Here is a 52,524-nt window from a genome sequence, read left to right on the forward strand (position 1 = left end):
GTTCGCCGGTCAGCGCGTCGTCATCGTCGGCGGCGGCAACTCCGCGGTCCAAATCGCCGTCGAACTCGCCGGCCACGCCCGCACCACCATCGCCAGTCGCGCGCCCCTGCGCTTCGCCAACCCCACCCTGCTCGGCAAAGACCTGCACTGGTGGACCGCCACCACCCGACTTGACATCCTCCCGATCGGCCCCTGGCTGCGCACCCCGCCCACCACGCCGATCTCCGACAAAGGGGCCTACAAAGCCTCCATCCAAGCCGGGCGCCCCGACCGGCGCGACATGTTCACCGACCTCGACGGCACCACGATCACCTGGTCCGATGGGACCCGCGAAACCATCGACACCCTCATCCTCGCCACCGGCTACCGCCCCGACGTCACCTACCTGCAGGACCTCGGCTCCCTCGACGCCACCGGCACACCGCGCCAACGCCGCGGCATTTCCCGGACCTGCCTAGGACTCGGCTACGTCGGCCTGGAATGGCAGACCAGCTTTTCATCCGCCACCTTGCGCGGCGTCGCCCGCGACGCCCGCTACGTCGCCGACAACCTGATCAAACAAGCCCAGGGCGCGAGAACCCCGGCGTCGTGCTGCTCAGCGCGCGCGGGCGTAGCGCGACAGACCCGCTAGAGGATCGTCCGCCCGTGTCGATCCGCCCTGGGCCGCTAGGGTGTTGCGACTTGTCAACGTTGCGGGTCAACGCCGGGGGGGCAGTTGTGGGCGAGAAAGAAAGTGCCGACTCCGGTTGGCTCCTGCGATTGTGGGCGGCCGCCGACGCCTCTGACCCAACTGGTGTCACGCGTTTCCATCAGCACTTCACAGGCCAGTACGGGTTGGTCGATGGACGGCTGCTGTTGGCCATCGTGGCCGCCCCTGACAGAGGGTCTGACAGCGCTGTGCCTGTAGCCCAGCGGGTGATCAACCACCTCGAGCAGCATCTTCGTGTCCATGTCGACGAGCTGGCATTGGACTTGGTCACCATGCCGGAGATCGCTGAACGTGCGGGCCTGACTCGTCAGGCGGTGAGTCAGTACGTCAACGGCCGACGCGGCCCTGGATCCTTCCCTGCCTGCCTTAATCCGTGGAGTCAAATTCGGCTCTGGGACTGGAACGCGGTGAACAGGTGGCTGCATCGCGTTGGACGTGGTCACCCGGTCACCTCTCTCGGACGCTCCGACGTGGCGATCGTGAACGGATGGCTCACGGCGGGATACAGCCTGGGGCAACGGGCTTCTGCTCTAGTTGCGCCGCCACCAGAAGAGATCCGTCCACCCGATCTGGAGGCCGAGCAGCTCGCGGCAGCCTTCCTGGGAGCGGCGACCGATGACCAGCTTGAGCGGGTGGTGAACCTCTTGAACACCGTCGACGACACCAGTGCCTTCGTAGAGGTTCTCGATGCCATCGGGCCCATCCCGATCGCCAAACAGCAGAGCTGGGCTCACATGAAGGCACTCGACAGAGTTGTGGCCTTGCTCCCAGAACTGCGGCGCGAACTGGACGGGTCTGCTGCCCGTCAGCGTCGACGCGCGGCCCTATCCCGGGAAATAGCCGATGAACGCTACGAACTCGAGCAAGGCCTCTACCACCCTGACCAGCCATCAGGTGTACCCAAGGTCGCCATCGAGGTGCTCTGCGCAGGAAACGGTGGGCGGTGCCGGAAACTACGGGGACACGCCTACGTACAGCCAGGACGCTTGCCCGGCAGCCCCGTGCTCATGCTGTCCAACGACGGCCGCCGATACGGCTTCCCGCCGCTAGAGGGCCTGGTGCACAGCTTCGAAGGCAGCACTGAAGTCTTCTACAGCTACCGCTGCGGTCACAACAAGTACGTCAGGACCGACCCGGAACGCGGCAAGGTTCGAACCGAAGGGCTCGCGGCTCGGATGCCCCTTCGGTTGTTGGAACCGAAGCTCAAGGCGTACTGGGCCAGTCGAGGAAAAGTCCAACAACTGGTCTGGGCGCCCGGCGTGTCCGAGACCGTGTATGACCCTTCAGCGCGGTAATCTGGCTGAAACGACGTTGCCCGCGGCACTGAGCTGCAGAGATCGGAGTGGCACACCGAGAAAGCCAAGGAAGGTTTTCTCGTGCTGCCTGCAATGTGGGGTAGTACCCTCACCGCTCTTGCCGCCGCAGTCTTGTGGGGCGTAGCCCGTCGGCTTCGACGCCGGCTCGCCGGCCGCTCTTCGGCCTCGCTGATCAAGCTGCTCCTCGCGTGCCTGAGGGTGCGCATCGCCCTCCGTATCCTTCCCATTTCAGAAGCCCAGAAGCGATACGACCTCTTCTGCGAAATCGCCTTCGACCAGTTCGAGAACCGACTGCTGGACGGAGGCAGAGATCCAGACACAACCGAAAGCTAAGATGATCACGTGACGTTTGTCACGCGAGTCTCTCAAAAGCGAGACACAGTCAGGGCCGAGACAGCCCACGTCGCCTCAGCCCTGACTCCTCGCCCAACCAGGACACGGGCCATCCAGACACAGCGAATGCCACGACAACGGCGGCGCTCACGCCACCGGGTGCCGACGCCGTGACATCCGCCCCAGCGCGTCATAGGCCGCGGTGTAGATGCTGTCGGCGGGGTGGGAGTTTGTGCGGTGACGGGTTCGATCGTCAAATCCGCCAAGCCCCAGGGGACACCGTGAACGCGGTGGTGTTGCGGTTGCCCTCGGTCGCACGGGTAGATGTTGCCCGCCGCGCCGTAGCCGTAGTCGGTAACGGCGCTGGAGGCCTGGTTCCCCGTTGGTCGTAACCGAAGCTGCGGGTTCGAACCGTCTTCTCTGCCTCATCCAGGTCCGAAGTCGCGACCAGACGTGAACTTGCCGCCTCCAAGAAGGCCGCTGAGCTCCACGCAAACTGTTGATCATCGGCTTGGCAGCCGACATGCGCCGGCCCAATTCGGTACAGGTCGGTTGCCGGGGGGGGGCACTGGCAGACACGACTCGCCGCACTGGGCGCCAGCCAGCGAGACGCGCATCGTGATCAAAACGACGGCGACACCCACGCCCAGCAACGATGAACACAGATCGATTGAACACAGTAAGCCAAGATCAACTGCTCCCACTGTGCTCCCAAAATAGTAGGAGCCCCAACTAATGAAGATCATCAGAAGGGGCTCTCACCTGGGTATATAGTTGGTGCGCGATACTGGGATTGAACCAGTGACCTCTACCGTGTCAAGGTAGCGCCCCGTGTCGCCCTGACCTGCGAAAACGGAGAACCCGCAGGTCGGGGCGGTTCCGTTGTGGACGGTTCAGTGCGGTTCGATGCAGTTCAGAGCCCATCGATCCTCCCAACATCCTCCCAATCTGGTACTCCCAACGAGCACAGGGCTGGGTGTCGATGGGGGGGCGGAGCGGCCCGCCCTGATGTCGGTCGCCTGCTGGCAGATCCGACTCGGTACGTTCGCCCGCGACGAACGCACCGGGGTCGCCGGCCTCCATATAGCCGAGAAGAAGCCGCTGCGGCGCTGCTGGGACACGCGGAGATCTTGGCGGCGACCAAGCGACGTGATCCCGATGCCGCCGCTGCTGCCGCGCGGCGCCATGTCTTCGAGTCGATGGAAGTCACCCTGCGCAAGATCCGCTAGTGCAGCCGTCGCGGGCCAGCTTGTCCGGTACCACGCCATCACTCCGCCAACACACGACGAGACGGCGCGGGTGAAATGATCGGCCTCGCGGAACCGCTCCGTGCGCAGGCCGGTGACCTCGACGCTGGTGATCGCGCCGGTCACGATTTTGTTCCGCAACCAGGCGGCCGATTTCCGGTGCCTACATGAGACCGTGGCCAGAGAAGAAGCAGGCACTAACCCGGGTCGGTGCGGCGGGCTAAGCGCCGAGGATTCCGTCGTGATCGGGGGTGTTCTCGCTGGTGCCTGCCCAGCACGCGGCGCGGTCCAGCGGCAGCTCGGCAAGCCAACGAAAACCGGACGAGCCGTTTTCGGCACCGACTCCATCCACGGCCAGTCAACGGAAATGTCGTAGCCGTCGACCTGATCCGGTCGGGCCACCGCGAACAGCAGCCGGTCGCCCTCACTGCGCACGTAGACACCAGAGCCGAGATCGATCGTCATGGGCAGGTCGGCGCGGAGGACTCCCGGTGCGTGGCGTAGGTATTGCGCCGCAGGTGCACCGGAACGGTCAGCCCGGCCAGAGCGGCGACCTCGCCGGCCCAGCCGCCCGCCGCGTTGACCACATACTGGGCCCGCAGGCTGCGCTCGCCCGCGGTGACCGCGGTCGGCGGTACATATCGTCACCCATTGGCTAATGACTGTTAGCCTTCGGGGAAACCGCCGTCACACTGACGGACAAGTGCGCTGACAGGCATGTCACACTGGCGGCTATCGATCGATTGCCCGAGGAGGTAGTGTGCCCGACCGGGGACGCAAAAGCCGGGCGGCGGACATCCGGAACGCCGCACTCGAGCTGTTCGTCCGCCGCGGCTACGAGGCCACCACGATGGCAGACATCGGTGCCGCGGTGGGTATCCGCGGCGCCAGCTTGTACAAGCACGTCGCGTCGAAGCAGGAGCTGCTGGCCACGATCACGACCAACACCATGGAGCAACTGCTCGAGAGACATCGACTGGCTGTGGCCGGCGCCGGTACCCCCGCCGAACGGTTGCGCCGAGCCGTGGACGCACACGTGCGCTATCACGCGCGACATCGCCGCGAGGCGTTCGTCGGCAACAGAGAACTGCGGAGCCTCGTCGAGCCCTACCGCGTGGTTGTGCTCGGCCGCCGGGCGGAGTACGCCAATTACTTCGAGGACCTGATCGCAGATGGCATCTCGACCGGCGATTTCCGCGTTGGCTCGGCCCGCCTGGCGGCGTACGCGATCCTCGATCTCGGCATGGGGGTGGCGGTGTGGTTCCGCGAGGACTCCGGGCCGACGGAGAACGAGGTCGCGTGGCAGCACACGGAGTTCGCGCTGCGGATGGTGGGTGCCCGTGACTTCTGAAAAGCCGACCGACCGTGGTCGGGTCGACGATCGGATCACGATGTGGCCGCGCGACGAACCCATCCGCTGCCACCCTGGCGAGCCCGTGTGTCATCCTGCCGGAAAGGTGTCGCTCAGGAGGTCCTCGATCGATACGTCGTACCTGTTCGGTGAGCCGTGCCGGGCTTCTGCCAACGACTCAGCGCCGCGGCACCAGTCGCGTCGGCGACGCGATGGGCGCGCAGCGACCTCGCCGTATGAGGCAGAACGCCGCTTCATTCCGGCCCAGTCACGTCGACCTTGTCACACCCCTGTCCGCGGCCGCTCCCGACGGCAAACCTACAGTATTATGTGTATTGGGGGCTTCGTCAGGGTTGACACGCGGCTCTGCAGGCAACAAGGGGGCGGATTGGACGGCGAGCGAACAGCTCTGATCGCACCACTGGGCTCAGCCGGCCGCGCCGACGAGATCGCGATTCGCATCACCGAGGCCATCCAGCTGGGGCTGCTGCGCGACGGGGAGAGGCTTCCCCCGGAGTCGGAATTCGCAGCCCAATTCGGGGTTTCCCCGGTCACCTTGCGTGAAGCGATCGCGGAGCTGCGCGACCGCGGGCTGGTGGAGACCCGACGAGGCCGCTGGGGCGGCACGTTCGTCAAGCGGTCCCTGGAGCCCGATGAGGGATCGGACATGGCTCGGCTGGCGGCTCTCACCTCGGCGGAGTTGCGCGACATCGCCGATGAGCAGACCGCGATCGCGGGGCTGGCGGCCCGGCTGGCCGCCGAGCGGTCGTCTCCTTCAAACGTGGAGCGCATCCTGTCACTGGCCGACCAGCTGGCCGCGGCGGAGACCCGCGGGGCGCGGATCAAGGCCGACAGCCGGTTCCACATCGAGATCGCGATCGCGACGCGTTCGGAACGGCTGACCCGGCGGGAGGTGGCGCTGCAAGCCGAAACGGTCGGCATGCTCTGGGGATCCCACCTGCCCGGCAGCGACCTGAAGAAGATCGCTATCGAACACCGGGACATCGCGGCGGCGATCTCGGCCGAGGACGGCGTTCAGGCCGGCTCCCTGGCCGAGCAGCACGTGCGCAACAACCTCCGGCGCCTGACCTCGGGCCATTTCGCGCTCGTCGATGCGATCGGGAGCCCGCAGTGACCGGGGAAGGCGGTCTCGAGACCCGTCGGGCGAGCGTTGCCCGGGTCCGGCAGCGTTTGAACGATCTCCTCGAGAGCTGGCGCGCCCCGGTGGCGGATCTGGCGGCGGCGGTGTCCGCGATGGCCGAACCTCCTCACGACGGCGACGACAGCCCGGCCGTCTCGGAAGCCGCACTTGACGATCTGGTGCCCTCGGTGGAGCGGCTCGTCCAGTCCGCGAGAGCCATCATCGGCGCCGGGTTCATCGCGGCGCCAGGATTGGTCGACGGCTGCGAGCGGTACATGTTGTGGCTGCAGAAACGCGATGGTGCGGCTGGGCGGCTGCGGCTCAATTTCGACACCTCGGACGTCGACGCCTACGACTACGTGCGCATGGACTGGTACTCGCGGGCGCGTTCGACACGCGGAGCGTGCTTGACCGGGCCCTATCTGGACTACTCGGGCTCGGACCACATCGTGGTGACGTTGACCATTCCGGCGAACTGCGGTTCGCAGTTCGCGGGTGTCGCGGGCATCGATGTGTCTGCCCATGCCGCGGAGGGCCTGCTCGTGGAGCAGTTGCGCGCGCTCGAGGCCGATGCGGTTGTCTTCAACGACGAACGCCTGGTCGTGGCGGCGAACTCGGCGCGGTGGATGCCAGGGGAACGGGTGCCAGCCGTGCGCGGCGAGGCACTGGGCCTCGACCAGTCCGAACGCCTGGTCGCCTGGTCGGGCTGGACGCTGGGAGTCGCACGCAGCGAGATCCAGCAGCTCCGGTAGCGGCACCATCCTGGGGCAGGCCACGTGCGCACGAGTGAGGGGCCGATCGACCTGGTGGTCGATCGGCCCCTCACTCGTCTCAGCCCGTGCGCACCGCCGGGTCAGCGGGCGTGGGCAGCGGATCCGGCTTCGCTCTGGGTGTCCACTCCACTGAGTCCGCGCCGGTGATCTCGTCCTCTTCGGTGACCCTCAGCTTCATCACCGCGCCCAGCACGAACACCAGCAGCAGCGCGGAAACGACGGCGATGGCGATGGCGACAGTGACCGCGACGCCGACCAGCTGCCACCACAACGTGATGTGAGCGTGCTGGAAGCCGAACTCGCCGGTGAGCCCGAAGTCCCCCGGTAGGGGTGCCCCAGGCGAGCGCGCCGACGATCAGGTCACCCACGATGGCAGCGCAGGCCAGCGGGAAGACTTTCGCGTCGTCGATACCGCGGCGGTTGACCAAGGTGTAGACGGCCGCGACCACCAGCTGCCCGACCGGAACCCGATGATCTTCTGGATGCTCGTCGTGAGCACGTTCTGCCACCTGACCAGACCCGTGTCGATGAGAATCAGCCCGAGCAGAGCGAGGACAACCGCCGTCGACGACAGGATGTAGAGCAGGTTCTGCGTGAGCGCGTTCGTGTCGACCTGCTCGCCGAAGTCCGCCGAGAAAAAGGTCGCGGTCATCGCTCACCTGCCTAGGTAGGTGTGCAGGGGGAAGGTGCGGTAGCGCAGCCGCGGCAGCTTTTCCACGGTCACGAAGCCGGCGGGTGCGGCGATGACGTCGGGGATCCGGTTCACAAGCTGGGTGCAGGTGGTGACCTGGGTCGGCACTGTCCCATTGGACAGCACGAGGTCCGGTTCTCCCTTGATCTCCCACTCGTTGATGTCCCCGTCGCCCGCGCCGTAGACGCGGCCGGACATTTCGAAGTTGAAAACGGGCCCCTCGGTGGTGACGATCTCGTCGATGTCTGTGAAGCCGATGACCTGGCCGGGGAGGATCTCGCGCTGCAGCGCCCGGGAGAACATGGACGTCTCGGCGATGTCGGGACGCGTGTTGGTCGTGACGGACTTGACCGTCAGCCCCGTGTCGGCGACCAGCGCGTCGAGCACGTTGCGCCCGAAGGTGGGCGGGCGCTCGGTGCTGGCGAGCCACTCGTCGAACTCTTCGACGGTTTTGCCGACCTGCTGGTCGCCGGCGACCTCCGGGCCGTAGTCGTCAACGTTCCAGCTCGCGTGCCCGGTCACGGTGTCGATGCGGTGGGCCGTGCCCATCATCAACGCCACGATGTTCACCCAGTAGGTGTCCTGGTGGCCGGTGCCGGTGAGGGTGGCGCCGGTGCGCTTGGCGATCTCGTCGAGCTCACGGGTGATCTCGGGCGAGGTCTGCCAGGGGTAGAGGGCCTCTTCCGAGAGGGTGACGGCGTTGACGCCGTGCTCGGCGCAGGCCCGCAGCTGTTCCACGGCATCGGTCATGTAGCTGTTGACGGCGATGACCGCGACATCCGGTCGAGTCCGCTCGAACACCTCGTGGGGGTCGTTGCTGATCACCACGTCCAGGCTCCGGCCGATGCCGGTGACCTCGCCGAGATCGTTGCCGACCTTGGATTCACTGCGCGAAATCGCGCCGACGATCTCGACGCCCTTGTCCAGGAGCAGGCGCGTCGCGATGGAGTTCATCGCGCCGACACCGTAGACGACTGCCTTGATGGTCACTGGTTGGCTCCTTTGCCTTGATCCGGACCGGACGGCGGGCCGGGCTCCGGTCCCTCACCCGCCAGCAGCACCTCGTCGGCGAACTCACGGTGTACTGCGTCGAGGTGATCCCACCTGGCGGCGACGATGCGTTTGGTGTCCCAGGCCGGCATCTTCTGCTGCCGGAACCTGGTCATCCGCTCGGGGTCGACCTCGAAGACATGCTCGAAGCGCTGCACGACCTGGTCGGTGACGCGCTCCGGTTCAGGGGGGACCTGTTCGGACGGCACGTAGCGGCCAAACCGGTAGGGGCTGCTGCTCACGACCGAGCTCCATCCGGGTATGCCTCGTCGAGGCTCTGCTTGCCGGGGTTCATGATGTTGTTCGGGTCCAGCGCCCTCTTGATCGTCTTCATGACTTCCCAGGAGGCGCCCATCTCCGTCGGCACCAGTTCCGCGTCACCCGCACGGGTGGCTCCGTGACAGGCCGACATGGAGCCTCCGTGCTCGAGCGCGACCTGTGCGATCTCGCGTTTGAGCGAGACAAAGGCGTTCCAGGACGCCTCGTCCATGCGGTCCTCCCACAGCCCCATGTCGATTTCGAGGAGAATGTCTCCCCAGGGCTTGTGCGGCGCGTTGGTGTAGGCGAAAGCTCCCCAGTCGTCGAAGATGTCGTACTGCTCGCAGTAGCGGCGCGCAATCTCGTGCCACTTGCGCAGCACCTCGGGAACCTCGCTGTAGGGGATCGCCGCGTCCTCGCAGTGCCACGACATCGGGATGACGTTGCCGTCCGCATCACGGCCGTGGAGCGGGTTCGCGTAGCGGTCGTGGCGCGCTGCCCAGTCGCCCGAGGCGATCTCGTCGCCGATGTAGCGGCCGCCGAGGCTGCGTCCGAGTTGCATCACGACCTTCTGCGCCGGTTCGACCTCGGCGCGGGTCCCTAGCAGCGACACCGCACACACGGCCTTCACCCACTCCGGCTGCACGATGTAGGCCTCGTCGTCGCGTCGCAGGTACTCGACTTTCTCGGGGTCGAAGAGCATGACCCCGGCCAGGGTGGCCAAGCCGCTCTTCGCGAGCAGAGAAAAGGTGCGGTAGGCCGTGTCGTAGTCCTCGAACAGGAAGAACGCCGCGAACTCGGTCTCGGCGCGCGGGACCAGTTCCAGCGTCGCCTCGGTGACGATGCCCAAGGTTCCCTGGTGGCCCATGAACAGGTGCTTGAGGTGGTACCCGGTGGAGGACTTGCGGATCTTGCGCCCGCCACCGTCGCCGACCTCGATGACCTCACCAGTCGGGAGCACCATCTCGAACGAGATCACCAGGTCGCGGGTGTGGCCGTAGCGCGCCCCGAGCAGGGAAAGCCCACTCGTGCCGATCCGGCCACCAACGAGAGCGCAGGCGTAGGACGCCGGATCGTCGGGATAGATCACCCCGTGCGGCTTGAGGTGCCGGTTGAGGGTCTGCATATTAATGCCGGGCCCGACCGTGACGGCGTTGTTGACCAGGTCGATCTCCTTCACCTGGTCCATCCGCTTCACATCGACGAGGATCCCGCCCCGTATCGGGACGGCGCCGTCGGCCAGACCCGTGCCACCGGCCCGCGGCACGATCGGAACCTTGAACTCGTTTGCCAGCTTGACGATCCGCGAAACCTGCTGCGTCGTGCGGGGCAACACGACCACGTCGGGCAGGAACTCCTCCCACCGGTGCACCGGGAAGGGCGCCGGCACCCGCGCGCGGTTGAACCTGCTGGAGCGGCCGGTCAGGACCGCGCCCGGCTCGTCGACGATCTCCTCAAGCCGTTGGATGACTTCGCTGCTGATGCTGACGGTCGCGGTCATGCCCTGGTCCTCCCACCGACCTCGATGCCGGCGGACTCGGCGACCAGCTCGATGATGTCGCGCACCTCGATACCGGCCTCGTCACCCGCGGCTGTCAGCGGCCGCTCGGACCAGACGCACGCGCTGACGAGCAGGTCCACGTCCAACGTCGCCGCCTGCTCCAGGCGTCGACGGCTGATCTCGGCGGTGATCTCCGGCTTCTCGATGGGCAGACCCCCACCGCCGCCTGAGCAGTAGGACCACTGCGTGACGCGGTCGACGTCACGGAAGTCCAGCCCGGGGATGGCGCGCAGGATCTCCCGCGGCGCTTCGTGGATTCCCTTGCGCTTGTTGAGCCGGCACGGGTCGTGGTAAGTCGCCACCCGGTTGATGGGGTTAACCAGCTCGAGGCGGCCGTCCCGGATGAGTTCGGCGACGAGGTCGATGATCTGGACGACCTCGAAATCGAACTCCGCACCGAAGTAGGCCGGGTAGTCCTCGGTGAAGTGGACGTAGTCGTGCGGCTCGATCGCGATGATCCGCTTGACGCTCGAGCGTCGCCAGTCATCGACGTTGTGGCGGGCGAACCGCATGGACTGCTCGACATAACCCATTTCCGCAGCCGGACCGCCGCAGCACCACTGCTCGTTCATTAGCCCGAACTCGACACCGGCCTTCTGCAGGATCTGCGCGGTGGCACGCGGCACGGACGTCCGGTAGTAGGCGGCCTCGCAGTCGACGAACATGATCGTCTCGCCGCCGATGGGGATGTTCAGCCCCTCGGCCCAGTCCCGAACCTGCGCCTGACCGTTGGGCTGATCGCCCTCGACACCGAGGACCGGTTCATTCTTCAGCTCGTTGGTCAGCCGGTTCCAGACCTTCCACCCCTCACGGTCGAGGCCCTTGTCCACCAGCATCGCCCGCATGGCGCGCACGACCTTCACCGTCTCGGTCCGTGCCCGGTAGAAGTCACCGACCATCAGCGTGTTGGGGCACCGCACCTCGCAACCACCGCACTGGGTGCAATGGACGTAGTCGTCGGCGACGTCCTCGACACTCAGATGCCCCTTCTCCAGGGCGATCACGTTGGCGTGGAACGCGGTCGGGGTGTGATTCTCGTTGCGGGTCACCTGCGTGACCGGGCAGACCTCGCGGCAGAACTTGTGTCCCGAGGAGAAACAGCCGGTCGCGTTCTCGTGCCATTTCTCCACGAAGGCCTGTTCCACGTCACCGAGGTGCTTCGGCATAGCGAGGTCGACCTCGTTACCGGACCTGTTGGCTGAACCGTTGCCCGACTGCACCTCTGTGTCAGCGGCCGACGCCTGGGATTCCTGCTTGTCGTTCACGTGTTGCTTTCCTCTCAGGCGAACTTCGTCATGACGTGCTTGATGCGGGTGTATTCCTCGAGCCCGTAGACCGACATGTCCTTGCCGTAGCCGGACTGCTTGAACCCACCGTGGGGCATCTCGGAGACGACCGGGATGTGGTCGTTGACCCACACACAGCCGAAGTCCAGCTCGCGGGCAGCGCGGACCGCGGCGCTGACGTCGCGGGTCCAGACGGAGGAGGCGAGTCCGAAATCGACGTCATTGGCCCACTCGAACGCCTGGTCCTCGTCACGGGCCTGCTGCACCGAGACGACCGGGCCGAACAGCTCGCGCTGCACCACGACGTCGTCCTGGCTGGGTTCGAGGACGACGGTCGGCTCGATGAAGAAGCCCTTGTCGCCACGTTTTCGGCCGCCCGTGACGATCTTGCCGTTGGTCTGACCGAGGATGCCCAGGATCGAGTCACGATGCGCCGCCGAGATGACCGGCCCGAGGTCGAGATCCTCGGTTTCGGCCGGGTCGCCCATCTTCAGCGCTTCGACGGCGGGAACGAGTTGCTCAACCAGTTTGCCGTAGACGCCCGGAGTGGCGATCACCCGACAAGCGGCGGTGCAGTCCTGCCCGGCGTTCACGTAGCCGGCGAGCGCGATCCCGGCGACGACCGCGTCCACGTCGGCGTCGTCGAGCACGACGACCGGCGCTTTACCGCCCAGCTCCAGATGCGACTTCGCCACGTGCTCCGCCGCTGTGCGGGCGACGTGCTTGCCCGTGCTCGTATCGCCGGTAACCGACACCATGCCGATCCGCGGGTCGCTGATCAGCGAGTCACCGAAGTCTCCGGCGCTGCCGGCGAGCACGTTGAGCACACCCGCAGGCAGCACGTCCTTCGCCAGGTACGCCAGGTGCAGCGCGGAAAGCGGCGTCTGCCGGGACGGCTTGAGGATGCTGCAGTTGCCCGCCGCGAGAGCGGGGGCGAACTTCCACGTCGCCATCAGCAGCGGATAGTTCCAGGGTGCGATGCCGGCGACGATGCCGACCGGCTCGCGTCGCACATAGGACTCGTACCCGGCCAGGTACTCCCCGCCCGAGCGGCCCTCCAGGCAACGGGCGGCGCCGGCGAAGAACCGCAGATTGTCTACGACGAACCCGATTTCCTCGCAGGCCACCGGCAGCGGCTTGCCGACGTTGCGCGACTCCAGGGCGGCCAGGTGCTCGGCGTCGGCCTCGACGGCAGCGGCCAGCGCGAGCAGCCTGTCCGCCCGCTCCCCCGGCGTGGTGCGCTTCCACGACTTGAAAGCCTTCGTCGCCGCGGTCACCGCCGCCTCGACGTCCTCGGCATCACTCGCCGGAACCTGGGCGAGGACGGCCTCCGTGGCCGGCTCGATCACCTCGAGCTCGCGGCCGCTGCGTGCGCCGACCAGTTCCCCGTCGACAAGGTTGCGCGTGCGAATCTCCGCGTCGGTCATGTCACGTTCCTTTTCGTGATGGGACCGAGACCCCGTTGTCTCGGCTGCGCGTGTGCTGGTTGGGACAAAGTCCGGGATCATGCCGCCGGTGTCCGTTTACCGGGTGTCCACCCGATCCGGCTCATCCGTCGCGAAAGCAGCGCGAAGCCGTTGCTTGAGCGCGAACTTCTGGATCTTCCCCGTCGCGGTTCTGGGGAGCGTGCCGAACTCGAACGCGTCCGGCACCTTGAACCGAGCGATGCGAGCCAGCAGGTGCTCGCGAAGCTCGGTCTCGCTCACCTGGGTGCCGGCCGCGGTCTCGATGAACGCCACCGGACGCTCGCCCCAGTGCTCGTCCGGCCGCGCCACGACGGCCGCCTCGACCACCGCAGGGTGCGACAGCAGCGCCTGCTCGATTTCCACCGAGGTGAGGTTTTCCCCACCCGAAATGATCACGTCCTTGGCGCGATCACGGATCTCGAGGTAACCGTCGGGATGGCGCACGGCCAGGTCCCCTGTCCGTAGCCAACCGTCCGGGACTGCCGCCTCGGTGGCAGCCGGGTCGTTGAAGTAGCAAGGCGTGATGTTGTTGCCGCGCAACGCGATCTCGCCGATCGTGGCGCCGTCGGCGGGCACGTCCGCGCCGTCCGGGCCGACCACACGCACCCGGTTGGAGACGATGTTGCCGACGCCCTGGCGCGCCGCGAGGCGATCTCGTTCCTCGGCCGGGCGCTGATCCCACTCCGGCTTCCACTGGTTGATCACGACCGGGCCGTAGGTCTCGGTCATGCCGTACAGATGGGTCACATGCAACCCGCGCGCGTATGCCCGGGCCAGCACCGCCGGCGCGGGCGGTGCTCCGCCCACCCCGACCCAGATGGACCGGTCGCCGATCTCGCCGGCCTCACCAGGCGGGACCAGGATCGACAACACGGTGGGAGCGGCGCACATGTGCGTGACACCGTGGTCTTCGATCGCCGGCCACACCACCCGCCTGTCGACCTTGTCCAGACACACGTGCGTCGCGGCGGCCGCGGTGACGGCCCAGGTGAAGCACCACCCGTTGCAGTGGAACATCGGCAGGGTCCACAGATAGGACGACTCCGCCGTCAGACCGGCGTGCAGCGCCATGGCCAGCGACTGAAGATAGGCACCGCGGTGGGTGTAGACCACACCCTTGGGAGAACCCGTTGTGCCACTGGTGTAATTGATGGCTATCGTCGTCAGCTCGTCGCTGACCACTGCCTCATAGGGCGTGGCCTGAGCGAGCGCGCGTTCATACGGCTCACCGGCGCGGACAACGGTGATCACCTGCCGGCTCCGGGCGACAGCCGCAGCAGCCAGATCCGCCAGTGACTCCGAGGTGATCACGATGTCGGCACCGGAATGGTCCAGGATATAGGCGATTTCCGCAGCGCCGAGCCGGGTGTTGATCGGCACGATGACGCCGCCGGCGAACGGAACTCCGTAGTGCGCCTCAAGCATTTCGTGCCTGTTGGTGGCGAGCACCGCGACCCGGCCACCGGCGCGCAGATCCAGGTCGACCAACGCCCCGGCGAGTTGCTTCGCCCTGTGGTACAGCTCGGCGTAAGTGATCCGGAACTCGCCGTCGATGACGGCCGTGCGGTCCCCGTAGACCGCCGCCGAGCGCGCGAGGAAACGCGCCGGCGACAAGGCTTGGAAACTGTGCCTCACGAGATCGCCTCCACTCGCATCCGCGTCCCCTTCGACGCCAGCGCCAGCACGGGAAGCTCACCCATCGACCGCAACCCGGCGGGTGCGTCCACCGCCGCTGCCGCCACGTTGACCGCGGCGGCGATCGTGCTCAGGAACGACTCGAACCCCGTAGCGGAAACCAAGGTGATGACCTGGTCTCCCCCCTCGATGCGGTACTCGTCGCCGGGCTGGACGTCGTCGCTGTCGTCGAAGAAGCCGAACATGATCTCCAGATCGATGACCGCGTCACCGCCGCACAGGCCACGTGCCCGATGGGTGACCGCAGAGATCGTCCCGGCCTCGATCACCGCGTGCGCCCCCTGGCGCCGGGACCTGCTCACGATGGCGGGTTCGACGCCGTCGACAACGATCTCGTCCAACTGCCAGCCCAGTCCGGCGGCGACCGCCGCGATCGCCTGCTCGAAACCGACGTGCCCGATGACGGCTCCGGCCTCACGCTCGACGGCGAAATCCCCGGGGGCCAGTCCGAGCCCGAACTTCGACAGGATGGCGCCGTAACGCGACATGTTCGTCCGCCGCCGCACCACGACGCGGTTGACGCTCTGGGTCAACACGCTGAGCAGCAGCGGCAGGGTGTCCATGAGGACACCCGGATTCGCTCCGGTGCCCAGCACCGTGACGCCGTGGGCCCGTGCCGCCGCATCGAGTTTCGCCGCGAGTTCCGGATGACTTTGCCAGGGGAACGCGAGCTGCTCGCAGATGCTTACCACGTTGATCGACCGCTCGAGCAACGGCATCAGCGTGCCGGCGACCTGGACGAGGTCCGACGTCGTGGCCACCACCGCCACGTCGACCTCCGGCAGCAGCTCGATGTCGGTGACCACCTCCACCCCCAGCGGGCCGAACCCGAGGATGTCACCCAGGTCCTTACCCACGATGTCGGGGTTCTTGTCCACCGCCCCGACGAGCTCGCAGTCGACCCGGTTCGCCAGCGACCCGCCGATGGCGAGCCCCGTTGCCCCGAGTCCGACGAGCGCCATTCGCGTGACCGACACTGCGCTGCTCCTTTGGCGATCGAAGGAGGTACGACTGCTGCCCGTACCCGATGGCGGCCAATCATACATATCTGTCGCTTTAAAGCAAGGAACAGCGGGAATGCGGTTTCCTAGGTCGTCGACCTCGACAAAGACCACACCTTGACCAGCCCGCCTCACCCAAATGGGGGCCCTCGGCCGTTCAGATCGAACCGCGCCGCAGCGGTCAAAGCGATCACGAACACGGCTTCTCTCCCCGCAACGCACACCTCAATCCACGCGCGGCCGGATCGTCGGCCACGTCAAATCACCGCTTTAAAACGACAGAGTTGTATGTTTAACTGGGGTCGGTCCTGGTCGAGGCACCTCCCAGGCCAGATCAAGTTCTTTCGCGCTCTTCAGGGCGCCCGGAGCACATCAATGAAGGGGCACTCGTGGCGAAGACCTACGACGGGACTCATGGGCGAGGAGTAGCGCGGCCGCGAACCGGCTCGAGCCACAGCCGGGTGCGCCTGCGGACGCGGCAAGCACCTACCAGCCTCTGATCGGGACCGCCTACCTGCGAGGGAAGGACCACCACCATGACCGACCAGGAACTCCAGCGATCGTCACCGCAGAGCGAGCTGGACACCGACTCGCAACAGGTCCGTTCTCTCGGTGTGAACACCGAGTTCGCGCGGGACATGAGCCCCTGGGCCAATTTCTCGCTCGGTTTCACCTACCTGTCGCCGGTGGCCGGCGTGTACGTCCTGTTCGCGTTCGCCCTCGCCACCGCGGGGCCACCGATGATCTGGAGCTTCGCGATCGTCGGGGTCGGCCAGTTGCTGGTCGCCCTGGTCTTCGGGGAGGTGGTCTCACAGTTCCCGCTCGCCGGTGGTGTCTACCCGTGGGCCCGCCGCCTCTGGGGACGGAAGTTCGCTTGGATGACTGGCTGGATCTACCTGCTGGCGCTGCTGGTGACGATCGCATCCGTCGCCTACGGCGCCGGGGTCGTGTGGATGGTCTGTGGCGGGCCCTGCAGGCGGTGACCGATCCCCGTGACGGGCGTGGGTGCGGTACCGGTTGCCGTTGCTGCTGGCGCTGGCGGTGCTGGCCGTGACCGCGGGTGCGAAGACATTCACCGAGATCGCCGAGTATGCCGCGGACCTGCCAGCTGGGATCCTGGCCGAGCTGGGTGTGTGTTCCTGGTCGGGCGCCCCATCTGGCTGGACGTTCGCGCGGGTGCTGGCCTCGGTCGACCACGACGAACTCGACCAGGCACTGGCCAACTGGGTGCTCCGGGACAACGAGCGGCCGACCTCGGTCGCTGTCGACGGCAAGACGATGCGGGCCGCCCATACCGGCAGGCCGACATGCCGCAAACACAAGTGGTGGCCGCGATGAATTCCCGTGGCGAAGTCCTCGGACAGGCCACTGTGGAGGGCGGTAACGAGAACGCCGCGGCCCGCGACCTACTGGCGCAGCTGGGACGAAAAGCGTTGACGGGCACGGTGATCACCGCCGATGCCAAACACACCAGCGCCGCCTTTGTCTCTGAGATCGAGAAGGTGGGGCGTTCTGGCTGGTCCCGGTCAAGGGCAACCGACCCTCCCTGCACGAGCTCTTGAAAGACCTGCCTTGGACCCGGGTGCGGCTGGGCGAGCAGGATCGCACCCGTGGGCACGGGCGCACCGAGACCCGCAGCCTGAAAGTTCTTGCCCTGGACGAAGACCTACAGTCGGAGTTACTGAATGCCCGGCAGGCCCTCCAGGTGCGACGCTGGCGCCGCCCGAAAGACAAGCCCGCCAGCATCGAAACGGTTCACTACCTGACCAACCTGCCAACCCACACCGCCACCCCCGCTGACCTGGCAGAACTCGTGCGCCGGCATTGGGGCATCGAGAACCGACTCCACCTGGTGCGCGACGTCGCCTTCAACGAGGACCTGTACCGTGCCATAACTTGCCCCTCGGTTGGTGACCAGGGGTTTCGTCGAGCTGTGTGATCAGGCCGTGATCGCGGATCATGGTGTTTCGACTGGTGTACATGGCACTGGTGACGGTGTTCGGTTGGCTGGGGCTGCTCGCCCGGCGTACCGCGGCCAAGGACGTCGAGATCCTGGTGTTGCGACATGAAGTGGCGGTGTTACGCCGCCAGGTCGGTCGACGCCCGCGTCCGTCGTGGCCGGATCGTGCCCTCCTGTCCGCGCTGACCCGTCTCCTGCCTCGCAGCGTGCGACTGTGGCGGATCGTCACCCCCGCCACGCTCCTGGCCTGGCACCGGCGCCTGATCGCCAAAAAGTGGACGTATCCCTCGCGGGCAGGTCGCCCGCCAATCAGCACCGAAATCCGCGATCTGGTTGTCCGTTTAGCTCGCGAAAATCCCAAATGGGGCCATCGTCGCATCCAAGGCGAGCTGGTCGGCCTGGGGCATCACGTCGGCGCGGGAACGATCCGCCGCATCCTCCGGCAGTCCCGCCTCGGCCCGGCTCCGCGTGGAATGGACACCTCGTGGCGCAGCTTCCTGCGCGCTCAGGCATCTGGGCTGTTGGCGGTCGATTTCTTCCACGTCGACACCATCAGTCTTCGTCGACTGTATGCCCTGTTCGTGATGGAGGTTCGTACCCGCACCGTGCATATTCTCGGTGTCACCGCGCACCCGACCGGCGCCTGGACCACCCAGGTTGCCCGTAACCTCCTGATGGACCTCGGCGAACGAGCCGCATCGTTCCGGTTCCTCATCCGTGACCGCGACACCAAGTAAACACCAGAGTTCGACGCGGTCTTCGCGTCCGAGGGTGTGAAGGTCATCAAGACCCCACCGCGGACACCTCGGGCGAACTGCTACGCCGAGCGATTCGTTCCGCACCGTCCGCGAGGAATGCACCGACCAGCTCCTGATCTACCACGAACGGCACGCCATGACGGTGCTATGTGAGTACGCGGACCACTTCAACACCCACCGTCCACATCAGAGCCTCGACCAACACCCACCTACGCACGATCCCACGACGGTGATTTCGAACGACCCTCCCATCCTCTGCCGTAAGGTCCTCGACGGCTTGATCAACGAGTACACCCGAGCCGCTTGATACCAACCAGAAAACCCAGGTCAGGCCCACAATCTGGATTTTGGCACGGCACAGGGATCCCGTCGTGCCGCACCATGTCGCTCACCGCCACCGATGACCGCGATGTCCTGGTCGCGGAAGAAGAATCCGTCGCAGGTCGCGCAGGCCGACACACCGCGGCCCAGCAGGCGCTCTTCGCCGGGAATGCCGAGGTAGCGGGCGGCGGCGCCCATCGCCAGGATGACGACCTTGGCGCGGTACTCCACCGATGGTGGGCCCTTGCGACCAAGTGGACGGCGCGTTCACTCCGCTCGAGCGGTTCGTGGTGGAGCTGTTCCGTACCATCTCACCGAACCCGGGCAGCGGCTCGACCGTGCAGACGGCGCACAGCCTGTCTCCCGGCCTGGTCAGCGTGGTCACCCCGCATGCGGCCGCGAGCGGGAATCCCGTGCACTGGCACAACCGACGACTGTCGACAACGACGAGAAGCAGAGCCGGCAGGCCGGGCTGGTCCGCTGCCCGTTCCCGCACGCACCGTTCGCCGTCAGTGACGGCCGCCGGGCGGAGCTGACCAAACAGCGCCTTCGGGACCGTTTACGGCGTCGTCGACGGCACGCCGTACCCGGTATGCGACCCGGCGGGTTACGCGCCGTTCGGGTTCGGTTACCGCCGTTGCGCCGGCGAGCAGCTCACCACTGCGTTCCTCCAGGAGGTACTGCGCACCGTCTGGAACGGCGGCTTCGAATTCGTCCGGCTCGACGCGAAGCAGCCGAAGAGGATTCCCGTCGGGCCTCGCACCGTCATCGACGACAACGTCGGCTTCCAGCGCACGCAGACCGGCAAACTGGCTGACATGGACGGCGAAACGGGCTCACCGACATGGCAAGGGCCAACCGGCTTCGACTCCTCAAGCGTGTGGCCGCTCATGCCCGGCGTTCAGCTGAATACCAGCGGTAGCAAAATCGCCGCACCCACGAGCGAGATACCGCTAAACAGGTCGGACCGGATCCGGACAACATTGGCAGCCATACGTCCAAGGCACAACCCAGCCAATGACATGACCGCTGTCACGACGCCGAAAGTGATCATCGGGATCACAAGAGAAAACCCGGCAAACCCCAGGCTGGCCCCAGCGATAAAATTATCGATACTCAGCGAAAGCGGCATACCGAAGAGCGTCACCCATGGATGATCTACCTCTTCTGGTTCAGGGTTCCGGAGTGCCCCGGCCAGAAGATACAGCCCATATGCCCCCACCATGATAGATCCGATGTAATCTGCACCCGAACCGATGAACTCCCCTACATAGTGGCCGATGAATCCTCCTACCAGGGGAGACAGTGCATCCCATATACCGAAAATGAGGGCAATCTGCACAGCGCGACGCCAGCCGAAGGGAATGGTACCGATAGCGATCGCCGACCGGAAGTTGTCAATACAGAGACCAAGAGCCAGCGCTAAAAGCGGGAGAAATTCAAGAGCCATCTGCAACCACCTCGAAAATCGTTTACCCTACCCGCGGATTCACCGGAGAGATGTTTCGGTCATTCCCCGAATCCGCACTGCAGGACTGTCCGGGCACCGGAATGGGTTCTGCGCCGTCGATCTACTCCGCGAAGGCGGCTTTCGGCAAGTGAAACGTTGGCGGACTCGGCCGGCGGCCCACCGGAACTTCGCTACGCCGCGAACTCGCGCCGGCCGGGAGCGGACCTGTCGCGCAGGGTGCGGTAGCCCTTCATCGTGAGCACTACCCGGTGACCTCGTAGGGCGAACAGATGGTGCGTGTCGATGTCGATCAAATCCGTAATCCAGAGATCGCGGAGGGTCTGACGTAGATCATCTGTCATGGGGCAGGTAATACCCGTCACCCAGTCATAGCCGAGTGCGGGCTGGAGGAGCCCGTTGTGATAACAGATTTTTCCCTGGTTCACCGCGTCCAGGGCCGCGTAGTGGGTGGCTGTGAATATTATGCGGGACATTACCGATCACCTGTTCGACAGGTAACTCTCTTTGACCTGTTCAAATGTTGAGAGAATGGCGGTGCGACTCCGCCGAATCCTTCTTCCGCGGGTGACGCAAGGCCCCTGCGCCGATCCGATTTCCGGATCCGGGGCCTTGCGCCGCCGCGGGCGTAGTCCCGTCGCAGATATCCGACACCTGCCGCGACTACGAGAAATAGAGGAACACGGTGCTTCGATCCCGGCCGTCAGCCCCGGTAGAAGTAACCGGTGGCCTCGGCACACACCTCGATGACCGTGTACTCCGGAGTTTCCCACTTCATACTTTTGCTCCTAGTGTTGACTGCGCCCGATGAGCGGGCAGCACCCGGACAACGTGACCAACTGAATTTCGAGAGCGAAACCTCGAAATTCGGCGTTCACTACAGAGCATCTTCGATGTTTCAGGTTGCTGCAATAGCGATCGAACCAGTGGCCGGGGATCGGTGTCGAACGGTGCCTGTGCGGCCACGAGTGGAACCGCGGGTGTCCTTGTGGACTGCTCGAACGCGGAAGGCGATTCTCGACGATGCATTACCGAGGCGCTCTCGAGAGCCCTCGATGGCACGCCTTTGATGCGCGCCGACGAGTTCGTGCGGGGCAGGGCAGATGCGTGCGGGCAGCGTTCGTGGCTGCCCGGGAGCGCAGCACCTGTACGCCCCGGCGACAACGCCACAGGCGCATGCACCGCCGCAGATTTCCATCCGGCGGGCCGAGAGACAGACACGATCAACAGACGTACATCCTCAACGGTCAGATTTCACGCGCGCTCTCATAGGAGGGAATCGCTCTGCGAGGGACGGGTATCCATTGTGGTACGACAACAACCGGGCAACGGGCGTGCCCGGCGCAGCGCCGGCCCACCGAGCCCAACAGCGCTTCGTAGAAGACGCTGTACCCAGGGTCGCCGAGTACCAGCAACTCCGCTCCGTCAGCGGCTTTCAGCAACACCTGCGTCGGACGACCGCAGCGCACCTCGCGCCGGATCTCCACCTCTGTGGCGGTCTCGCGCTCGACCTGGTCCACGGTCCGGTCGAGGTCGAGGCGCGCGTTCTCCTCGAATTCCTCCGGCAGCACCGGTTTTCCCTCCCAGCAGCAGACCAGTCCGTAGAACACGGGGAGCTCCCAGGCGATCACGGTGTGCACCGCGGTGCCGGTGAGTTCGGCTTGCTCGACGGCCCAGCACAGCGCCGCCTTCGCCGACACCGATCCATTCACACCTACGACGATTCTGCGTTCGGCGTTCATGACTGCAACCTCCGTTGTGGCCGGACCGCCATCGGCCCTAACCACCCGATCCCTGCCTCGCTCCCTGCGCCGCGTCGCACGCTCGCGCTGCCCGCATCATGGCCAGTTCCGTTTGCTCTTCCCTGAGGACCCTGAGCACGTCTCCAGAAAGCCGTTTGTTCGCCAGGACGTCTTCGGTATCCGCCAGTACGCGTTGCTCGACGTGGGTGAAGCGGGGATAAAGCGCACGAGCGAACGCCAGCACGAACTCGGGCTCGGCAGCTCCGGCCATGCTCTCCAACGCACGCAAGTAGCGTTTCGCGTACGGAGTGAGCAACTCCTCCTGCCCCGGTTGTCGCAGCCCTGCCATGATGGCTTGCCGTTCCGCGAGCGAGTAATCGTCGGTGAACACCAGGGCCCACGCTTGCTCCTTGGCGGCGCGGGTCGGACGTGCGGCCTGTGCCATCAAGGCGTGCCGGCGACCGCTGTCTCCAGCGTCAGCGTCCATCGCGATGCCGAGAAGTCCGTCGATTTCGAAACCGTTCGACGCGAGGCGAAGCAATGCGCGCCAGCGCAGGTCTCGATCCACTACCAGTCCCGGCCAGGGAGACCGCCCGCACACCATTTCGCTCAGCAGGCTGTGGTCGTCGGCCTGGACGACCCCTACGAGGGTGCGGGCCAGTACCACCTGGCGGTCGCTACCCTGGGCGGCGCCGGCCAAGTGATCACGCACTCGGCGTGCCAGGACTTCGAGCATCCGGCTGGTGCTGGATGGATCCCCGTAGACCCGCGTCGCCTGCACAGCTCGCTCCAAGAGCGCTTCCAGGACGCCGACATCGCTCTCCACCACTCCATGCGTGAGAACGGCCGATGCGAAACTCCGAGCGGGCAACCGCGCGTCGAGGACGTCGTCCCACAATGCTCCCCAGACGACTGCCTGTGCTCTCCGATCGTCCAGTGCGGACAGACTGCGCAAGGCTGTTTGCCGAGACCGGGGGTCCAGCCTGACTTTGACGTGGCTCACCGCATCGTCGTTGGGCACCAGCAGGTCCGGGCTTCGGCTGCCGAACGCGTCCAGTTTTCCTTCGGAGCTACGCGGACTGAGCAGCACGTGCGCCCGTTGCCGCAGCACCAGGCCGGCATCGCAGTCGTCGAACGCGCCGACCCGCAGGTGCAAGTGGCGTGGCCGCACCTCGGGATCGGGAAGCTGAACCACCCAATCGCCCTTCGGAAGGCGAGACACCTCGACCGTGTTCACCCCACGGCGCAAAAGCCACTCGTCCACCCAGCGATCCACATCCGCGTCCGACACGCGCCGAAGCGCCGCCACGAAATCATCGAGGCTGGCATTTCCCCACGCGTGCGTCCGCAGGTATGTCCGTACGCCCGAGACGAAGGAGTCCCAGCCCATGCGCACCGCGAGCTCGTGGAGTACGGCCGCCCCTCTCCGGTAGACGATCGGCCCGAAGTTCGTCCGCGCGGCATCGGTATCGGCGGTCTCGACCCGGATCGCGTGGCTGGTCGGCAACTGGTCGGCATGTCGAGCCACCGGCAGGTTGTGGTGCGCGAACGCCGTCCAACCTTCCCCGTACCGCGTCACTTCGGGCTGTGCGACGACCGCCATCATCGTCGCGAAGCTCTCGTTCAGCCACAGATCGTCCCACCAGCGCATCGTCACGTAGTCGCCGAACCACATGTGCGCCATCTCGTGCAACAGCAGCTCGGCTCGTCGTCGCCGCTGATCCTCGGTGACCCGATGCCGGAACACGAACCGCTCGTTGAGCGTCACGCAGCCCGGGTGCTCCATTCCGCCGAATGCGTACTCGGGCGCGAAGACGTGGTCGTACTTGGTGAACGGGTACGGAAGGTCGAACAGCTGGCTGTAGAAGTCGAGGCCGCGGCTGATCACGTCGAACAACTCGTGCGCATCGTCGGTGAGGTCTTCGAGGACCGACTTCCGCGCGTACAGCGCCAGCGGCACTCCGCGGTGGCTGGAACGCAGCCGGCGGAACGGGCCGGCGGCGAAGGCCACCAGGTACGGCGGCAGCGGTGGCGTGCTCCGGAAGCGCCAAGTCGAGCGCTTGCCGCCCGCAGGCGCCGGCTCCTCGCCAGGATCGGTGTTGGCGACCACCACCCACTGATCGTCAGCCGTGACGGTCAAATCGACCATTGCCTTCAGGTCCGGCTGATCGAAGCAGGCGAACACCTTGTGCGCCGCGAAGGGCTCGAACTTGGTGTGCAGGTAGACCTGTCCGTCGAGGGGGTCGCGAAAACGGTGAAGCCCCTCCCCCGTGCGCGAGTACGAACCGGAACCGGCCACTCGGACCGTGTTCTCACCTGATCTCACGTCCAGCCGGACACGCGTCCCGTCCTGCGCGCGGGGCCCCAGCTCACGACCATTGCACTCGATCGACTCCACCTTCCCAGCGAAGTCGAGAAAGACGTTCGCGCCCCCGGAACGGGCCTGGAAGCGGACCACGGTGGTCGTCGCGAACTCCTGCTCACCTGTGGTCAAGTCGAGGTCCACCGCGTAGCGGACGTCGCCGACCTCAGCCGAGCGCACTGCCGCCTCGTCCTGCGTCAGGTTGCTCCTGCACGCGGCACGGACTTCGAACGACATCGGTCATCGCCTCCTCGCCGACGCGGGTGGACGACGGTAAACCAGGTTCGCCCGGGCCATTTCGCCGTCGGCTGCGGCATCGTCCTGATTGGCACGAACGAGCGCGTCCTGCACCAAGTGGTGGTCGGGCGAGTGGACGCAAACCGGGTCGGTGCGTCCCGGATCGCCGGTCAAGGCGAAGGCCTGGCACCGGCATCCACCGAAATCCGTCTCCTTGCGAGGACAGCTGCGGCACGGATCGGGCATCCACTCCGTGCCCCGGAAAGCCTGGAACGCAGCGGACTTCGACCAGATCCACGCCATGTCGTGGTCGTGAACCGACGGGAAATCCATCGTGGTCATGTCCGCGGCCACCGGACACGGGTACACCATGCCGTCCGGGGCGACGGTCAGGGCGGTCTGCGCCCATCCGCCCATGCACGGCTTCGGATAGGGCTCGTAGTAGTCCGGGAGGATCCAGAGGAGTTCCATGCGCTCCGCCAACTCGGCCTTCCGGCGTTCGTACACGCCTACGGCCTCCTCCAACTGGGCCTTGCTGGGGAGCAGCAGATCGCGGTTGCGAAGAGCCCAGCCGTAGTACTGGGTGTTGGCGAGCTCCAGCCGTTCGGCGCCCCACGACGCGCAGACATCGATGATCGCGTCCAGGCGATGCAGGTTGAGACGATGCAGGACCACGTTCATGTTCAACGGCAGCCCCGCCTCGCGGATGATGTGCGCAGCGTCCTGCTTCTTGTCGAACCGCTTGCTCGCTGCGACCAGATCCGTCGACTCGGCCGCGTCGCCCTGAATGCTCAGCTGGGCGCTGTTGAGCCCTGCCGACACGAGCGATCTCGCACGGCTCTCCGTGAGCCCCAGGCCGCTGGTGATCAGGTTGGTGTACAGATCACAACGGCGCGCCTCGGCGACGAGCGTCTCCAGATCACCGCGGACTAGGGGTTCACCGCCAGAGAAATGCACCTGAACCACACCGAGCCCGGCTGCCTCGCGTATCACCCGCAGCCAGTCGTCGGTGCCGAGCTCGTCCTGACGATCGAGCAGTGCCAACGGGTTCGAGCAGTAGACGCAGTGCAACGGACACTGGTGAGTGAGCTCGGCCAGCAGGCCGTACGGCTGCGGTACACCGTTCATGCGATCACCACCCAACCCCGTCCGTGCGCATCCTGGAGGAACTCCACGACGTCGTTCGCGAGACCGGTGGTCTCGAAATCGTGCTCCAACTGGGCCACCACCTGCCGCACGGTGCGGCTTCCGTCGCACAATCGCAAAATCGCCGCCCCGGACGCGTTCAGGCGCACGACCCTCTCCGGCAACAGGAGCAACTCGGCGTCCCGTACGCTGTCGTGCTTGAGCATCGCCTTGGTCACCAGCCGAGGCGTGCCCGTCAGATCAGGTTCGTCCATCATGAGCTCTTGCTGTAGGCGAGTTGCACGGCGTCCAGCAGGCTCCAGAGGACATCGCACTTGAACTCCAGCGCCCGTACGCACGCGTCCTGCTGCTCCCTGGACTTCGCCTGGTTGATCACCAGGTCGAGCAGATGCTCGATATCCTTGGGCTGCTGGGTGAGCCGGGACCGGAAGTACTCCAGGCCTTCCGCGGCTATCCATGGGTAGTGCTGCTGGAGGTCGGCGATCCTCCGACTGAGCAGACCGGGGGCGAACAGCTCGGTCATGGCCGACGCCACGGCCTCCAGCCACGGCTTCCGGCGGCAGAAGTCCACGTAGGCGTCCACGGCGAACCGCACTCCGGGCAGCACCGTGCCGCTGTCGAACAGCTCTTGGCGGGTCAAGCCGACGGCTTCACCGAGGCGGACCCACTTCTCGATCCCGCCTTCGTCTCCCATGCGGCCGTCGTGATCGATGATGCGCTGAATCCACTGGCGCCGATCGTGCCGACTGGGGAGCTTGGTCAGGATGAACGCGTCCTTCACCGGTAGGTTCACCTGGTAGTAGAAGCGGTTTCGCACCCATCCGCGGAACTCCTCCTCGGTGAGCACGCCCGCGTGCATCCGCTCGTTGAACGGGTGCAAGTGGTGGTACCGCTGTTCTCCGATCGACCGCAGCCGCGCTTCGAACTCCTCGGCAGACCAAGCTTTCACAACTCCACCTCCAGGCCGGCCCGGCCCACCTCGATGCCCAAGCCCGCCAACCAACGCCGCTCCTCGGAGCCTTCGTCGAGGATGGGGTTGGTGTTGTTGATGTGCGTGTAGATCTTGCGCTTCGCGGGAAGCGCGGCAAGAGCGAGGGCAGAACCGTCCTCGCCGCTGACGGGCATGTGCCCCATGGAGCGTCCGGAACGACTTCCCGCACCCCGGCAGGACATTTCGTCGTCCGTCCAGAACGTGCCGTCCAAGAAGACGCAATCGGCCGACGCCACCTGCTCGGCGAACTTCTCGTCCCACCGGGGCAGAGTCGGCGCGTACACCGCGGTCCCGCCGGTCACCTTGTCCTGCAAGCGGAAGCCCACCTCCCACTCCTTCGACTCGCGATGAAGCTGCGAGCGCCCCATGTAGCGGGGCGCCTTGCTTCCGGTCAGGAAGGCGGTCACGCGCAACCGGTCGTCCAGGTCCAGAGGTTTGCCGATTTCGACCAGGGACCACGAAAGGTCGGCGTAGTCGCTCAGCAATTCCCGGACGGGAAACCGCAGAGCGAGTGCCTCCAGCACGGGGTACGTCCCGTACACCGTCAGCGACGATTCCTCACGCAACATCAGCAGGCCGATGGTGTGGTCGAACTCCGCGTCCGTCAGCAGCACGCCGGCAACCGGTGTCGTCCGGATTCCCGGCCCCGGATGCAGACAGCGATCCATCGCTATCTGATGATGTACATCCGGAGTCGCGTTCAGCAGGAACCACCGCTCGCCGTCTCCGGAGACCGCAAGACCCGCGTGCATCGACCCGAGTTCCGGATTGCTACGAGCCTTGCGGCACCCGGCACAAGCGCAGTTCCACTGCGGATAACCGCCGCCTGCCGCAACTCCCAGACAATGAAGAAGCACAGCGCGAAATCAATCCGTCAACGCCGGTACAGGTATCCGCTGGCTTCAGCGCACACCTCGATCACCGCATATTCGGGCGTTTCCCAGATCATGGCGTCCTCCCTCGGATTCGACCGCTGACGGCGGTCGGACGACGACAGGTACCGTCACCTGTCGAGGTTCCGGCCCGGGCGAGCATCGTGTGAATCACCCGGAACTCGGTATTGCCTCTCAAAGCTTCTTCGATATCGCGGGCTCTGACAACCGATCATGAACCACCGGTACCGGATCACTGACGAACGGTTGCCGTGCCGCCACGAACGGACCGCCGCAGCACCGCCGGCTCACGGCGTGCGACAGGCACCCCGGCATGCTTTTGCGACCAGGGAATATCCGGTAAAAGCGACAACGCGTCGTGCGGCGCAGCGTCGACGAGCAGGCTCGCCGCAGGTGCCATCGACGCCCCGGGCGTTTCCCGGCACGCGGTTCGGACCAAGCAACGCGGCCCGCGTTGCCCGCGAACAATCTGAGCAGCAGGCACAAGGCACGTGGGTGGAATCCGCCCACGTGCGGACAGCCTCACACGCCGAGCAAGCGGCGGATCTCCGGCGCGTGGCGCCGTGAAACGGGAACGCGCTCACGGCAACGAAGGTCCGTGATCAGCACCAGCTCACCCTTGATTCCCCGTTCCACCTCGACCACACGGCGAAGGTTGGTCAGGAAGCGACGATGTACTCGGTGAAACCCGTGGGGTGCCAGGGATTCCTCGACGTTGTCCAGGCCACGGGTGGCAGCCTGGATCCTTCCCCGGTCCGTACTCAACCAAACGATGTTCCGGTCGGCCTGGGCATAGCGGATCTCCGATGGGGCGAGCAGAACCAGCCGTTCGTCACGAACCCCGATCACGCGCGGTGGCAGAGAAGCAGAGGCTACGTCCGAATACTTCTCGTAAGGTTCGCCCTCTTCCAGCCCGAATGCGCAGAACATGCCCACTACGTGGTGGGAGACGACGACAGGCCGCATGGTCACCGGAATGGCATCCTCCCCTGGGCACACCGACAGACGCGCATAGCCGCTCCACCGTGGACGTTGCAGGGCCCGGCCCATCGCCCACCGCACGACATCGAGAAGTTCCGGAATATCCGGCTTCCAGCGTTTCGCCGGTTCGGCCGCGCCCGTGGCAATGGGGTTGTCGTCTGCCAGCTTGAGCAACGAAGTAGCCGCGCAGTTCGCAGCGATCACATGCGCACCACGGTCCACAGCCATGAGCGGGCCACTCATCTGGGCGGACTCGTGCTCGAACCCGGCGACCACACTCTTGGCCTCCGTGATGGCGCGGCGATGGATCTCTTCTTCGACGCTCGCGGCGGCGTTCCTCAGCCACGTCGGCACATGCTCGGAAAGCGGCGCCTTCCACCGTGAGATGTTGATCGACGCGACCGGCGAACCGGTTACCACGTCGCGTATGGAAATCCCCGCACAGGCCCACTGCTGGAAGCCTTCGCACCAGTGCTCCGGTCCGGTCACGGTGATCGGGCCCGGCAGTTCGAACGACGTCCCCATCCCGTTCGTGCCCGTGCACTGCTCCGACCACGCCGACCACGGCGCGAGGTTGCTCAAATCAGCCCGCTTCCGCGCGGTGGGGTCGCCCCAGGACCCGAGAATGCGCCCGGTGCCGTCCGTTACGGCTACGACACCGCCGTCCAGTTCCACGTCCCGGCCCGCCAACGCCCCGAGACCGCCGAGCTGGGTGAAGATCACGTCGTGGTCGAGCCGATGGTCGTTGTCTTCGGGCGCCCCGGGCGCGATGTGCAGCGTGGGGTCCACTTCGTACTGATCCCGACATCGGTACCACGAAGCCAGGATCTCCGGGCGGACCCCTTGCACGATATCTTCGCCTGCGGCGAAGCTCTCCCACGCACGAGCGGTCTTCCTCGCGGTGGCCGTGGCTACCAGGGAGTCGCCCCCCACGTGGCCATGGCCGCCGGACCCGCTCGATGCGATCTCTAACGGTGGGACTCTCCCCGCCATCACGACCTCCTTGTCATTCGCGAGGGACGGATCTCGGGGACTCACGGATGGTGACAGCAGTCACAATGTAGCTTTCGAAAAGCTGCAGTTCAAGACATGCTTCCACCTGCGGCCGACCCGGCTTCGCCGGCCGCGGCCGCGGCCGCGGCCGATCTGCTTCTTGTCGCCGAAAATGACCGTGGCAACATACCCGATCCGGCGATCACCGATGAACAGGAAATTATTGCGAATAGACCTCCGGGAATCGCAAAATATTGACGGGGCATGACATGCGGCGACGCGGCACACCGGCCTCGGCCGGGCGCGAGAATCCGTCGACGAACCCGCGGGCGCCGATCAGCGGACCAGCCTTCCCAGCAGAGCGGATGCGACCCCGGTCATGGACACTGCGGCCGCCACCAGCACTCCGACATCGAGCCACAGATCCGCAGGCGTGCCGATGAGCAGACCGCGCAAAGCGTCCACCTCGTAGCCCAGCGGGTTGACGCAGTTGACCACCTTCAGCCAGTGCGGCATCAGATCGACCGGGTACAGCGCACTGGAACCGAAGAACAGCGGCATCGTGATCGCCTGCCCGATGCCCAGCAAGCGATCCCGGGACAGCACCAACCCCGCGATGGTGATGGACAAGCAGCAGAAGAACACCGATCCGAGCACCACCACCGCGCACATCCCGAGCAACTTCAACGGATTCGCCGTGATCCCGACACCCAGCAGCACGGCGAGGACGAGCACCGCGAGGGCTTGCACCAGGGCGCGCACGCCGGCCGCGAACGCCTTGCCGCTGACGATCGCGACCCGCGGCGTCGGCGTGACGAGCAGTTTGGCGAGGATCCCGGCATCCCGCTCCCAAATGATCTGAATACCGAAGAAGATCGCGATGAACAGGGCCGACTGGGCGAGGATGCCCGGCGCGAGGTAGTCCAGGTACCGCACACCTCCTGTCGGAATCACCGGAATCCGGCTGAGCGTCGTGCCGAAGACCACCAGCCACAGCGCCGGCTGAACCGCCCGGGTGACCAGTTCTGTCCTGTCGTGCCGCAGCTTCTGCAGCTCCACCAGGCACATCGTCGTGATCCGCGACCACATCAGGCGCACCGGCCCGCGCCGCACCTGATCAACCGACACGACGTGCGACCCGTCGAACGGCGCGGACATGACGCATCCCCTCCCCGGCATCGTTGGCGAGTCCGTCACCGGTCACCGCACGGAACGCGTCCTCCAACGTCGCCTCGGGCCCCACTGCGGCGCGGAGTTCCGGTGGGGCCCCAACGCTGCGGATTCGACCGTCGTGCATGAGCGCCACCCGGTCGCACTGCCGGTCGGCCTCCTCCATGTAGTGCGTGGTGATCAGGACCGTCATCCCGGTTGCGGCTCGTACCCGCTCGATGTGTTCCCACACGCCCGCTCGTGCGATGGGGTCGAGCCCGACCGTCGGCTCGTCGAGCACGAGCAGTCGCGGCGCGCTGACCAGCGCTTGCGCCAGCTCCAGGCGTCGGATCATGCCGCCGGAATACGTGCTCGCGGTTCGCCTGGAGACCTCCTCCAGACCGACCGATCGCAACGCCGCCTCAACCGCGGACGGCCGCTGCGCCCTGGGCACGTCGAAGAGCCTCGCGAACAGCGCGACGTTCTCCCGGCCGCTGAGCGCTGAATCCGCAGAAAGCTGCTGCGGCACGTAGCCGATCAACCTGCGGGCAGCGAGCTTGTGCCGGTTCACGTCCACGCCGAAAACCTCGATCGCGCCCGTCGGCACCGGGAGCAGAGTCGAGATCATCCGAATCGTGGTCGTTTTCCCGGCTCCGTTGGGACCGAGCAGCCCGAAGACGCTGCCGGCCTCGATGCGCAGATCAACGCCGTCGACGGCGACGGTCTCCCCGAAGCAGTAGCGCAGTCCGTCGCAATGCACCGCGAGTTCGCTCATCATCACTTCTCCCGTCGCCTTGCTCGGGCGCCTCGGTAGCTCGGATTCACCACGGCGGTCAGACGGCCTGTCTCCGGCAGCGAGGCGAGGACGGAACCGGTCGTTTCAAATGCCATGAGCGGCGTGCTGTGGGCTCCCATTCGCCGAATCGCGACGCACAACCCGCCATTCGCCGGGAAACGCCGGGCACCCGGACCGGAGTTTGCGGAAGATCCGCAACCTCAGCCAAGGCCGTGACAACACGCCCCGGACTTCTGGGCCACCACACTCGCCCGGAGATCGACGCTCTGACGTTAACCGCGCCGTTCCCGACGTCACAAGCCTTGCAGCACTATTGGAGCTTCGCTGCGGAGTCTGCGCCGGCCCGGCTGTTGCCGGATGTCGGCACCGTGACGGTGCTGCCCGGTCCACGATCGCCGGCACACGCGTGTTACCCGTTGATGAATAGGTGGCTACCGGTGGTTGTCGGGTTGCTGCCGCTCGTGGGTCGTTCGTCCGCACTCGTCCCACAGTGGTTGCCGTCGAATCGAGGAACAGCTTAGCTTTCGACTCCACGTCATGAAAACCAAAGTGCGGAAGCCGTCGATTCCCCGTTTGATTCTACCGAGGACGCGTGGAACGACCACAAGTCACGCGACGGACCGCGAAGTTCCGACAGCCGCGACGCACGGCTCATGCCGGATACGCCCTGGTCGGTGCGCGAAGCCCGACCGGCGGCTCGGTCCGGTCCAGCAAGCGGCATCAGCGGTCGCCGACGGGGACGGCTCATGCCGTTCGGGTTGGTGACAGACCAAAGGCGATCTTACATGGCAGATGTGCACCAGCTCGACCCCATCTCCCGTAGCCCGGGCAAGGCCACGGTGTACGGGGCATGGGAACGATTCGTGAAGGGCGAGGACGATATCCGCGGCTTGCGGCCCGAGGTGGCGATCTCGTGGCACCGGTGCCGGGACCAGTACCGGGTCGACCCGTACCTGACCGAAGCCCCGGTGGCCGTCGCGGAGGTCGACCACGCGCTCGAACATGACGTCGTGTTCGCCGAACTCGGTTTCCGTGCTGCCTCGGTGGCTCACGAGGTAAGCAACCTCGGCGGCGTCGTGACCATCACCGACGCCACCGGTCGGGTCCTGGCCCAATGGGGAGACCAGGCCACGCGCTCCCGCGCCACCAAAGCCAACCTGGCGGCGTGGTTCTGCTGGTCCGAGTGCGCTACCGGAACGAACGGCATGGGCACGGCACTCGAAGCACACGCACCGGTGATAATCCGGGGTGCGGAGCACTGGTGCCAAGCCTTCCACGACTGGACCTGCGCGGGTGTGGCCGTCCGGGATGTGGTGACCGGGGAACCGATCGCGGCGCTCAACATCTCGTGCTGGCGCGGCGACCTTCCCGCGTCCGCGGCCGCCTGGCTGGGCAACACTGCGACCAAAACCCAGCACATATTGAGACAACGCGCCCAGGATGGCGGCGCCGAGCTGGTCGCCGCCTACAACCACGCCAGGTCGCGCTCGAGCGCGGCGCTCGCCGCGGTGGATCCTGCGGGCAGGGTGGTGATCGCCGACGACACGGCAAGCGTGCTCCTCGGCGTCCCGGGCTCCACACCGGCACCCGACCCCGCGGCGCGCTGGAACCCGAGTCTGCCGGGATTCATCTGGGCGGCTCGGTACGCCTCTAAGCAGGCCACCCACAATCCCGACTGGGTCGGCTCGACGCAGATCTTCACCCATCTCTCCGACGAGCCGACCCCGATCAGTATCCGGCCCGTCTTCCTGTCCGGGCAGCTGGTCGGAAACCTGATCTCATTCGGAGTTTCCGAAGGAGAGCAGTTACCTCGGGCGGAAGGGGCCAGGCGCCCTGGGGCGCGGCCGCACCGGATCGTCGCGATGCGCGACAACCGGATGGTGCTGCTGCGGCTGCCGGAGGTCTCATTCGCCGAATCGAAGGGCAACGACGTGTGGCTGTCCACTGATCAGGGGCGGTTGCGAGCCGCCTCGGCCGGCCTCGACAAGCTCGAAAGCGAGCTGACCGATGCCGGTTTCCTGCGGGTGCACCGCGGGTACGTGGTGAATCTCAGCCGGATTCGGGAGGTCGAGCGTCGATTCAGAGGCGAATTGTTCCTGGTGATGGATGACCAGGCGAGCACGATGGTGCCGGTTTCGCGGCGGAACGCTCCAGCCGTCCGCCGGGCGCTGGACATCTGAGGAGCCTTGAAGGACCAGGAAGGAGCTTCCATACCGGAGAACCCTGACGTCGTCGCTATCTACAAGACGCACGACCAGGATCTCAGGCTCGGTAACACCTGGGAGAACATCAATGCCCGAGAATCCCGATACCCACGTCTACCGCACCTACGACAAGGTTCTGAGCGAGACGCGGCCGGCTCGGCGACGGAATCATCCGACGGCGGGCGGCAATGCCAACGATTGGTGGCCGCACCGGGTCGACTTGAAGGCATTGCGTCGGCACCGCCCCGCACACAACCCGCTGGGTGCGAACTTCGACTACGCCGAGCAATTCAAGACTCTGGATCTCGACGAAATGGCGCGTGACGTCGACGAGGTGCTGACGACCTCGCAGGACTGGTGGCCCGCCGACTTCGGTCACTACGGTCCCCTTGTGCTGCGCATGGCCTGGCATGCCGCGGGTACCTACCGCGTCAGCGACGGCCGAGGCGGTGCAGGTGCCGGGATGCAACGCTTCGCCCCGTTGAACAGCTGGCCGGACAACCGCAACCTGGACAAGGCGCGTCGGTTGCTGTGGCCGGTCAAGAAGAAGTACGGGCGCAGGATCTCCTGGGCGGACCTGATGGTCTTCGCGGGCAACCGGGCACTGGAGTCGATGGGCTTCAAGACTTTCGGGTTCGGCGGCGGCCGTGCCGAGGTGTGGGAGCCCGACGAGACGTACTGGGGTCCGGAACGCAAGTTGTTGGCCGACGACCGGTACAGCGGTCTGCACGAACTCGACGAGCCGCTGGCGGCCGCCGCGATGGGGCTGATCTACGTCGATCCGCAGGGCCCGGCCACCAATCCCGACCCGGTGCTCGCGGCCCGCGACATCCGGCAGACCTTCAAGCGGATGGGGATGAGCGACGAGGAAACGGTGGCGCTCATCGCGGGCGGACACACCTTCGGCAAGACGCACGGCCCGGCGGACCCGAATGTGACCGGCGGCCCCGAGCCCGAGGCAGCGCCGCTCACCGCGCAGGGTCTGGGCTGGCTCGGCGGGTACGGCAGCGGCAGCGGGCCGGACACGGTCACCAGTGGGCTGGAAGGGATGTGGACGCGCACGCCCGTCGAGTGGGACCACACCTTCTTCGAAACGCTGTACGAGTACAAATGGGACGTCGAGCTCAGCCCGGCGGGCCTGTGGCAGTGGATCCCGAGCGACGGCCAGGGCGAGGGCACCGTGCCGGACCCCTTCGACCCGGACACGAAACACCATCCGGTCATGCTCACCACCGACCTGTCGTTGCAGGAGGACCCGAGCTACGACGCGATCTCGCGGCGGTTCCTGGAGCACCCGGACCAGTTCGAGGACGCGTTCGCGCGGGCCTGGTTCAAGCTGACGCACATCGACATGGGCCCGATCCAGCGCTACCTGGGGCCGCTCGTCCCGGAGGAACGGCTGATCTGGCAGGACCCGGTGCCGGAGCTGGACCACGAACTTGTGGGCACCGACGACGTCGCCGGCCTCAAGCGCGAGATCCTCGGCTCGGGCCTTACGGTCGCGCAGCTCGTCTCCACGGCGTGGGCGTCGGCTTCGACGTACCGGGACAGCGACAAGCGCGGTGGGGCGAACGGGGCGCGGATCCGGCTCGAACCGCAGCGCAGCTGGTCGGTCAACGAACCCGAGCAGCTAGCGGTCGTCCTGTCCGCGCTGGGGGCGATCCAGGAGCGATTCAACGCCTCACAACCAGGGAACAAGCGGATCTCGATGGCCGACTTGATCGTGCTAGGAGGGTGTGCTGCGGTGGAACACGCCGCCGTGGCCAGTGGCCACGAAATCGACGTTCCGTTCCGCCCCGGGCGCACGGACGCGACCCAGGAATGGACCGACGTCGAGTCGTTCGACGCGTTGAAGCCCACGGCGGACGGCTTCCGGAACTACCTGGGAAACGGCTTTTGGATGCCGCCGGAGCATCTGCTGGTCGACCGGGCGAACCTGCTGACCTTGAGCGCGCCTGAGATGACCGTGCTGATCGGCGGGCTGCGGGTGCTCGGAGCCAACCACAGACGTTCCTCGGTGGGTGCGTTGACCTCGGCGCCAGGGTCGTTGACGAACGACTTCTTCGCCAACCTGCTGGACATGGGGACAGAGTGGGCGCCGAGGCAGGATGGGGACATCTGGACGGCGATCTACGAGGGCCGCGACCGGGGAACCGGCGAGGTGAAGTGGACCGCAAGCCGGGTCGACCTCCTCTTCGGTTCCAACTCCGAACTCAGGGCGCTCTCGGAGGTCTACGCGAGCGACGACGCGGACGGGAAGTTCGTCCGGGACTTCGTCTCCGCGTGGGTGAAGGTCATGGAACTCGACCGTTTCGACCTGCGCTGCGGATACTCCAGTTGGAGCGCCCAATGATCAGGAGATGCTCGGCCGGCGGTGATGACCGTTTTGGGCAAGCCGCGTCTAAAATCGTGCTCGAGCCGGTCTTCGACGCGGTTTTTTGTTGTGCAGATTCCGGGTAGGCGGACCCTTGCCGATAGGACGGCCGGCTCAGCCTCCCCAGGCGCAGAACCGCACGAACGGTATCTCCTGCCGGGGGGAATGGTGGCGTCGAGCCGGTCGGTGGCAACGGATATCGAAATGACTTGCCCGGGTGTAGAGTCCAAAACCGGTTACAGGCTCAGCGGTGAAATATGAGAGTAATCAACACTGGTAATTTTTCCGCAACGTCGAACTCGGCTGCGGCGTAGCTCTTGAGAGCGTATGCGCTTTCGTCGTCAAAGAGCCGACGAACTCGCGTAGCCGATATGTTCCGCGAAATCTGTCAAAATATCCATTTTTGCTAACGAGGAGGTGAAGTCCGATGACGATTACCCACGACCAAGAGGATCTCCTGGCCGAGCTCAACGGACAGAACAGGGCGACCATCGGCGCCGTGCTCGGAACCGGTTCCATCGGCAAGGCGATCGAGCGTGCCGACGGGACGATGGAAGCGACCATCCGCATTCCGGAAGACGCCATGACGTGGGATCCGGGGATCCTGATCCTGCCGCACGGCGGCATCGTCGAGCTGACGATCATCAACGACGACAAGAACACCCACGCCTGCCTGCTGCCCAGCAACGGCGAACGGCAGTTCATCGGTCTGCTGAACCACTCGAAGGGCAGCGCGACGCTCGAGCTGGACGGTCCCGGCTGCTACTGGTACGGCTCGCCGGCCGGTAACGACGAGGGCCGGGGCCTGACCGGCGCCATCGTCGTGACGGGCGAAGTGCCGCCGGAGGCCAAGCTCGACCGACCCGCGCAGCCGCGGCCGTAGCAAAGGAGAATCTTCATGACCGTCGAATACGTTGACGCCGGCAAGGCGTTCAACCACAGCGAGCTCTCCAACATGCCGCACAGCGCTCCGGACGTGACGCGCGGCATCAACTACGAGCGCATCCTCCAGGCGCGCAGCGAATCGCAGAACTGGATCACCTACTACGGCGCCTATGACGGCCAGCGGCACAGCCTGCTCGACCAGATCAACGCCGACAACGTCAAGAACCTGAAAGTCGCCTGGATCCACCAGTCGAGCGCGACCGGCATGATCGCCTCCACCTCGACCTACGCGTTCGAGGCTTGCCCCTTGGTCGTCGACGGCGTCATGTTCGTCACCGGCTGGGACGGCTGGCTCTGGGCGCTCGACGCGAAGACCGGCGAGCAGCTGTGGCGCTACAAGCACGCGATCCCGGTCGACGTGACGCTGTGCTGCGCCAACGTCAACCGCGGCTGTGCGGTGGCCAATGGCAAGGTCTACATGGTGACCCAGAACGCCCAGTTGGTGGCGCTCGACGCCACCAACGGCCGGAAGGTCTGGCAGAAGACCATCGGTGACGTGCGGGCGGGCGAGAGCGCTTCGATCGCTCCGCTGGTCATCAAGGACACGCTCATCACGGGTTCTGCCGGTGGCGAGTACGGCGTGCGCGGTCACATCGACTGCTGGGACCTGGAGACCGGCGAGCAGCGCTGGCGCACCTACACCGTGCCGAAGCCGGGCGAGCCCGGTTCGGAGACCTGGCCCGCCGACGGTGAGGCCTGGCAGCGTGGTGGCGCGAACCACTGGGTCACCGGCACCTACGACCCGGAGCTGAACCTCTACTACGCGGGCACCGGGAACCCGGCTCCCGACTTCGACGGCGGGGTCCGTGAGGGGGACAACCTCTACAGCGACAGCGTGGTCGCGCTGGATGTCGACACCGGCGAGATCAAGTGGCACTACCAGTTCACCCCCCACGACCTGTGGGACTACGACTCCACCATGGAGATGACCCTGTTCGAGCGGGACGGCAAGAAGTTGCTCGCCCACTTCGACAAGAACGGGTACATGTTCGTCCTCGACCGCACCAACGGCGAGCTGCAACACGTCACGCCGTTCGTCGACCGGATCGACTGGGGCGTCATCACCCGCGATGGCAAGGTGACCCCGCGGAAGTACCCGGACAAGGAAGGCGAGCCCTGCCACTTCTACCCCGGCCCCGCCGGTGCGAAGGAGTGGACGCACGCGTCGTACAACCCGGACCACGATCTGTTCTACGTTCCGGTGGCCGACGTGGGCGCCACTGCCACCCGGCGTCGTCGCGAGTTCAAGGAAGGCATGCCCTACTGGGGTGCCGCCGTCGAGGTCGACGTCGACAACATGGCCGGGTCGGTCAGCGCGTTCGACTCCCACGGTGAGGAGAAGTGGCGCTACCGGCTCAACATGCCGATGGCCGCGTCGACCCTCAGCACCGCGGGGAACGTGGTGTTCGCCGGCACACCCACGGGTGAGTTCATGGCGCTCCACGCCGAGACCGGCGAGAAGCTCTGGAGCTTCCAGTGCGGCAGCGGTCACCACAGCAGCCCGTCGACCTACTTCCTTGATGGCAAGCAGTACATCTCGGTGCCGGTCGGCTGGGGTGGCTGGCTCGAAGGCATCATCCCCGGCATGTCCGGTCAGGGTCACGGTGCCGCGCTGATCACGTTCGCCCTGTGACAGGGAAGTACCACTGACGCGAGACCCGAGGTAACTTCCTGGTGGTTTCCTTTCCCCGCCCGGTGATCGAGCCGTCCCGGAGACGGCCCGATCACCGGGCGGGTGTCCTTATGCCCTGACAGACGAGGAGAGCGGGGCTACGTCGAGGTTCCCCGTAGTCCCGCCAGCTGTGGGTATTTCGATCTCCACCCTGGTACTTTTTCCAGACGCCCGTCGGTCATGGGGAAATTTAGCGACGGAAAACAAGGTGATGTCATGGACCAGTCGTCGGTGCCCCAGCAGGACACGGGATTTGAGCGTGTGCCGTGCCTCTACTGCGGGGAGGCCTACGAGCCTGGCGATCACGCGCGGCACATCGAGCCGGTGCACTGCGGGCCCTGCATCACGTGCGTCGACAAGCCCGCATGCTTCAGCTGCCGTCTCATGTACTGCGTTTGCGACGTGCACAAGTATCGAGGCTGAGACGAGCCCTGCGGACTTGCCGTGGTCGTCGGTCAGGGCATGGGTTGGAATCTCCTGCAACGCGAGGTAGGAATGGACGCACGCGGCGTACAGGAGGCGCAACGATCTTTCTACGTAACGGTCGCCGATGTGCGCTCTGGCGAGGAGTTGTGGAAGTTCCAGTGCGGTGGCGGCCACCACGGTAGCTCGATGACCTACAGCGTCGACGGCAAGCAATACGTCGCCGTGCCGGTCGGCTGGGGTGGTTGGCTCGAGGGCATCATTCCCGGCATGCTCGGCGCAGGCCACGGAGATGCGCTGATCGCCTTCGCCCTACCGGACTGATCGAGAACGCTGCCGGACAAGGAAAACAGAGGTAATGGCCACCATCGTTGCCGACGGCGTGGTGGCGTGAAACCGGGAGCTCTCCGGGCGAGTTGCGCGTGCATGACACTCGAACAACCCGCCCGGAGATCTTTTTCATGTGACGACAGCGCGTGCCGCTGAAGACCGACCGGGTGGATCTGTCCGATATGGAGCGACAGCTGCTGTGCGGAGGTCGCGGCGCCGGAAGCCGGCGCACGTCAACGATCTTTCCGCGCCGACTCCGGCGGCGGTCGTCGCCGCCCCGGAGTCGGCGGGGGTCTACGTCGAGGACGGTCAGTTTCCGGGCAGGGCGGGCGGCTCGCCAGAGCGCTCGTAGTCCGACAGCAGGTCGATCCTGCGCTGGTGGCGGCCGCCCTCGAACTCGGTGGTGAGGAACGCGTCCACGATGCGCTCGGCCTCCTCGACCGTGTGCATCCGAGCGCCGATGCCGGCCAGCAGTGCGTTGTTGTGCTGCCGGGACAGTTTGGCGGTGTCGACGTTCCAGGTCAGCGCGGCGCGGGCGCCGGGCACCTTGTTCGCGGCGATCTGTTCCCCGTTCCCGGAGCCGCCGATGACGAGGCCGAGGCTGCCCTCGTCGGCGACAACGCGCCGCGCCGCCTCGACGCAGAACGGTGGGTAGTCATCCTCCGCGTCGTAGACGGTGGGGCCGACGTCGGTCACCTCGTAGCCGAGGCCGGCGAGCCTCTTGGCGAAGTGGTTCTTGAGTTCGAATCCGGCATGATCGGAGCCTAGATATACGCGCACCCGGAAATTCTAACGCAATCAAGCCCCATTGCACCCCTGATTTGAAAATTCGCGGTTATACAGAACAGCGATCCTGGCTGATGCCGGATACGAGGACGTGCTGAGGCACAAACCGGCGGAAAGATCATCACTCCTCCGCGCCTTCGCCAGTTTGTCCTCCGAGCACCAGCGCAACCGGTGAACCACATCCACATCCAGACAGGTCCGCTTGGCCGCGATTTGGAACCGTTCGTGTTCCCGCAGCCTCTCTTCGTGCTGGATAGGTTGACCGAGACGTACAGATCCGTGCAGTCTCAAAACACGCGTTGCGCGTCCTAGCTGTGGCCGAAAACCGCAGAGATCCGGACGCCGCCCAAACGGACACCGCTGTCCGCCTTGGCAATCATTGAGCGAAAGGCCCCTCCCTGGTGGCCCCGGCGCGGTAGTCGTGCGCCGAACCAACGAACATGTCCGACTCGATCAGCGGAGAGTGAAGCAGTGGCAGAAAAGACGGACACGGCCAATCGGATCCTGAGCGAAAAGCTGAACCCTCCTCATTTCAACTACGCGATGAAAATCATCACCGAAGAGGCGGAGCGGGTACGCAAGGGCGTCCATTCGGCGGCGTGGGCTCGCGCCGGCGCATTGCTGCTCAAGGCGCCGGCGGTGTTCACCATCGGCACCGGGCGGAGCGGGCTCGCCCTGCAAATGGCCGCGATGCGTTTCATGCACCTCGGGCTGTCCACCCACGTTGTGGGCGAGACGACCGCCCCGGCGATCGGCCCGGGCGACGTCCTGGTCGCGGCATCCGGTTCAGGGTCCACGTCCCGGGTGGTGCGGGCGGCCGAGGTCGCGCGCGATCAAGGCGCGAATGTGCTGGCACTGACCACCGCAGCCGATTCGGCGCTGGCCAAGACGGCGACCGAAGTGCTCGTGATCCCGGCCGCGGCCAAGCAGGATTTCGACGGGAAAGCCTCCGAGCAGTACGCGGGGAGCATGTTCGAACAGTCCGTCCTGATCCTCACTGACGCGCTGTTCCACACGCTGTGGAAGTCCAGTGACACTCAGGCCCGTGAGCTGTGGCGCCTCCACGCGAATCTGGAATGACCGGCCCCGGGTAAATCATCCGGAGGAGCACATCGATTCGATTCGCACATCGCGAAGAAAGGTGCGGGCGATAGTCCTGAACTGATCACAGGGCTCGCTGGTACGCCGTAAGCGCTCTGACGTAACCGAGGCAACAGATAAGACAAGACAAGGAGCCCGAGATGCAGCGTCAAAGTGAGGGCGCACCTCGAAATCGCACCGATATCCACACTCTGGAGGCGGTGGCTCTGGCCGCCACCCACAGTGCGGCGGTGGCCAGCCACGCTTGGGTCGGACGGCACGACAAGGATGCCGCCGATGCCGCGGCGACCGATGCCATCCGTCAGGTATTGGCCGACGCCCCTGGCCGGGGGACGGTCATCATCGGGGAAGGCGAAAAAGACGAGGCCCCAATGCTGTACAACGGCGAAACCCTGGGCAATGGCCTCGGCCCGGATTTCGATATCGCCGTCGATCCTCTCGAGGGCACCAAGTTCTGCGCGAAGAATCTCCCCGGCGCATTGGCCACCATCGCCTTCGCGGAGTCGGGGAGTCTTTGGTCACCCGGCCCCGGGTTCTACATGGACAAGATAGTGGTGCCCCCACAAGCGAAGGACGTTGTCGATCTTACCGACTCCCCCGAGCGCACCCTGCACAAAGTCGCCCAGGCTCTCGGCAAGCCGGTCAGCGAGCTCCGCGTCGTCATCATGGATAAGCCGCGGCATCAGAAACTGATCGCGCGGGTGCTGCAGGCGGGCGCCGCCGTGCACACACCGGCAGAAGGCGACGTCGGTGGGAGCCTTGAGGTTCTCCTGCCCACTGGCAACGCGGACCTGCTTCTCGGAATCGGCGGCACGCCCGAGGGAGTGATGACCGCCGCAGCGGTCCGCGGCCTGGGTGGCGGCATGCTGGGCCGTCTTGCTCCCCAACGTGATGCGGAAGCGGACGCGATCCGTGCAGCCGGCATGGACCTTGACCGCATCTACAGCTGCGACGAGCTCGTAAGCGGCGATGCTTTCTTCGTCGCTACCGGCATCAGTGGGGGATCACTGCTGAGCCGGCCCCGGGAATCCGACGGCACGGTACTCGCGGAATCGCTCCTGATCTCCAGCGGACAGGTGCGCCACATTTCTCATACGACCTTCGGTTCCCTACCCCGGATGGCCGGACTGCCCAGCTGATCCCACGCCCGGCGGCAGGCTGACCCCTAGTGCGGATGACGTTGCGGTGCGGGTGTTTTCGACGCGCCCGGACATTGCACGGCATCCATCCTGCCGACCATGCCATACGCCCATCACGTTTTAGGAGATTCGGTGACATTGCACCTGGAGGACCTCCGCGTTCGCCGCCTCGGTGAGTGCCACTACGACTCACCGTTCTCCGAGATGCTCGCCGCTAAGCAGACTTCCCCACATTACGTTGCGGAGGGCGACCGTGTCCTGCTCGAGGACACGGTCTCCATGCTGGCCAAGCACAACCTCCCCGCGGACCAGCTTCCAAGCTTCGAGGCCGCCGGGCCCCGCCGGAAAATCTACTTCGACCCCGCCCACGTCAGCGCCGGTGTCGTCACCTGCGGAGGGCTATGCCCTGGTCTCAATAACGTCATCCGCGGTTTAGTCCAGGAACTCACCGTGCATTACGGCGTCAAGCGAATCTTGGGCTTCCGCAACGGGTTCCGGGGAATGACCGCCGAAAACCGCAATGACACCATCGAGCTGACGCCCGAGCGCGTCCGCGATATCAACAACGCCGGCGGCACCATCCTGGGGAGTTCACGTGGCGGCCAGGATGCCGACGAAATGGTCGACAGCCTCGTCCTACGAGGCATCAACGTACTGTTCGTCATCGGTGGCGACGGGAGCATGCGCGCCGCGACACGCCTGTCCGCGGCGATCAGGGCACGCGATCTCGATATCGCTGTTATCGGGGTACCCAAGACGATCGACAACGACCTGCCGTTCACCGACCAGTCCTTCGGGTTCCAAAGCGCGTTCGCGCAGGCCACCGAATTCATATCCTCGGTCTCCGTCGAAGCCGCGGCCAGTCCGGACGGCATCGGGATCGTGAAGCTGATGGGCCGGCACTCCGGGTTCATCGCTTGCTACGCGTCCCTGGCCCTCAACACAGCGGATATCGTCCTGATTCCGGAAGTCCCATTCGTCCTGGAAGGAACAGATGGCCTGCTGGCCCGCGTCGAGCAGCACGTGCGCTCCAAGGGCTACGTGGTGATCGTCGTCGCCGAGGGGGCGGGCCAGGACCTCCTCGCAGAGCGTGGCCTCCTTCAGAGCGACGCCACCGACGCCTCGGGGAACGCCAAGCTCGGTGACATCGGAGCACTGCTCAGGGAGAGCATCACCGCCCACCTGACCGATGCCGGCCTCACCCCCACCGTGCGCTACATCGACCCGAGCTACGCCATCCGCAGTGTCACCGCCAATGCTTATGACAGCGTCTACTGCCTACGCCTGGCTCATGCCGCGGTGCACGCGGCCATGGCAGGGCGTACCGAAACCGCCGTCGTACGCTGGCGACGGCGTTTCGTACACGTGCCCATGCCGCTGATCATCAGCTATCGCAACCAGGTTGACCCCGACGGTGACCTGTGGATGTCCGTACTCGAAGCCACCGGCAACCTCCTTCCGCCACGGACACACGGCGGGCTCGACCAGGAGCAGAGCCACGGAGGTCACCGAGGCATGCGCCGACCGACGGGCTGGGGTAACGGTGTTGCGATCCAGAACGCCGGGCAGCTTGATGTCGATCTCCCTGACATCGACTCGGCAAGGAGCTTCCCCTGATCCCGATCTTCGAAAGATCGGGAAGCAAGCCTGCCTGGAGACGCTGCCGTCGTGCAGGATCTGCGGCAGCGTCTCCAGGCAGGCCACCAAAACCTGGAACGTCCGAACGATACGGAGTTCCCGGCCGAAATGGCCCGCATCCTCACGCTGTACGACACCCCACACGATGACGGACGCGCGCTCTGTGTTGACGAACTCGGCCCGTCGAATCTCCTGGCCCGCAAGAGTAAAGGCCCGACGACCGAGTGCGAGTTCACCGCGCTGGTATTCCACCGGCTGCGGGCAAATTCCGCCGCAGCGCATCGAGCTATCCACAGTGGATATTTAGAGATTGCACGTGAGAAGCCGGGTAGCGAGACTGAAGGGAAGGCCGGCGCACCGTGCTCCCCGTTACCGTTCTCTCGGCTCTGATCTACGCGCTCTGGATGCCAGGCCCGGCATGATTCCCCAGTTGCTTGCACGATCCCAGATCGAGATGTGGATGCCCACGAGCAGCGAGTAGGCGACTGTGCTCAATCCGCAGGTCCTCCGGTCGTCGGCGTTGACCGGGTGATTTATGCTGCGCCGTGCGAACTTCTGCTCTTTGCTCAGGACTCCGTACACCGACGGCGACCGCCTGCCGCCTTGGCCGGCTTGCTGGTCGACTCACCGCTGGCGTTGCCCGTACTGTCGTCGACCACTTCCTGCACAGCCGGCTTCCCGGACGTGTCCTTTGAGAAGTCGAAGCCGTAGGAGTCGAAGTCGCGCACCTCGATATCGGGCAGCTCGCCGAGCTCCTTGTTCAGCTCGCCGAAGATCGGCGTCCCTGGATCGGATGTGGACTTGTTCACCGCTTCGCCTCCCGTTTCACTCTCGAAGCCGTGCCGGGGCCGGCTGTGTCCCCGAGTTGGTAGCAGCGGATCAGCTCGGCTGGGTTGCCGAGCTGATCCGCTGTGCAGACAGGTCGTCGAGCCAGATCGCGACACCTGTTTTCAATGTCGCCGGGCGTCAGCTCGACCGGACGGCGCGCAGAGTGCGTCGAGCGGCCTCGGTGACCGCCTCGGCGGTGAATCCGAACTTGGCGAACAGCGTCTTGTAGTCGGCCGAGGCACCGAAGTGCTCTAGCGAGATGATCTCACCCGCGTCCCCGACGAAGCGGTGCCACGGCTGGGCCACGCCCGCTTCCACGGCGACCCTCGCGCGCACCGACGGAGGCAGCACCTCGCGGCGGTAGGCCTCGTCCTGGGCGTCGAACCACTCAACACACGGCATGGACACCACGCGAGTCGCGACACCGCCGGCCTCCAGGGTCTTGCGGGCCTCGACCGCGAGCTGGACCTCGGAACCGGTGGCGAGGAGGATCACCTCGGGCTTGCCGTTGCCGGCCTCGGCGAGCACGTACCCGCCCTTGGCGACGCCCTCGCTGTCGGTGCCCTCCAGCGTCGGCACGCCCTGGCGGGTCAGCGCCAGACCGGACGGGGCGCCGGTGTCCTCCAGCGCGGCCTTCCACGCGGCGGCGGTCTCGTTCGCATCGGCCGGGCGGACCACGTTCAGGCCCGGGATGGCGCGCAGCGAGGAGAGGTGCTCGATCGGCTGGTGGGTCGGTCCGTCCTCGCCCAGGCCGATGGAGTCGTGCGTCCAGACGTAGATCACCGGCTGGCGCATCAGCGCTGCCAGTCGCACGGCCGGGCGCATGTAGTCGCTGAACACCAGGAAGGTGCCGCCGTAGGGGCGGGTGCCGCCGTGCAGCGCGATGCCGTTGAGGATAGCGCCCATCGCGTGCTCGCGGATACCGAAGTGCAGCGTCCGCCCGTAAGGCTGGGCGCTCCACATACCGGTGGAGATGGCCTTGGGGCCGAACGAGTCCGCGCCCTTCATGGTGGTGTTGTTGCTCTCCGCGAGGTCGGCCGAGCCGCCCCACAGCTCGGGAAGCACGTCGGCCAGGGAGGTCAGGACCTCTGCGGAAGCCTTGCGGGTCGCGATGCTCTTTCCGTCGGGCTCCCAGCTAGGAAGCTTTTCGGCCCACCCCGCCGGCAGTTCACGGGCCAGCATCCGGTCCAGCAGTGCCTTGCGCTCCGGGTTGGCCGCCGCCCAAGCGTCGAAGGCGATCTGCCACTTCTCGTGGTCGGCCTTGCCTCGCGCGGCGACCTCGCGGGCGTGGTCCAGCACCTCGGCGTCGACCTGGAACGACTGCTCCGGGTCGAAGCCCAGTACCTTCTTGACCCCCGCAAGCTCCTCGGCGCCGAGCGCGGCACCGTGGGCCTTGCCGGTGTTCATCTTGGTCGGCGCCGGGTAGCCGATCACCGTGCGCAGCACGATCAGCGTCGGGCGCGAGGTCTCGGCCTTGGCCTCCTCGATCGCCGCCAGCAGGCCCTTGACGTCCTCACCGCCGTCCACCCTGACGACCTGCCAACCGTAGGACTCGTACCGCTTGGCGGTGTCCTCGGACAGCGCGATGCGGGTGTCGTCCTCGATGGAGATCTCGTTGGAGTCGTAGATCACCGTGAGGTTGCCCAGCTGCTGCGTGCCGGCCAGCGACGACGCCTCGGAGGTCACACCCTCCTCGATGTCACCGTCGGAGGCGATCACGTAGACGTGGTGGTCGAACAGGCTCTCACCCGCGGCGGCCTCCGGGTCGAAAAGACCGCGCTCGCGGCGGGCGGCCATCGCCATGCCCACCGCGGTGGCCAGACCCTGGCCCAGCGGACCGGTCGTGGTCTCCACGCCCGTAGTGTGCCCGTACTCGGGGTGCCCCGGGGTCTTCGAGTCCCAGGTCCGCAACGCCTTGATGTCCTCGAGTTCCAGCCCGTAGCCGGAAAGGAACAGCTGCAGGTACAGCGTCAGGCTCGAATGCCCCGCCGACAGCACGAACCGGTCGCGGCCGATCCAGTTCGGGTCGCTGGGGTCGTGCCGCATGACGCGCTGGAACAGCGCATAGGCGGCCGGCGCCAGGCTCATCGCAGTACCCGGGTGCCCGCTGCCGCAGTTCTCGACCGCATCAGCGGCCAGCACCCGGACGGTGTCCACGGCCCGCCGGTCCAGTTCGGTCCAGTCATCCGGAAGGTGTGCTGTGGTCAAGCGGGCAAGGTCGTCGGGCTCTTCGCTCGCGCGATGGCCGGCGGTGGATTTGTTCGCGATCATAGACGCGCACTCCTGATGCTCTCGGTTGCTCGCGTGCTCTTCCCTGCGAGGAGTGACATGGCCCCACCTCCTCGCGTTTCCGCGCCGCTGGGAAGGGCACTTTCGACGCTGAATACGTCAGGGCCACCACGATCTGCGGCCAACTCGGACCACCCCTGGCCCAAGGAATCCCCTTTGCGATCCAGGAACATGCCGCCGATTGCGATCGCGGAGCCACTCTTGGTCATTTGCCTGACGGGGCCATTCCGATCGCCCTGTCCGGCTCCCTGTAAGTAGGCCACATCCGTGAGTGCTCGGGATGGTCGTCATCGATCAGGCGATGCGCCAGGGCGATCGCCTCTCGTCGATAGACCTCGTCAAGGGCGGGGTGTTCCCTGGCGACAGCCCCGAAAACGTTCGCCAGCTCATTTGCAGAGGTCTGAGACAGACTGGCATCGCCGCCGCAGTGCACGTAGCGCCTCCGCACTATCGCCGCGGCGGACAGCAGCAAGGAATACTCGGCTCCGCGCAAAGCTTTTCCGGTATCGGGCAGCACACCTGGCTTTCGGCTCTCCACGTCACTTCTCCTTTCCATAACGACAACAGAGCGGACGGCCGATCACGGTGCGGGCACCGGGCGCGTCAGGGCACGGTGAAGCTCAGCCACGGCAGTCCGCTTCCCACCGGGGTGGCCGAGCACAGCCGAGCCGGCGACGAGGAGCTCGGCTCCCGCGTACCAGGCCGCCCGAGCGGTGTCCGTCGAGATTCCTCCGTCCACCTCGATCCGCACCGGGTTTCCGGACCGGTCCACCAATGCGCGCACCTCAGCGACCTTTTCCTCCATCGCGGCGATGTATCTTTGCCCGCCGAAACCAGGGTTGACAGTCATGATCACGATCTGATCTAGCTGATCTAGCACATGGCGAAGGAAGTCGACCGGAGTGGACGGATTAACGGCGACTCCCGCTTCCACCCCGAGATCACGGATCGTGGAAAGGGTTCGAAGCAGATGTGGACAGGTCTCGGCGTGCACGATGATGGTCTCGCAGCCAGCCGAAGCGAAGCGCGCGAGCATCGGATCCGGATCCTGCACCATGAGGTGGGCTTCGAATGGCAGATGACTGTGCTGACGGCACACAGCCACAACATCCGGGCCGAACGTCATGTTCGGGACGAAGCGTCCGTCCATGATGTCCCACTGGATGCGGTCGACCCCCGCGTCGGTGAGGCTGGCCACCTCATCGCCGAGACACGCGTAGTCGGCGCCGAGGACGGAGGCCACCAGCTCCGGCTCTTTCAATGACCAGCTCGGTGCGGAGCGCCGTGGTCCTCCGCGCGATGCATTACTCGGCCCATCAACCATCAAGCACTCCTCCTGATCACTTGTCCGGATTTCTCAAAGACCGCTCCGAACGGCGGAGTACGGATCAGTGTTGGGGGCGGCAGAAAATCGATGCAGCCCCCAACACCATGTGCCGAACTCGCGCCCGGTCTATCAGCTGGTGCGCCCCTTGAGGGCCTTCGCGGCCGCAGCCGGGTCCTTGGCGTTGTAGATCGCCCCACCGGCTACCGCTACCCTCGCGCCGGCGGCCCGCACCGAGCCGATGGTTTCGACGGTGATACCACCAGCGATCGAGAAGGGGACCCCGGCCTTCTGGCCGTCATCGAGCAGCGCCTGAATCGTGTAGCCGGGCCGGGCCTGCTCGTCGAGCCCAGCGTGGATCTCGACGAACGACACCCCGAATTTCGAGACCTCACGGATCCGGGACACACGGTCGTCCACCACGGTGATCATGTCGGCGACGACGTCCTTGCCGTATTTGCGGCCGGCGGCCACGGCCCCCCGCACCGTGTCGTCGTCCGCCGCACCCATCACCGTGACCAGGTCCGCCCCCGCCTCGAAGGCGAGACCCGCCTCCAGCTCACCGGCGTCGGCGGTCTTCAAGTCCGCGAACACGAGCTTGTCCGGGTGCGCGGCCTTGATCGCCGTGATCGCCCTGAGGCCCTCGGACTTGATCAGCGGCGTGCCCAACTCGAGGATGTCCACGGAATCGGCGACCTGACGCGCCAGGGTCAGGGCCTGGTCGAGTTTTACGACGTCCATTGCTACCTGCAGCTGCACGGTATTCTCCTCATCAGTGGTGATCGGTGACGTCCGGGGTTCAGGTGCGGATGATGTTCTCCGTGCTCCACGGCACGGCGAACATTTCAACCGCCCAGAGCTGGCTGACTGCTTCCAGATTCCGGTCAGAATGGCTGGGAAATCACGACGCCGTCCGGTAGGTACCCGTCGTTGATTCCTCCATGCTGCCCCTTCCTCGGCTCTGCGGTTTTCAGCCACAGCTAGGACGCATAACAGGTTGTGAGACTGCACGGATCTGCGCGTCCAGGTCAACCTGTGCAGTACGAACGGATGCCGAAAGTCGACGGGCGGTTCTTACACGCGTCCAAGCGGCCTCACGTCTGCGCTAGGCCGCGATCATGGTTATGATCCGCAAGAACGCGGGATATTTTTGAGAAGCACAATTGGCAAGGCACTCCAATTGCAGCTGGCTTACGTCCCCGCGGTGCCGCTCAGAGCCCAAGGTCATTCCCCACAGCCCACGAGGACCTCTTCCCCGGGATGACGGGCGATTCGTACGAGGATGTCCTGTTCGTTTCCCCGACCGAACAGGAGCTGGGCTGCCCGGCCCCGGGCGGCCCGTCCACGGAAATCCGAAAGGAGGTACAGCGGGTCCCGTGGGCACCGGAGCCCGGCGCCCACGGGGCCCGCGCAACCATGGTCGCAGCGAGGCGCAGAAGCAGGCCCGCTTGGCCGTGATTCGAAACCGTTCGTGCCCCCGTAGCCTCTCTTCGTGCCGCATAGGTTGACCCGGACGTGCAGATCCGTGCAGTCTCAAAACAGCCGGTTGCGCGTCCTAGCTGTGGATGAAGACCACAGAGTCGAGCCACGCCACGAGCCGAACATTCAAAAAAGACGCAATGAGCATTCGCCAGTTCATAGAACCGATATTGCCAATCGGTCCAGTGCAGTACGCGAGGAGGCGTAACGACACATGTCGACCTTGACTGAAGTCGCCCACACATTGGTCTCTAATGGACGCGGGATTCTCGCTGCCGATGAGAGCATCGGAACGATGTCGTCGCGACTGGAAAGCGTCGGAGTGGAGCCGACGGAGGAGAACCGGCGCGTTTATCGTGAATTGATCGTCACCACCCCCAAGCTGTCCGATTCGGTCAGCGGAATCATCCTCGCCGACGAGACTCTTCGCCAGAAACTGTCCAATGGGCAGACTTTTCCCGAGGCTCTCGCGGATATCGGGGTTCTCGCCGGCATCAAGGTCGATACCGGAGCCAAGCCGCTGGCGGGGGCCCCGAACGAAAAGGTCACGGAAGGCCTCGACGGGTTGCGCGAACGAGTCGGGGAGTACCGGCGCCTCGGGGCGACCTTCGCCAAGTGGCGCGCGGTATTCACGATCGGCGCCGGCCTGCCCACGAACCGTGCGGTGCGAGCGAACGTGCACGCGCTGGCACGGTACGCCGGTCTCTGCCAGGAAGGCGGGCTGGTGCCCATCGTGGAACCCGAGGTGCTGATGGACGGCGGCCACTCGCTGGCGCAATGCCAGCAAGTGACGAGGGCGGTGCTGCGGTCGTTGTTCGACGAACTCGCTCTGATGCGGGTGGACTTCGACAGCATGATCCTGAAACCCAACATGGTGGTGGCGGGGACGGACAGCTCGGAGCAGCCCGCCGTAGCAGAGGTCGCTCAGGCCACAGTGGACGCCCTGCGCGATACCGTGCCGCCCACTGTGCCGGGTGTCGCCTTCCTTTCCGGTGGCCAAAGCCCGGAAGTGGCGACGAACCATCTCGGGGCCATGCAGAACCTCGATCAGCTTCCGTGGGAGCTGACCTACTCGTTCGGACGGGCCCTGGTCGGGCCGGCTCTGGACACGTGGCGGGGCAACCACGTCAAGTGGGATGCCGCCCAGAAGGCGCTCTCCGAGCGAGCTGTCGCGAACGCCGCAGCACGCGCCGGGAGCAAAGGCTGATCGGCCGATGTTCCGGCCATGCGCGCCAGCGGCTTGAAATATAAGGAGCACGGCCGGATCGGCAACATAGTCGCCGGTCCGGCCTGTGTCCTAGTCCTTTTAGCCAACGTCCGCCCGAATACTCCGAATAAGGCCTGGTACAGGATCGTCGTCCACTCGAAGCCAGCAAAGCCGATCCGGCTCTGGACGGCGCCGCGAACACCGCAAAGGAGCGGATCGTGACCACATCAGACACAGCTGCAAAAGACCACGCGAGACCCGCGCACCAAGAACCTGAGCCGAGGCCGGGGCCACTGTCCGGTGACCCCGCGACCGTCGGCGTTCCCACGTTCATCGTGGGCTCGATCGCCCTTGGCTTGACTCTCGTCGGCTACGTGCCGTCCGCAGCGGTCGGAGCACCAGTGGCGATCATTCTCGCCGCTACCGGAATCGGCCAGCTCGTCGCCGCGGTCTGGGCAGCCGGGATCGGCCAAAGCGCGGTCGCATCCATTTTCGGCATCTTTACCGGATTCTGGCTCAGCTACGGCATCCTCGTGCTCGGATTGAGCCACGACTGGTTCAGCGTTCCCTCGGACAGCGCCACCACCACCCAGGCCCTATTCCTGATTTCGTGGTCGGTCATCGTGGCGCTCCTAACCCTGGCGACGCTGCGCCTTCCGGCCGCTTACACCTTGCTGTTCGCGCTGATCGATGCTGCCCTCGCTCTCGTCCTGCTTGCGACACTGCAGGGCTCCGCGGAATTGAAAGCCGCAGGTGGATACGTAGCCTTCACCTTTGCTGCTCTGGGCTGCTACCTGTTCCTCCATGTGATGTCGCTCGCGACAGGGGGCCGCGGGCTGCCGCTCGGCCGCCCGGTACTGGGCCGGTGACAGTCTGGAAGCGCGAAGGCGGTACAAGACCGCCTCCGCCAATGTGAGGAGGAGGTTGTGCGGTATTCCTGGGACAACGTTGTGAATTCTCCGACCTCGTCATACGTCTCATATCCCGACGGAGTTTCCGACCATGCATTCGCCACTGAGTTCGACTATCACGTCAGGCTTGCCGGAGACTTGATGAATCTTGCGCTTGAACAGCGCCGCTGGGATGACACCGCGCAGGCTCAATGCGCAG

The 52,524-nt window shown here is 65.7% G+C and carries 48 protein-coding genes and 3 pseudogenes (1 of these 51 only partly in view); 23 read left to right on the forward strand and 28 right to left on the reverse strand.

Features of this window, described 5'->3' with window-relative positions; translation table 11 throughout:
• The 3 genes from AC07FN_RS16360 to AC07FN_RS16370 all read left to right on the forward strand — a co-directional run.
• On the forward strand, positions 1-631 hold the 3' portion of the coding sequence (locus tag AC07FN_RS16360) for a flavin-containing monooxygenase (protein WP_478396351.1). Its footprint begins 476 nt before the window's first position; only the last 631 of its 1,107 coding nucleotides appear in the window; its start codon lies off the left edge, out of view; its stop codon occupies positions 629-631.
• Positions 632-717: 86 nt separating this feature from the next.
• Positions 718-2,004: a hypothetical protein gene (locus AC07FN_RS16365; RefSeq protein ID WP_478396352.1), complete on the forward strand. Its 1,287-nt coding sequence runs from the start codon at positions 718-720 to the stop codon at positions 2,002-2,004.
• A gap of 1,250 nt (positions 2,005-3,254) precedes the next feature.
• Positions 3,255-3,587 (forward strand): FCD domain-containing protein, encoded by a 333-nt coding sequence (locus AC07FN_RS16370; protein WP_478396353.1) that lies wholly within the window; start codon positions 3,255-3,257, stop codon positions 3,585-3,587.
• Positions 3,588-4,066: 479 nt separating this feature from the next.
• On the opposite strand, the gene AC07FN_RS16375 is transcribed toward AC07FN_RS16370, so the two are convergent.
• Positions 4,067-4,192: a hypothetical protein gene (locus tag AC07FN_RS16375; protein ID WP_478396354.1), complete on the reverse strand. Its 126-nt coding sequence runs from the start codon at positions 4,190-4,192 to the stop codon at positions 4,067-4,069.
• A 173-nt stretch (positions 4,193-4,365) separates the two neighbouring features.
• Between AC07FN_RS16375 and AC07FN_RS16380 the strand changes: the two genes are divergently transcribed.
• Genes AC07FN_RS16380 through AC07FN_RS16390 form a run of 3 tightly spaced genes read left to right on the forward strand, consistent with a single transcriptional unit; the run spans position 4,366 to position 6,849 of the window.
• Entirely contained in the window at positions 4,366-4,956 is a 591-nt protein-coding gene (locus tag AC07FN_RS16380; protein WP_478396355.1) for a TetR/AcrR family transcriptional regulator, read from the forward strand.
• A complete protein-coding gene (locus AC07FN_RS16385; protein ID WP_478396356.1) occupies positions 4,946-6,091 on the forward strand; it encodes a FadR/GntR family transcriptional regulator in 1,146 nt (381 codons plus the stop codon). Before AC07FN_RS16380 ends, AC07FN_RS16385 begins: the two co-directional genes overlap by 11 nt.
• A 56-nt stretch (positions 6,092-6,147) precedes the next feature.
• Positions 6,148-6,849, forward strand: a complete 702-nt coding sequence (locus tag AC07FN_RS16390; RefSeq protein WP_478396357.1) for a cache domain-containing protein — start codon at positions 6,148-6,150, stop codon at positions 6,847-6,849.
• A gap of 79 nt (positions 6,850-6,928) precedes the next feature.
• Here the strand turns inward: AC07FN_RS16390 and AC07FN_RS16395 are convergent, their stop codons facing one another.
• The 9 genes from AC07FN_RS16395 to AC07FN_RS16435 all read right to left on the reverse strand — a co-directional run bounded on the left by AC07FN_RS16395 (position 6,929) and on the right by AC07FN_RS16435 (position 15,854).
• Positions 6,929-7,147: a hypothetical protein gene (locus AC07FN_RS16395; RefSeq protein ID WP_478396395.1), complete on the reverse strand. Its 219-nt coding sequence runs from the start codon at positions 7,145-7,147 to the stop codon at positions 6,929-6,931.
• Between the two features lie 78 nt (positions 7,148-7,225).
• Positions 7,226-7,522, reverse strand: a complete 297-nt coding sequence (locus tag AC07FN_RS16400) for a hypothetical protein (RefSeq protein ID WP_478396358.1) — start codon at positions 7,520-7,522, stop codon at positions 7,226-7,228.
• Between the two features lie 3 nt (positions 7,523-7,525).
• Complete coding sequence (locus AC07FN_RS16405) at positions 7,526-8,551, reverse strand: NAD(P)H-dependent amine dehydrogenase family protein (protein WP_478396359.1); 1,026 nt, start codon at positions 8,549-8,551, stop codon at positions 7,526-7,528.
• Positions 8,548-8,853 carry a hypothetical protein gene (locus tag AC07FN_RS16410; RefSeq protein WP_358500573.1) on the reverse strand — a complete coding sequence of 102 codons (306 nt, stop codon included), beginning with the start codon at positions 8,851-8,853 and terminating at the stop codon, positions 8,548-8,550. The genes AC07FN_RS16405 and AC07FN_RS16410 overlap by 4 nt, the downstream gene beginning before the upstream one ends.
• A complete protein-coding gene (locus AC07FN_RS16415) occupies positions 8,850-10,370 on the reverse strand; it encodes an FAD-binding oxidoreductase (RefSeq protein WP_478396360.1) in 1,521 nt (506 codons plus the stop codon). The genes AC07FN_RS16410 and AC07FN_RS16415 overlap by 4 nt, the downstream gene beginning before the upstream one ends.
• Complete coding sequence (locus tag AC07FN_RS16420) at positions 10,367-11,695, reverse strand: (Fe-S)-binding protein (protein ID WP_478396361.1); 1,329 nt, start codon at positions 11,693-11,695, stop codon at positions 10,367-10,369. Before AC07FN_RS16420 ends, AC07FN_RS16415 begins: the two co-directional genes overlap by 4 nt.
• Before the next feature lie 14 nt (positions 11,696-11,709).
• Positions 11,710-13,143 (reverse strand): aminobutyraldehyde dehydrogenase, encoded by a 1,434-nt coding sequence (locus AC07FN_RS16425; protein ID WP_478396362.1) that lies wholly within the window; start codon positions 13,141-13,143, stop codon positions 11,710-11,712.
• Between the two features lie 96 nt (positions 13,144-13,239).
• Positions 13,240-14,817, reverse strand: a complete 1,578-nt coding sequence (locus AC07FN_RS16430) for an AMP-binding protein (RefSeq protein ID WP_478396363.1) — start codon at positions 14,815-14,817, stop codon at positions 13,240-13,242.
• Positions 14,814-15,854 (reverse strand): hypothetical protein, encoded by a 1,041-nt coding sequence (locus AC07FN_RS16435; protein ID WP_478396364.1) that lies wholly within the window; start codon positions 15,852-15,854, stop codon positions 14,814-14,816. Before AC07FN_RS16435 ends, AC07FN_RS16430 begins: the two co-directional genes overlap by 4 nt.
• Positions 15,855-16,414: 560 nt before the next feature.
• Between AC07FN_RS16435 and AC07FN_RS16440 the strand changes: the two genes are divergently transcribed.
• The 5 genes and pseudogenes from AC07FN_RS16440 to AC07FN_RS16460 all read left to right on the forward strand — a co-directional run bounded on the left by AC07FN_RS16440 (position 16,415) and on the right by AC07FN_RS16460 (position 18,903).
• Positions 16,415-16,861: an APC family permease gene (locus tag AC07FN_RS16440; protein ID WP_478396365.1), complete on the forward strand. Its 447-nt coding sequence runs from the start codon at positions 16,415-16,417 to the stop codon at positions 16,859-16,861.
• 22 nt (positions 16,862-16,883) lie between these two features.
• A complete protein-coding gene (locus tag AC07FN_RS16445; RefSeq protein ID WP_478396366.1) occupies positions 16,884-17,216 on the forward strand; it encodes a transposase family protein in 333 nt (110 codons plus the stop codon).
• A gap of 172 nt (positions 17,217-17,388) precedes the next feature.
• Positions 17,389-17,817 (forward strand): annotated as a pseudogene (locus tag AC07FN_RS16450) (ISAs1 family transposase); the annotation flags it as partial.
• 41 nt (positions 17,818-17,858) lie between these two features.
• On the forward strand, positions 17,859-18,575 hold the full coding sequence (locus AC07FN_RS16455) for a hypothetical protein (RefSeq protein WP_478396367.1): 717 nt from the start codon (positions 17,859-17,861) through the stop codon (positions 18,573-18,575).
• A 157-nt stretch (positions 18,576-18,732) separates the two neighbouring features.
• Positions 18,733-18,903 (forward strand): transposase, encoded by a 171-nt coding sequence (locus AC07FN_RS16460; RefSeq protein ID WP_478396368.1) that lies wholly within the window; start codon positions 18,733-18,735, stop codon positions 18,901-18,903.
• 80 nt (positions 18,904-18,983) lie between these two features.
• On the opposite strand, the pseudogene AC07FN_RS16465 reads toward AC07FN_RS16460, so the two are convergent.
• The 10 genes and pseudogenes from AC07FN_RS16465 to AC07FN_RS16510 all read right to left on the reverse strand — a co-directional run.
• A pseudogene (locus tag AC07FN_RS16465) lies at positions 18,984-19,142 on the reverse strand (NAD(P)/FAD-dependent oxidoreductase); the annotation flags it as partial.
• Between the two features lie 676 nt (positions 19,143-19,818).
• A complete protein-coding gene (locus AC07FN_RS16470; RefSeq protein ID WP_478396369.1) occupies positions 19,819-20,367 on the reverse strand; it encodes a manganese efflux pump MntP in 549 nt (182 codons plus the stop codon).
• Positions 20,368-20,558: 191 nt separating this feature from the next.
• Positions 20,559-20,861, reverse strand: a complete 303-nt coding sequence (locus AC07FN_RS16475; protein ID WP_478396370.1) for a hypothetical protein — start codon at positions 20,859-20,861, stop codon at positions 20,559-20,561.
• 771 nt (positions 20,862-21,632) lie between these two features.
• Positions 21,633-22,127, reverse strand: a complete 495-nt coding sequence (locus tag AC07FN_RS16480) for a universal stress protein (protein ID WP_478396371.1) — start codon at positions 22,125-22,127, stop codon at positions 21,633-21,635.
• Positions 22,128-22,164: 37 nt separating this feature from the next.
• Positions 22,165-24,726, reverse strand: coding sequence for an aminopeptidase N (gene pepN, locus AC07FN_RS16485; RefSeq protein WP_478396372.1), 2,562 nt, complete (start codon positions 24,724-24,726; stop codon positions 22,165-22,167).
• Positions 24,727-24,729: 3 nt separating this feature from the next.
• On the reverse strand, positions 24,730-25,854 hold the full coding sequence (gene pqqE / locus AC07FN_RS16490) for a pyrroloquinoline quinone biosynthesis protein PqqE (protein ID WP_358604107.1): 1,125 nt from the start codon (positions 25,852-25,854) through the stop codon (positions 24,730-24,732).
• Positions 25,851-26,129 carry a pyrroloquinoline quinone biosynthesis peptide chaperone PqqD gene (gene pqqD / locus AC07FN_RS16495; RefSeq protein ID WP_358604110.1) on the reverse strand — a complete coding sequence of 93 codons (279 nt, stop codon included), beginning with the start codon at positions 26,127-26,129 and terminating at the stop codon, positions 25,851-25,853. Before pqqD ends, pqqE begins: the two co-directional genes overlap by 4 nt.
• Entirely contained in the window at positions 26,126-26,821 is a 696-nt protein-coding gene (gene pqqC, locus AC07FN_RS16500; protein ID WP_478396373.1) for a pyrroloquinoline-quinone synthase PqqC, read from the reverse strand. Before pqqC ends, pqqD begins: the two co-directional genes overlap by 4 nt.
• Complete coding sequence (gene pqqB / locus AC07FN_RS16505; RefSeq protein WP_358500546.1) at positions 26,818-27,720, reverse strand: pyrroloquinoline quinone biosynthesis protein PqqB; 903 nt, start codon at positions 27,718-27,720, stop codon at positions 26,818-26,820. The genes pqqC and pqqB overlap by 4 nt, the downstream gene beginning before the upstream one ends.
• 558 nt (positions 27,721-28,278) lie before the next feature.
• Positions 28,279-29,526, reverse strand: a complete 1,248-nt coding sequence (locus AC07FN_RS16510; protein WP_478396374.1) for a LytTR family transcriptional regulator DNA-binding domain-containing protein — start codon at positions 29,524-29,526, stop codon at positions 28,279-28,281.
• A gap of 300 nt (positions 29,527-29,826) precedes the next feature.
• Here AC07FN_RS16510 and AC07FN_RS16515 point away from each other — a divergent pair, with 300 nt between their 5' ends.
• Complete coding sequence (locus tag AC07FN_RS16515; RefSeq protein WP_478396375.1) at positions 29,827-29,988, forward strand: hypothetical protein; 162 nt, start codon at positions 29,827-29,829, stop codon at positions 29,986-29,988.
• A gap of 78 nt (positions 29,989-30,066) precedes the next feature.
• Here AC07FN_RS16515 and AC07FN_RS16520 read toward each other — a convergent pair whose 3' ends face one another.
• Together AC07FN_RS16520 and AC07FN_RS16525 are read right to left on the reverse strand one after the other, a co-directional pair.
• Positions 30,067-30,819 (reverse strand): ABC transporter permease, encoded by a 753-nt coding sequence (locus AC07FN_RS16520; protein ID WP_478396396.1) that lies wholly within the window; start codon positions 30,817-30,819, stop codon positions 30,067-30,069.
• A gap of 28 nt (positions 30,820-30,847) precedes the next feature.
• A complete protein-coding gene (locus AC07FN_RS16525; protein WP_478396397.1) occupies positions 30,848-31,654 on the reverse strand; it encodes an ABC transporter ATP-binding protein in 807 nt (268 codons plus the stop codon).
• 806 nt (positions 31,655-32,460) lie between these two features.
• On the opposite strand from AC07FN_RS16525, the gene AC07FN_RS16530 reads away from it, so the two are divergent.
• The 5 genes and pseudogenes from AC07FN_RS16530 to AC07FN_RS16550 all read left to right on the forward strand — a co-directional run.
• Positions 32,461-33,855 (forward strand): LytTR family transcriptional regulator DNA-binding domain-containing protein, encoded by a 1,395-nt coding sequence (locus tag AC07FN_RS16530; protein WP_478396376.1) that lies wholly within the window; start codon positions 32,461-32,463, stop codon positions 33,853-33,855.
• 112 nt (positions 33,856-33,967) lie between these two features.
• Complete coding sequence (gene katG / locus AC07FN_RS16535) at positions 33,968-36,232, forward strand: catalase/peroxidase HPI (RefSeq protein WP_478396377.1); 2,265 nt, start codon at positions 33,968-33,970, stop codon at positions 36,230-36,232.
• 448 nt (positions 36,233-36,680) lie between these two features.
• The gene (locus AC07FN_RS16540; protein WP_358500532.1) at positions 36,681-37,136 is read left to right on the forward strand and encodes an MSMEG_3727 family PQQ-associated protein; all 456 of its coding nucleotides are present in this window, start codon (positions 36,681-36,683) and stop codon (positions 37,134-37,136) included.
• Between the two features lie 15 nt (positions 37,137-37,151).
• Entirely contained in the window at positions 37,152-38,831 is a 1,680-nt protein-coding gene (locus AC07FN_RS16545; RefSeq protein ID WP_358500530.1) for a PQQ-dependent dehydrogenase, methanol/ethanol family, read from the forward strand.
• A gap of 588 nt (positions 38,832-39,419) precedes the next feature.
• Positions 39,420-39,617: pseudogene (locus AC07FN_RS16550) on the forward strand (PQQ-dependent dehydrogenase, methanol/ethanol family); the annotation flags it as partial.
• 315 nt (positions 39,618-39,932) lie between these two features.
• On the opposite strand, the gene AC07FN_RS16555 reads toward AC07FN_RS16550, so the two are convergent.
• Positions 39,933-40,403 (reverse strand): ribose-5-phosphate isomerase, encoded by a 471-nt coding sequence (locus AC07FN_RS16555; protein WP_132493981.1) that lies wholly within the window; start codon positions 40,401-40,403, stop codon positions 39,933-39,935.
• A gap of 477 nt (positions 40,404-40,880) precedes the next feature.
• Between AC07FN_RS16555 and hxlB the strand changes: the two genes are divergently transcribed.
• From hxlB to AC07FN_RS16575, 4 genes are all read left to right on the forward strand, one after another.
• Positions 40,881-41,489, forward strand: coding sequence for a 6-phospho-3-hexuloisomerase (gene hxlB / locus AC07FN_RS16560; RefSeq protein WP_358500528.1), 609 nt, complete (start codon positions 40,881-40,883; stop codon positions 41,487-41,489).
• A 161-nt stretch (positions 41,490-41,650) separates the two neighbouring features.
• The gene (gene glpX, locus AC07FN_RS16565; protein ID WP_358500525.1) at positions 41,651-42,649 is read left to right on the forward strand and encodes a class II fructose-bisphosphatase; all 999 of its coding nucleotides are present in this window, start codon (positions 41,651-41,653) and stop codon (positions 42,647-42,649) included.
• Between the two features lie 132 nt (positions 42,650-42,781).
• Positions 42,782-44,266: an ATP-dependent 6-phosphofructokinase gene (locus AC07FN_RS16570; protein ID WP_478396378.1), complete on the forward strand. Its 1,485-nt coding sequence runs from the start codon at positions 42,782-42,784 to the stop codon at positions 44,264-44,266.
• A 51-nt stretch (positions 44,267-44,317) separates the two neighbouring features.
• Positions 44,318-44,677, forward strand: coding sequence for a hypothetical protein (locus AC07FN_RS16575; protein ID WP_478396379.1), 360 nt, complete (start codon positions 44,318-44,320; stop codon positions 44,675-44,677).
• 176 nt (positions 44,678-44,853) lie between these two features.
• Here AC07FN_RS16575 and AC07FN_RS16580 read toward each other — a convergent pair whose 3' ends face one another.
• The 5 genes from AC07FN_RS16580 to hxlA all read right to left on the reverse strand — a co-directional run bounded on the left by AC07FN_RS16580 (position 44,854) and on the right by hxlA (position 49,487).
• On the reverse strand, positions 44,854-45,096 hold the full coding sequence (locus tag AC07FN_RS16580) for a hypothetical protein (protein ID WP_358500521.1): 243 nt from the start codon (positions 45,094-45,096) through the stop codon (positions 44,854-44,856).
• Positions 45,097-45,253: 157 nt separating this feature from the next.
• A complete protein-coding gene (gene tkt, locus AC07FN_RS16585; protein WP_478396380.1) occupies positions 45,254-47,386 on the reverse strand; it encodes a transketolase in 2,133 nt (710 codons plus the stop codon).
• A gap of 223 nt (positions 47,387-47,609) precedes the next feature.
• On the reverse strand, positions 47,610-47,942 hold the full coding sequence (locus AC07FN_RS16590; RefSeq protein WP_358604146.1) for a hypothetical protein: 333 nt from the start codon (positions 47,940-47,942) through the stop codon (positions 47,610-47,612).
• A gap of 42 nt (positions 47,943-47,984) precedes the next feature.
• Positions 47,985-48,728: a ribulose-phosphate 3-epimerase gene (gene rpe / locus AC07FN_RS16595; protein WP_478396381.1), complete on the reverse strand. Its 744-nt coding sequence runs from the start codon at positions 48,726-48,728 to the stop codon at positions 47,985-47,987.
• A 132-nt stretch (positions 48,729-48,860) separates the two neighbouring features.
• Entirely contained in the window at positions 48,861-49,487 is a 627-nt protein-coding gene (hxlA, locus tag AC07FN_RS16600; protein ID WP_478396382.1) for a 3-hexulose-6-phosphate synthase, read from the reverse strand.
• A gap of 934 nt (positions 49,488-50,421) precedes the next feature.
• Here hxlA and AC07FN_RS16605 point away from each other — a divergent pair.
• Together AC07FN_RS16605 and AC07FN_RS16610 are read left to right on the forward strand one after the other, a co-directional pair.
• Complete coding sequence (locus tag AC07FN_RS16605) at positions 50,422-51,414, forward strand: class I fructose-bisphosphate aldolase (protein WP_478396383.1); 993 nt, start codon at positions 50,422-50,424, stop codon at positions 51,412-51,414.
• 218 nt (positions 51,415-51,632) lie between these two features.
• Entirely contained in the window at positions 51,633-52,283 is a 651-nt protein-coding gene (locus tag AC07FN_RS16610; RefSeq protein WP_478396384.1) for a GPR1/FUN34/YaaH family transporter, read from the forward strand.
• The last annotated feature ends 241 nt before the right edge of the window (positions 52,284-52,524 follow it).

This window comes from Saccharopolyspora sp. NPDC045941 (assembly GCF_056431445.1).

Bases quoted from the DNA above. Each gene is read 5' to 3' on its own strand.
- AC07FN_RS16400 (WP_478396358.1), bottom strand. From the start codon at position 7,522: ATGACCGCGACCTTTTTCTCGGCGGACTTCGGCGAGCAGGTCGACACG.
- AC07FN_RS16415 (WP_478396360.1), bottom strand. From the start codon at position 10,370: ATGACCGCGACCGTCAGCATCAGCAGCGAAGTCATCCAACGGCTTGAG.
- AC07FN_RS16425 (WP_478396362.1), bottom strand. From the start codon at position 13,143: ATGACCGACGCGGAGATTCGCACGCGCAACCTTGTCGACGGGGAACTG.
- AC07FN_RS16440 (WP_478396365.1), top strand. From the start codon at position 16,415: ATGACCGACCAGGAACTCCAGCGATCGTCACCGCAGAGCGAGCTGGAC.
- AC07FN_RS16455 (WP_478396367.1), top strand. From the start codon at position 17,859: ATGGCACTGGTGACGGTGTTCGGTTGGCTGGGGCTGCTCGCCCGGCGT.
- AC07FN_RS16460 (WP_478396368.1), top strand. From the start codon at position 18,733: ATGACGGTGCTATGTGAGTACGCGGACCACTTCAACACCCACCGTCCA.
- AC07FN_RS16470 (WP_478396369.1), bottom strand. From the start codon at position 20,367: ATGGCTCTTGAATTTCTCCCGCTTTTAGCGCTGGCTCTTGGTCTCTGT.
- AC07FN_RS16475 (WP_478396370.1), bottom strand. From the start codon at position 20,861: ATGTCCCGCATAATATTCACAGCCACCCACTACGCGGCCCTGGACGCG.
- AC07FN_RS16480 (WP_478396371.1), bottom strand. From the start codon at position 22,127: ATGAACGCCGAACGCAGAATCGTCGTAGGTGTGAATGGATCGGTGTCG.
- pepN (WP_478396372.1), bottom strand. From the start codon at position 24,726: ATGTCGTTCGAAGTCCGTGCCGCGTGCAGGAGCAACCTGACGCAGGAC.
- pqqE (WP_358604107.1), bottom strand. From the start codon at position 25,854: ATGAACGGTGTACCGCAGCCGTACGGCCTGCTGGCCGAGCTCACTCAC.
- pqqD (WP_358604110.1), bottom strand. From the start codon at position 26,129: ATGATGGACGAACCTGATCTGACGGGCACGCCTCGGCTGGTGACCAAG.
- AC07FN_RS16515 (WP_478396375.1), top strand. From the start codon at position 29,827: ATGCTTCCACCTGCGGCCGACCCGGCTTCGCCGGCCGCGGCCGCGGCC.
- AC07FN_RS16520 (WP_478396396.1), bottom strand. From the start codon at position 30,819: ATGTGGTCGCGGATCACGACGATGTGCCTGGTGGAGCTGCAGAAGCTG.
- AC07FN_RS16525 (WP_478396397.1), bottom strand. From the start codon at position 31,654: ATGAGCGAACTCGCGGTGCATTGCGACGGACTGCGCTACTGCTTCGGG.
- AC07FN_RS16530 (WP_478396376.1), top strand. From the start codon at position 32,461: ATGGCAGATGTGCACCAGCTCGACCCCATCTCCCGTAGCCCGGGCAAG.
- katG (WP_478396377.1), top strand. From the start codon at position 33,968: ATGCCCGAGAATCCCGATACCCACGTCTACCGCACCTACGACAAGGTT.
- AC07FN_RS16540 (WP_358500532.1), top strand. From the start codon at position 36,681: ATGACGATTACCCACGACCAAGAGGATCTCCTGGCCGAGCTCAACGGA.
- AC07FN_RS16545 (WP_358500530.1), top strand. From the start codon at position 37,152: ATGACCGTCGAATACGTTGACGCCGGCAAGGCGTTCAACCACAGCGAG.
- glpX (WP_358500525.1), top strand. From the start codon at position 41,651: ATGCAGCGTCAAAGTGAGGGCGCACCTCGAAATCGCACCGATATCCAC.
- tkt (WP_478396380.1), bottom strand. From the start codon at position 47,386: ATGATCGCGAACAAATCCACCGCCGGCCATCGCGCGAGCGAAGAGCCC.
- rpe (WP_478396381.1), bottom strand. From the start codon at position 48,728: ATGGTTGATGGGCCGAGTAATGCATCGCGCGGAGGACCACGGCGCTCC.
- AC07FN_RS16605 (WP_478396383.1), top strand. From the start codon at position 50,422: ATGTCGACCTTGACTGAAGTCGCCCACACATTGGTCTCTAATGGACGC.